This window comes from Halobacillus litoralis (assembly GCF_009856445.1).
Lineage (GTDB): Bacteria > Bacillota > Bacilli > Bacillales > Halobacillaceae > Halobacillus > Halobacillus litoralis.
The window spans coordinates 1-57671 of the sequence record NZ_WMFA01000012.1 but is presented as its reverse complement, the minus strand read 5'-3'; the positions used below and the strand labels follow the sequence as shown (position 1 = coordinate 57671).

Below are 57671 nucleotides of genomic sequence, written 5' to 3'. Positions count from 1 at the left end.
GTAGAAACAAACGGTTCAAATTCCTCTACATATCCCACGCCATCCTCATTGTCCATTAGAGATGAACCATCATACGTCATACTGCTTTGATTAAATGATGCGACCTGTTCATACGCATTTTGCTCATTATATTCAGGATCATCATGATTCCTTCCATAATTAGCTTCTAAATCCGAAAGAACCTCTTCTTCTACTGGCCGATCCATGGAAACATCCTGGTTGGAGGACGCCGAAGCAATTGTTCTTGCGGTAGGAATAGCTTCCAATCGCTCTTTAGGAATTTGCTCTCCCGTTTCCTCACAAATTCCATAAGTTCCTTTATCCATTTGTTTAAGGGAATATTGAATGTCAGACAATTCTTCTTTTAAATGGCCAAGCAAGGCGATATCTTTTTCTCTTTCATATAGTTCGGTTCCTGAATCGGCTGGATGGTTATCATATTGTGACAATTCACCCGATGCCATGTCACTTGCAAAACCACGTTCCAACCCGTAATGGTCATTGTCCATTAAGCGCTGCTCGATCTCTCTTTTTCGATCTTCCAGTTGTTTTTTATAATGAGTATAATCCATATTGTTTTTCCACTCCTGATTGAATTTCCTTTTTAGTGTGGCTCAGGCGTGAATGAGCTATGCAAAAGGCACTCATATTAAAGTAAATGGCAAGATTGTGGAAGACTCAGTTTCGAGACTTTTCGGGGGTCGTTTGCTTAGCTTAGCGTTAGGGGTGGCTGGGAAGCTACTCGCTTTCCTGTGGGGGAGTGCCGAGCTTCCTCGGGCTACGCCCTGCGGGATCTCGCCGATCTCCTTTCTCCCACGGGAGTCTCGCAGCTTCCCAACCACCCCATTTGATGAAGGGGATAACGAACCCTTATACCAAGTTGGAAGGTCTCCCACTTTCCTGATTGTTGTAGGCAGAAAACGCTCTGTATCAAGCTTTCAGGGTTCAATTACCTCGACTTGGGAGTATTATCCTTATACTCTCTTCACACAGAATAGCTGATTATTAAAGAAGTGGTTTCGAGAACCTTCTATGGTAAAGGGGCGGAGGGGAATGGCGAGACTCCTGCGGGAAAAAAGTGCTTGGTGAGACCCCACAGGACGCAGTCCGAGGAGGCTCACCGCGCTCCCGCGGAAAGCGAGCTATTCCCCGCAGCCCCATCTACCCAACAGAAGTCTCGAAACTGAGTCTTCAACTAAAGGGAGCGTTTGTGGAAAAAAAGGAGCACTGATGTAGTGCTCCTTTCCGCGGTTATTTTCTTAAGGCTTGGAGAAAGTCTTCTTTAAGGTCTTCAATATCTTCAAGGCCAATGGATACGCGGACGAGTCCATCTGTAATACCCAGTTCTGCACGTCGCTCTTTAGGAATAGAAGCGTGAGTCATCATTGCAGGGACTGAAATGAGACTTTCTACAGCCCCAAGACTTTCTGCCAACGTGAAATATTTTACGTTCCGGAGAACCTGGTCCGCTTTCTCTCCACTGCCGACATCAAAGCTGATCATCCCCCCGTTACCACGCGCTTGTTTTTGATGTATATCGCTTCCTTTATGCTGGTCGAGGCCGGGGTAATAAATATCTGTCACTTCCGTGAGATCTTGCAGAAACTCTACGAACTGACGAGTGTTCTCCTCAATTTCTTCCATGCGGATCCCAAGTGTTTTAATTCCTCTCATAAGGAGCCACGAATCCTGAGGTCCTAAAACTCCCCCTGTAGAATTCAATACAAAGTGGACATCTTCCGCCAACTGCTCATTGTTTACAACGACGAGACCAGCTACGACATCGCTATGTCCTCCTAAATATTTGGTGGCACTATGCAAGACGATATCCGCACCTAGTTCAATCGGATTTTGCCAATATGGCGTGCTAAAGGTATTATCAACGATAAACGTCAAGTCTTTTTCCTTAGCCAGATCAGACACTTTTTCTAAGTCTGTCACTTTAAGTAACGGATTGGTAGGTGTTTCCACATAGATCGCTTTTGTACGATCGGTGATGGCTGATTTAATATTTTCCACGTCGCTTGTATCAATGAAGCTTGCTTCTAGTCCAAAACGGTTGATGATCTTAGATACAAGACGATACGTTCCACCATACACATCGTCGGTGAAAATCACATGATCTCCATGATTAAAAGTCATAAGGACTGCTGTTATGGCGGCCATACCTGATCCAAAAGCGAAACCTTTGTGTCCGCCTTCTAAATCCTTGATTAGTTCTTCCAATGCAAAACGCGTCGGATTTCCTGTTCGAGAGTATTCATATCCTCGGTGCTGACCGACTCCGTCTTGCTTGTAAGTACTTACCTGATAAATAGGGACGCTTACAGCTCCAGTCTTTTCATCCCCTGTGATCCCCCCGTGGATCAGCTGTGTTTTCTTCCTCATATCCTCACTCCTCATATATACCTTGACTTAAATAACGTTCGCTACTGTCTGGAAAAATGGTTACGATTTTTGCTCCCGGCTTCGCCTGTTCGGCTTCTCTCAACGCAGCTTCAAAGGCCGATCCAGATGAACTGGCTACGAGCAAACCTTCTTTTAAAGCAAGCTCCTTCACACGGCGGAAAGCTAGCTCATCAGAAATGGTATGAACCGAATCAAAATAATCAACGTCCATATAGAAAGGAATAAACTCCATCCCTATGCCTTCTGTACGATGTGGTCCAGCTTCTCCTCCGTTTAAAATGGAGCCTTCCGGTTCAACGATTACGGTTTTGACATTCTCCATTCGACCTTTTAAATACCGGGAAGTCCCCATAAATGTCCCACCAGTACCAGCACCAGCGACGAAAATATCAAAATCTCCATCCATATCCTTATAAATTTCCGGCCCGAGGGTTTCATAATAAGCTTCTGGATTCGCTTGATTATGAAACTGCTGAGGGCTGAAAGAATGAGGGATTTCTTTACACAGTTGTTCTGCCTTCTCTATGGCACCCTTCATTCCTTTTTCAGTAGGAGTATTTACGACTCTTGCCCCTAGTGCTCTCATCAGGGTCTGTTTTTCCTGACTGAATTTTTCCGGTGTAACAAAAATGACGGTGATTCCTCTTCCAATCGCAGCCAGCGCAAGACCAATTCCTGTATTACCCGCCGTGGGTTCAATAATCGTCCCCCCAGGCTTTAATAATCCACGTTCTTCCGCATCCTCAATCAGTTTTAAACCCAGGCGGTCTTTGATACTACCGCCTGGGTTCATGAATTCAAGCTTGGCAAAAATTCTAGCTTGATTCGGGATTTCGGAATGAGTGAGTTCGATCATCGGTGTCTGACCAATTAGTGATTGTATATTCTTCACGTAACCCATCGCATCCTCAACTCCCGTTAGTTATTGAAAAACTTCCGTCCATTCTTCACGTTTTTCAAGTAATTCTTTCGCCAGTTTCTGTGCGCCTTCCAGACTGTGACTTGCAGCAAATCCACACTGGACTTCGTTGCATGCAGGAACTTCGTTTGCTTCCAACACATCTTGAAGAGTCTTCTCAATGACATTCAGCACGTTCTCATAGCTATCGTCATTAAGAATGGCAATATAAAAACCTGTCTGGCAGCCCATCGGCCCAATATCCACAATTCGGTCATGGTGATTTCGGCTGTTTTCTGCCATCAAATGCTCCAGGGAATGAAGGGCCGGCATATCCATATGTTCCTGGTTCGGCTGTTTGATACGAAGATCGTATTTATAAATTTTGTCTCCCTTTTCTCCTTCGGTCACTCCTACTAAACGTACGTAAGGCGCACTGACTTTCGTGTGGTCAAGGTTAAAGCTTTCAACGTTCATTTTTGGCATAGGTTCATTCTCCTTTTTTCGCCTGAATGAGCCAGGCGTATTTGTTTAGTTGTTCAAAAGTTACCTCGAATCCGTTTAGGACAAACATCTCTCTTAGTTCTTCTAGAAATGGGTAGTATTCTTCCTGCAAATCCTGTGCTAAATTTAAAAACCCTTGTTTTTCGGCAGCTTTGATTAGCTGTTGTTTATGTTCCTCGTCTTTAAAGATGGTATCTATAAAAACTACTTCCCCCTCATCTTCAAGACGATCTCGAAAGCTCTGGATAGCTTCAACTTTCTCACTAGTCGTCAAATGATGAAAAGCGAATGAACTGATAATGGACCGGATAGGCGTTAAGAGTTCCGGATACTCCAGAAAGTTTCCATCATAGATAGCAGCTTCCGGGCATTTGACTTTAGCGATTCTCCGCATTTCAGAAGATGGCTCAATCCCAAGTACGACCTTGTTTTGATCGATCACCTTCCTCGTCAAATTTGCTGTACCCACTCCGAATTCCATGACAGGGGATACGGAAAGCTCGGCTAAACGCTCCAACATTTCATCGTACCCTTCAAACACTTCACGATATTCCGGATCTTTACCAGCTACTGTATCGTCATATGAACTTGCCCATTGGTTGAACAGGTCGACGAATTCCATCCCCATAAATTTCATCTCTCCTCATTATTTATAATTCCAATGCGTTAACTCGGAATTATGTTTATAATGTATCATATTTCAAAACTCCCCTCAATGTTATTCTTTTTTAAACAGTAATTTTTTTCTGATAAAAGACCAGCAAAAAACCAGAGTCTAGAAGCGACTCTGGTTTCGTTTATCTTCTTCGTTTTTTAGGGCGGGGCGCTTTTTCTTCCTCTTTATCTCTTTTTCCTAAAGAAAGATTCTCCATAGATCTTCTTTCTAACTTTTGTTTGATGTGCTGTTCAATTTGTTTAAGCGCTGGCTTATCTTTAGGCGCGGCAAAAGTAATCGCCAATCCCTTGCCACCAGCTCTCCCAGTCCTGCCGATTCGGTGGATATAACTTTCAGGATCCTGGGGAATGTCATAGTTGAAAACGTGAGTGATGCCCTCTACGTCGAGTCCCCTGGCTGCTACGTCTGTAGCAACAAGATATTGAATTTTAGCATCACGGAATCGCTGCATCACTTTCTCCCTTTTGGCTTGAGAAAGATCTCCATGCAGCTCATCTGATTCATATCCTTTGGCAGTCAGCGCATCATTCAGCTTTTTCGCTCTGCGCTTAGTTCTACAGAAAATGACCGCAAGAAATGGTCTGTGTTCACTCATAATTTGGATAAGAGAATCTTGTTTTGCTCGATCGGTCGTTTCATATAACAGTTGCTTAATATTGGAGACCGTCACTTTTTCCTCTTTTACTTCAATCCGTTCTGGGTCATGTGTGATTTTCTTTGCTAATGAATGGACTTGTGAGGTGATTGTCGCTGAGAATAACATCGTTTGCCTTTCTGACCCGCACTGACTGATAATATCCTGCACATCTGGGAGAAACCCTGCTTCCAGCATTTGATCGGCTTCATCGATGACCAACTGATGGATATGAGTCAGTTCTACAGTTTCCCGTCTTAAATGATCCAATAAACGACCTGGAGTTGCGATGACTACATGGGCTTTGCCATTCAATTTATTCGCTTGTTTTGCTACATCCTGACCACCATACACCGCCAGCACATGAGTTTCCTCATTTTTAAGCTTGTTCACTTCATGAGTAATCTGCAGTGCAAGCTCTCTCGTAGGAGTGATGATGACTGCTTGAACTGCCTCAGAAGATGGATCAATTTTTTCTAAGATCGGCAATACAAAGGCGAAAGTTTTCCCCGTTCCTGTCTGAGCTTGAGCAATAATATCTTTTCCATCCATTAAAGGCGGAATCGCACGTTCCTGAACAGGAGTCGGCGAGGCAATCCCCTGCCGCTTCAGTTTTTCGGTCAACTCTTTCGATATTCCTAATTTTTCAAATGGTTTCATCTATTTTTCACTACTTTCAATAAAATTAAATCCGACATTCATTCCGCATAGGCTCCCTTTAGTGGAAGACTCAGTTTCGAGACGATTGTGTGGATCTAGGCTCTGGGAAAAGGTTGGCTTTCCATGTGGCGGGCGGTGAGCCTCTCGCGGAAAGCGAGTTATTCCCCGCAGCCCCATCCACTCAACGAAAGTCTCGAAACTGAGCCTTCAACTATCCTGCCAACTCGTTGAATATGGCCATTCCTTTATTGTACCTGAAAAAGGATCGTTATGTTAGGATTCGTGAAAATTGATTGAGAGATGTTTGTTCATCAATTCAGCCATTTTCCATATAGTTATAAAAAGGACTGTTATAAAAGGGGGCTCCTATGGACGTTAAAGTAAGAAGTGGCGACACCCTGTGGTACTACTCAAACCTTTTCAACGTACCGTTGGATTTAATCATAGATTCGAATCCACAAACGGGACCATCTTCTCTTCAGATCGGACAAACCATTCGCATCCCTGGCTATGAAACGAGCCAGTACCGGGTACAAGCTGGCGATACCTTTTGGAAAATTGCCAGTGAGCGTCGAATCTCTTTGGACGCCATCGCATTGTTAAATCCTTCTGTCAATCCTAGAATGCTGCAAATCGGTGGGATTTTATCCCTACCCGTTCAAATATCGTATCGTGTCGTCGATGGAAACCGCCCTTATGACTTTAATGTATTAACAAATGATTTAAATGAACTTTACGAATTATATCCATTCATTAGGAGACAGACGATTGGAAATAGTGTGATGGGGAAAAATCTTGTAGAACTTCAAATCGGCCGTGGTCCGAAAGTAGTTCATTGGAATGGTTCATTCCATGCAAATGAATGGATTACCACTGCCGTCATCATGCAATTTTTAAATGACTACTTGCTTGCTTTAACTAATAAAGAGACCATTCGAGGGTTAGAAATTCATCCTTTTTACGATGAAGTGACACTTTCCATTGTTCCTATGGTTGATCCTGATGGCGTTGATCTCGTTCTGAACGGACCACCTGATGGGGAATTTGGAGAGTTGGCATTAAGCATCAATGATGGGAATACTGATTTCTCCGGATGGAAAGCAAATATACGGGGAGTGGATTTAAATAATCAGTATCCAGCTAAATGGGAAGTGGATGCTGCAAGGAAACCGACTTCCCCTGCACCAAGGGACTTCCCTGGTTACCAACCGTTAACAGAGCCTGAGACAGTTGCCATGGCTGAGCTTGCGGGTGCCCGTAACTTTGAAAAAATGTTGGCTTTCCACACACAAGGAGAAGTGATTTATTGGGGGTACGAAGGACTTGAACCCCCTCGTGCCATGACGATTGTCAATGAGTTTGAAAGAGTAAGCGGATACAAACCCATCCGTTATGTAGATAGCTTTTCAGGCTATAAGGATTGGTTTATTCAGGAATTTCGGCAACCGGGATTTACTGTAGAATTAGGGTTGGGGGTAAACCCTCTCCCCCTCGAACAGTTTGATGAAATCTACCAGGAAGCGATAGGGATTTTTTTGGCAAGTTTATACATGTAGACGTACTCAGCATCAACGCTTGACCACTTTGTCACTTTCCACTGCAAACCCCCTGCGGGCTTAAATGTCTTCGCAGGGGGTAGCTGTTTTTAAAAGTCTTTTTTGTCCATATGACCATTGTGCTCCTTGATCACTTCAACAGCTCGATCGTACTCTTCTTCTTTAATAGAAAAATGAAGCACGTGAGTTAAATGCTTTTTATCAGAAAGTGCACTATCCTTGTCATGTTTAGGTGAGACAACCTCTGTAAAGTTGAATGTTCCTCCCCCGGAATTCGTTGATCCTGCCACAGGAACAATTGGAGTCATATCTGTATCCTCAGGGATTGCTTCTACTGTATCCTGCTCGACCGATAAAGGTTGTAACGATGCTTTTGCACTTTCTGCATCATTTTCAGTTGAAAAATAAGCTTGAATGGTTTTTGCCATACGATCATCCCTCTCTCTATAAGGTGGTATGGTTATATTATCCTTCCCTTCGGCTTTTCAAACCTTTGACTCCTTCTTGATGCGGACATACAAAAAACACCTCTATTAAGAGAGGTGTTCTTTTGCGAGTTGAATTTGCTTTCGCACTTGATCGAAACCTGTTCCACCCTCACTGTTCCGTGCAGCCACGACTTGATTCGGGTTCAGTTTTTCGAAAATATCCACTTCAAAGAGCGAGGAAAAATCCTGGTATTCCTCCAAGGTTAAATCCAACAAGTATTTCTTTTGTTGAATTGAATACAAAACAATTTTCCCGATCACTTCATGCGCTTCTCTGAACGGCATTCCTTTGACGGCCAAATAATCAGCGATATCTGTGGCATTCGAATAGTCTTCATTGACAGCATTCTTCATTTGATCCCCTTTGACCTGCATTGATGCAAGCATCGGGGCCAGCAGCGATAATGCTCCTTCAAGGGTTTCAACTGTATCAAACATCCCCTCTTTATCTTCCTGCATATCTTTGTTGTAAGCGAGAGGCAGTCCTTTAAGCAATGTAAGCAATCCCATCAAATGGCCATAGATCCTACCTGTTTTTCCACGGAGAAGTTCAGGTACATCAGGGTTTTTCTTCTGAGGCATGATGCTTGACCCCGTACAAAAAGCATCATCCAATTCAACAAACTGAAACTCCTGGCTTCCCCACAAAATCAGCTCTTCAGACAAACGTGAAATGTGTGTAATCATAATAGAAGAAACAGATAAAAACTCAAGAATGAAATCACGATCACTGACAGCATCTAATGAATTCGGATAAGGCTGATCGAACCCTAAAGCATCCGATGTCATTTGTCTATCAATTGGATAAGGTGTCCCCGCAAGAGCCGCAGCTCCAAGCGGAGACCAGTTGACCCGCTTCAAACTATCCTGCAAACGATCCTTATCTCTTTCAAACATCCAAAAATATGCCATTAAATGGTGACCAAACGAGACGGGCTGAGCGCGCTGCAAGTGGGTGTAACCTGGTAGAATCGTCTCCACATGATTTTCCGCCTGTTCAACCAGGGAAGATTGAACGGCTTCTACAAGCTCCATCAATCCTTTTGTTTTTTCACGTAAATAAAGGTGCATGTCTGTGGCCACTTGATCATTCCGACTTCTGCCGGTATGCAACTTTCCACCAACAGGTCCAATCTCATCAATGAGCAATTTTTCTATATTCATGTGAATATCTTCATGCTCCACAGAAAAGGTGACGTCCCCATTCTTCACTTTCTCTTGAATCGCAAGTAACCCTTCCTTTATTTGAATCACTTCGTTCATTTGAATAATGTCGCAGGCACCAAGCATTTCCACATGAGCCATACTACCCTCGATATCCTGAAGCGCAAGTTTTTGATCAAAGTTGATGGAAGAGGTGTACTCTTCCACCAACTTATTTGTAGGCTTTGTAAACCGACCGCCCCACAATTTAGTCATGCTGGCTCACCACCGCTTGATCCAGTAACTTCTCTCCTTTATGAACGTCCGCATGTACTTTCGTCGGCAATCCCCATAACTTAATGAACCCGACAGCGGCATTGTGATCAAACGCATCTTCTTTTGAATAGGTGGATAGCTCTTCATTATACAGACTTACCGGTGATTTCTTACCAATCACGGTGTGGTGGCCCTTGAACAACTTCACTTTCACCGTACCGGTGACGACCTGCTGCGTAGAGTCAATGAATGCAGATAGAGCCGGTTGTAGTGGGGAATACCATAAACCATCGTATATGATCTTGGAAAGCTGCTGATCCACACTTGCTTTATATTGGGAAACTTCTCTTGTTTGTGTCAAAAATTCCAGCTCTTTATGGGCATTGATTAAAATCATTGCTGCAGGGTTTTCATAAACTTCTCTTGATTTAATTCCTACCAGACGATTTTCAGTATGATCAATTCTGCCAACCCCATGCTTGCCACCAAGTTCGTTCAAGTACTCAATTAAAGGCACAAGATCCATTTTCTCACCGTTTAATGAGACAGGCTTTCCTTCAATGAAATCAATCTCAATGGTCTCCGGCTGATCGGGAGTCTCTTCAATTGGATTGGTCCAGGCATATGCAGCTTCTGGAGCTTCTTTCCAAGGATCTTCAAGGACTCCAGCCTCACAAGCACGTCCCCAGATGTTTGCATCAATAGAGAATGGGTTTTCAAGATTGACAGGAACCGGTATCCCTTTCTCTTCTGCGTAAATGATTTGTTCATCACGTGTCATTCCCCATTCACGAACAGGGGCGATAACTTCAAGATCAGGATTCAACGCTTGGATAGAAACCTCAAAACGGACCTGATCGTTCCCCTTTCCTGTACAACCATGAGCGACAGCAACCGCCCCTTCCTGCTCTGCCACTTCAACGAGCAGTTTAGAGATGAGCGGACGAGATAGAGCAGAAGATAATGGATATTTCCCTTCATACAGCGCATTCGCTTTTAAAGCCGGCATCAAGTATTCCTCAGCCAATATCTCTTTGGCATCTACCATAATTGCTTTGATTGCTCCTACATCCAGCGCCTTTTTACGAATCGTTTCCAAGTCTTTCCCTTCACCGACATCCAATCCTAAAGCAATGACATCATACCCATACTTTTCTTGGATCCACTTTACAGAAATCGATGTGTCCAATCCACCGGAATAAGCTAATACTACTTTTGGTTTTGTCATATGAATAACCTCCTCAATTATTGTCCATAAAAAAATCCGTCTCCTACCTGGGGTAAGAGACGGATTTTGAATCATCCGCGGTGCCACTCTCATTGTCTGTATATCAGACCAACTCGAAGCTGATAACGGGGGCTCCCGGTTCTGGCTACTCTTTTCACCGAACATCTCAGAAGTGCGTTTCCGTATCAATCCGTCACCAGGCTTCCACCGCCCCCGGCTCGCTGTCGATCAGATTCATACGTACTTTCTTCGTCCATGAATGTATTTTTATAACTAATTGTTTATAATTATACAAAATCATATGCAGAAGTCAACACATAAAATACATTCAAATAAAAAGTTTTTCAGATTACCATTTTCATAACCCCTTCATACACAAACGCTCCCTTTTCTTGAAGACTCGGTTTCGAGACTTTTGTTGTGTGGTTCTAGGGGCTCCGGGAAAAGGTTCGCTTTCCATGGGGCGGGCGGAAAGCGAACCTTTTCCCGGAGCCCCCATCCACTCAAAAAACATCTCGAAATCAAGTCTTCCACAATCCTGCCATATTGTTTAATAAAGCTGATGCAGGTAATTGAATAGGTCAGGGTTTCCAGGGGCATATTCTCGTGTTAAGATGAGTAGGGTAAATTAAATAAAGTCTGCTTCAGGGCAGGAGAGGTTCTAGCGACACCCTCTATAAAAAACTAAGGATGGAACTGTACCTTGCCTTAGGTACGGTTTTTTTAATGGTTTTGGGTGTGTAGAATTCTCTTTTTCGATGATGAAAGGAGAATTTTTTTATGGAAAAAAATAATAAAGCGGTGGTTGTATTCAGCGGTGGACAGGATAGTACGACTTGCTTGTTCTGGGCATTGAAGAAATTCGAATCTGTGGAAGTCGTTACGTTCGATTACAACCAACGTCATAAAGAAGAGATTGAAGTGGCGAAAGAAATTGCTGATGATCAGCAGGTGCGTCACCATATCCTTGATATGTCTTTGCTTAACCAACTCGCTCCTAATGCGTTAACCAGGGATGATATTGAAGTGAAAGATGGCGAAGATGGGGAACTTCCTTCAACCTTTGTGCCGGGTAGGAATCTATTATTCTTGTCTTTTGCTACCATTCTTGCGCGTCAAATCGGAGCGAAACATATTGTTACAGGTGTCTGTGAGACTGACTTCAGTGGTTATCCAGACTGTCGTGATGTTTTTGTAAAATCCTTGAATGTAACACTGAATTTGTCAATGGATGATGAATTCGTCATTCACACCCCTCTCATGTGGCTCGACAAAGCGGAAACATGGGAAATGGCTGATGATTTGGGTGCTTTCGAGTACGTCCGTGAGAAAACATTGACTTGTTACAATGGTATTCGCGGTGATGGATGCGGCGAATGCCCGGCTTGTGAACTTCGAAGAAACGGCCTCCATACTTATATTGCAGAAAAAGAGGGGGCTGAATAATGTACGGATTCACGATTGTAGAAAACTTGCAGAAAATAGATCAAGACATCAAACGTCACGAGTTAAAGTACCATCAAAAACGTGTACTCGTCAGTAAAGAATTCACCTTTGATGCTGCTCACCACTTGCACTGTTATGAAGGGAAGTGTAAAAACCTTCATGGACATACGTATAAAGTGATTTTTGGTGTCAGCGGCTTAGTCGATGATATTGGGCTTGTCATTGATTTCGGTGATATCAAGAAAATCTGGAAGGAACAGATTGAGGTCCACCTCGATCACAGGTATTTGAACGATACACTCCCAAACATGAATACGACAGCTGAAAATATGGTCGTTTGGATTTATGAGAAAATGGAAGATGCTTTGAAAGACGATCCGAATCAGTGTCGTGTTGAGTTTGTAAAACTTTATGAAACACCGACGAGTTTCGCCGAAGCAAGACGGGAGTGGATGAGAGATGAATAAATTCCCGGTTCTCGAAATTTTTGGTCCTACCATCCAAGGTGAAGGAATGGTGGTGGGTAGAAAAACGATGTTTGTGCGTACGGCAGGGTGTGATTACAGTTGTGCGTGGTGCGATTCTGCCTTTACATGGGACGGAAGCGCCAAGCATGACATCGAACGGTTAACTTCAGAAGAAATTGTGACTCGACTGATCAAAACGGGTGGAGATCAGTTCGATCATGTTACGATATCCGGTGGTAACCCTGCCCTTTTAAAAAATCTCCATGAGCTTATCGTTCCTCTCCATGAAAGAGGAATCGAGGTAGCTCTTGAAACACAGGGCAGCCGTTGGCAGGAATGGTTCCCTCAAATTGATGACCTGACCATATCTCCTAAACCACCCAGCTCTAAAATGAAGACGGATTGGAACGTTCTGGATGATATCTTGTATCGTTTGGAAACCGCTGGACGCCTTCAGAACACGAGTTTAAAAGTGGTGATTTTTAATAAAGATGACTTGACCTATGCCGAAGAAGTCCATGAAAGATACCCTCATGTCCCCTTCTTTTTACAAGTCGGAAATGATGATCTGGAAGAAAACGAAGCAGGAACATTAGCCAGTCACCTCCTTGACCAATATGAATGGCTCATCGAACAGGTTGTCGCCTCATCCAAGCTGAATAAAGTGCGCGTTCTCCCTCAAGTACATGCCCTTGTCTGGGGGAATAAACGAGGAGTTTAAAAGAAAAAGCCTGACAACATTACCTCTGTTGTCAGGCTTTTTTCATCCACGTTTCTTGCTGTCATAATGCCCTTTCACCACTACGGCAGCATGTACCGCTCCTGGGACATAAAAAATCAAAGTTAAGATTAAATTCAATAGCGCCTTTAACGGTTTCCCTGTAAACAAGACAGCTAATGGTGGTAAGAATATGACTAATATATATAACATGATTGAATCACCCTTTCTCCTGCTTCCTTTCAGTTTTCCCTTTTACGAGGTTTTGAACACTCCCGGATTGTCTTCTTCTTTGATTCCATATTGTGATTTCCAGTGCCGCTATACAAACGAGCAGCCATGCAAGACCGAATAGCATGCCTCCAAAGACATCTGTGAAAAAGTGTACACCGAGATAAATCCGAGAAAGACCGACAAGGACAATTAATATCCCCAGCGCTACATTTATGGTCCATTTCACCTGTTTCTTCAATGGACTGATGACAATTAAGTAAATGAGAAACCCGTAAAAAACAACAGAACCAGTTGTATGTCCACTCGGAAAGCTGAAACCAGTTCCATCATACTCCGCCAACACTTCTGGACGTTGGCGCTCAAAAGTCACTTTCAGCAATTTAGTCAATGCACTAATGCCGAGCATTACGATGGCAAAATAAACACCTACCCATCGGCTGAAGGGAGAAAAGAACAGAAGAAAGATGAGCAGTGCGATCGATGCTATGGTTATAAATAAAACAGACCCCAATTCCGTGATCCATCCCCAAAACGCATCCATCCACGGAGTAGTGATAGATCTCACTACGTCTGTAGCTGCTTGGTCTACAATGAATTTCTCCTGTTCAAGAACTTCTGCCGCAAGTTCAGTGAAAAAATAAACGGCTCCGCCTACCAGGGCGAAGCCCGTCAAAATAATGATAATAGAGGCTTTCGAAAGGTCTGAAAGCTTCGTTCCTGAAAACAACATCACAATTCCTCCTGACTGACATGAACTCTTAATTCCACCTTTCCCCTAATCCCTAGGGGTTAACCTCGAATTACAAACCTCGATACTCTTTAATATTAAGGATATTTTTTTGAAAAACAGAGCTCTCTCCCTCTATTCTTATAATCAACTGCCGCCCATTTCATGCCCCTAACAAATGTTACACAAAAAAGAAACTCAAAGACTATCCTTAGCCTCCGAGTTTCTTTTTTTATTTATGCTGTTTTTTCTTTGTTTATTAACGCTTTTCGCTTTTTCCGTTCATCGACCTTGGTCAGAATGGAAACCACCAGGGCCACGACAAATAAACCAGAGAAGAAAATGAGGCTGTTCTCATAGCTTCCAGTCGTATCTTTCATCCAAGCTGCAAAGATGGGCCCGGCAAGTCCAGCGGCCGCCCATGCTGTTAGAATATAACCATGAATGGCGCCAAGTTCTTTTGTTCCAAATAAGTCCCCAATGAACGCGGGAATGGTTGCAAATCCGCCTCCATAACAAGTGTAAATAATAGAAAATGCAATGACAAAAATCCACGTGGCGGTTGTCCAAGGCAGAACAAGGAATAAACCGATCTGCAGAACAAAGAAGGTGATATACGTGTTTGCACGACCTATATAATCAGAAGCACTTGCCCAACCGATTCTTCCAAGCCCATTAAAAATGCCCATTACACCCACGAGAGTGGCTGCAGTGGCTGTCGTTACCCCGACACTTTCCTCCAATAATGGCTTAGCCGCAGAAATAACAGCAATTCCACACGTGACATTAATAAACAACATCGTCCAAAGGTAATAAAAACGCTTTGTCTTCAATGCTTCTTTTGCACGTAAGTTTGCCAAATCTTGATTTTTGGTATCCGTTTCCTTATCTGGATCATAACCTTCAGGTGTCCAGCCCTCAGGAGGGCGTGACATGTAAAGGGACGAACCAATCATAACGACAAAATAACTGATACCTAGAATATAAAAGGTGGCTGCGATTCCAACTGAATTAATAAGAAAGTCCATCAACGGGCTGGCAATAGCTGCTGCAAAACCAAAACCCATAATCGCCATCCCCGTTGCAAGACCTCTACGGTCAGGGAACCATTTTACTAATGTAGAAACCGGTGCGATATAACCAACACCTAAACCTATACCTCCAAGAACCCCGTAAAATATGTACAGCATCCATAGTGAACCTGCGTTAACGGCGATTCCTGACCCAGCCACACCAATCCCGAAAAAGATAGCAGCTGTAATTCCGGCGACCCTCGGTCCATATTTTTCAACGAACCAACCTAAAAAGGCTGCAGATAATCCTAAGAATAAAATGGCAATACTAAAAGTCAATTGTACTTGACTAGCTGACCAGCCAAATTCTTCGCTCAGTGGACCTGTAAAGTTACTCCAGGCGTAAACAGATCCGATAGAAATATGAATCCCCACCGCTCCTAAAGCGATCAACCATCTGTTTTTCACTTTTCTTTCTGACATTTTTTCACCCCTTTTTCATTAATTACCTGTCTTTTTCCTGTAATCTCAATTTCTAAACAATTTTCCATATATTATGACACATTCTGACTAGCCTGGAATATTTCCTGGAAAATAAAAAACACTTCCCTAAGAGGTAGTGTCTATTAAATATAATCTTAGGTAATTCCGTTTTGTGACGTTTGTGTGATTCTAAGAGATCTATGAAAAGGTTTGTGATGCTTCATCGCATACTCGCGTCATAAGCAGACCAGCGAAGCACCCTCGATCCAATATCCATTGTTGGAAAATGAATTCAAAAAACTCTTGATTTTTCCTGACTCTCTATATACAATAATAATTGTCGAAAAACATACGGGGCATTAGCTCAGCTGGGAGAGCGCTTCGCTGGCAGCGAAGAGGTCAGCGGTTCGAGCCCGCTATGCTCCACTACCAACAGCCACCATTTCCATCATCTGGAAATGGTGGCTTTATTTATCCTATCAGGCTTTTTTAACACCCTTATCACTTTTATAAGATCCGAATTTCATCTTATAAAAGTGATTTTGAAGAAAGCTTAATACAAAAAAGCCTCCCTATTTGGGAGGCTTTTTTGTATTATGAAGCTTTTACAGCCTTTTCAGCTTGAGTTCCAGATGTTGTCAATAACGTTGCTACAATCAATACAATAACCGCAACAGGTACAGCAACAACTACACTGTTCACTTCAAATGGCTGGCCTAGAATAATTTCCCATGTCAATGTAGCCAGCACACCAGCGATCATGGAAGATACACCACCTATCGCATTGACGCGCTTCCAGAAGAATACGGCAAGTACCGCAGGGGTTAAACCTGCACCATAAACGGTATAAGCATACATTTGCACACTTAATACTGTAGGGAAATAACTGATGATTACGAAGGCGAATACACCCAGCGCAACAATGAATATTCTTGTCATAGCAAGAAGCTTTTTGTCAGACGCATCCTTATTCACATAATTAGCATAAAGGTCATAAGTCAAGTTCGTTGCTGCAGACAGTAAGTAAGAGTTCCCTGTAGTAATGATGAAGGAAGCTGCTGCTGCCAGCAGAATACCACCGATAGCGATTGGCATAGCTACTGTAGTAGCCATCAACGCCATTCCTGGATCAATATCCGGGAATATGGAACGGGATGCAAAAGCGATCAATGAAATGGATGGTGAAATGACGATCATCGCAATCAGCCACCCCATTTGCGCACGCTTCGCGGATTTATCTCCTTTGGAAGATGCGAGACGCTGATACATGTTTTGGTCACCCAGTAATAAGAACAAAGAAGGCAACAGATAACCGATCATTTGAATCGTCGTCAAACCACCCGTAGCACTCATGTGAGACTCAGGAACATTAGCGACGATTTCACTCCATCCACCTGCAACCATAATGATTGTAGGGACAGTAATGATCAAACCTCCGACCATCAAAAATCCACTGATGGCGTCCGTTTGGGATACTGAACGAAGTCCCCCGATCATGGCAAGGAAGATAATCATGGCAGCACCAATCATCGTACCTGTCTGCACAGTCATCCCTGTTGTTAAGTTAAGAATGAATCCGAAACCTTTCATCTGATAAGAAACGATACCGACATACGCAAGGATGATAATAACACTCGCAATGTTACGGGATGTACGCCCATATTTCGACTCTAAAATACCGGCAACGGTGAATTTTCCGTGTTCGCGGATTTTAGGTGCGACGACATAAAGAATGATAATACCGATTAACGTTGGGAGCATCATCATCAAAGAAGGAAGAATACCATAGGAGAAAGCCATCGACGTTTCTCCGCCGGAAATACTTCCGCTGCCTGTCCATGTGGCCAGAAGCGTTCCCATCAATACAAAAGGTCCTAAGCTTTTACCGGCTAAAACGAAATCTTCACTACCGGCTACTTTTTTCGACATGAATACACCAATGCCGACCATTAATATTCCATAGATTGCTATAAACCATAACAAAGTTGGATCTTGTTGCAGTTCCATAACTACTGAATCATCTCCTGATGTTTTTTGTTGGCTGGTTCTTGTTGAGCTGTTCAATTAAAAACATCGGCCGATGTGAAATCGCTCTTTGAACACAACGATAATAAAACTAACATAGATTTTAATTTTGTGAAAATGGCAAGTAGATAGCTGAAAAGGGGCTATTCTCCGCGTTTTTAGAGGATTCCATTTTTTCACATACCCTTATGAAAGCGATAACCACACCCTTTCAAAGAATTGCTTTATTCTTACGAAATTTCTGTTAAATACGCAATTCCTCGACAGAATTTTGTAGTAAAATTAGTTCTAATTACCCACACAAATCACCAGTTACAGACTGTACGAAAAGAAGAATGCCCTTCTATCCCCAACACATGCTAAGCGATTTAAATCAGGAAGTTTGGATAAATCACCATTGAGTTTAGAGCTTTTGCTAGCCATTTAAGGATTTTTCCAAATAGGCTTAGAGAACGAAACGTATAGTTACTAATATTAAAAGGCTGGCACCTCGGGAAGGTACCAGCCTTGTATGCTGTTATATAAACATCCCATTAAGGGATAAAAGCTTTCACACGATTTTGAATCACATTTTTCAGTAATTGTTTTCCATCACCTGTCCCAATAGACTCTGGGTGGAATTGGACCCCTTCAATAGGAAATTCAAGGTGACGTATGCCCATCAATTCTCCTTCTACTGTTGAAGCGGTCACTTCAAAACACTCCGGTAAATCGGAAAGCTCTACAATCAACGAATGATAGCGCATCGCCTCCATCGGATTACTTAACCCTTCGTATATTCCCTTTCCATCATGAAAAATGCGTGATGTTTTTCCGTGCATCAGCTTCTCTGAGCGTACGACTTTTCCACCGAACACTTGAGCTATGGCCTGATGACCAAGACAAACACCGAAGATGGGAATATCTCCTTTGAATCGATTAATCACTTCCAGGGTCACCGGTGTTTCATCCGGGGAACACGGGCCTGGTGAAAGAAAGATTAAGTCAGGGCTCAGCTCTATAATCTCACCTATATCTACTTCATCATTTCTCTTCACTATGATCTCTTCTCCAAGCTCTCCAAGATACTGGACGAGATTGTAGGTGAAAGAGTCATAGTGGTCAATCATATAGATCACTCTGCTCCACTCCTCTCAGCTCTATCAAAACTTACTGAACAAGTGCTCTAATTTCATCGGTGAAATGTTTAAGAGCTTCGTCCATCTTACCTTTTTCAATATTTTCAAGCTCCGCTTCAATTAATCGAATGATTTTGCTTCCAATGATGACGCCGTCTGCATGATCTCTCACAAGGCGAACGTGATCATTCGTTGATATGCCGAATCCAACAGCAACTGGCACTTGGCTGTGCTGTCTCACTTTTTCAATGAATGCCAGAGCTCCAGCAGACATTTCTTTTCTCTCTCCAGTTACTCCCAGAGAAGAAACACAATATAGAAAACCTTTCGCATGTTCCGCAATCTGCTTGATCCTTTGATCAGAGTTAGGGGCAACAAGGGAGATAAATTCAATGCCTTTTTCTTCTGAATGGTTACGAATCTCCTCACTTTCTTCAAATGGAAGATCGGGGATAAGAAGCCCTTCTACCCCATTTTTTTCTAGGAGCTCAAAGAATTCCTCATGTCCAATTTGAAGGACAGGGTTGTAATAAGTGAATATCACAACTGGAATTTCGAGTCCATGCTCTCTTAACTTCGGCACAAGCTCGATTGCTTTACGTAAGGACATCCCTGCCTTTAATGCACGCTGCGCCGCTCGTTGAATCGTAGGACCGTCCGCAAGTGGATCCGAATAAGGAACGCCCAGCTCTAAAACGTCCGCACCTTCTTCCTGGAGACCCAAAGCAAATTGAATTGTCCATTCAGGACCAGGATCCCCTGCTACAATGAACGGGATAAACAAATTTTCCGTTTTCGTTAGTTTCCCTTGGAATGATGTTTTAGTCAGCATGTCAGACCTCCTCCTGGAAATGTTCCATTAATGTTGCCATATCTTTATCCCCACGGCCGGAAAGGTTAATCAAAATCGTTTCATTCTCACTCATTTGAGGGGCTTCTTTAAATGCCTGAGCAAGGGCATGGGCACTCTCAATCGCAGGTATGATCCCCTCTGTTTGTGTTAAAAGTTTCAATGCATCAAGCGCTTCTTCATCTGTGATGGCTTCGTAACGGACTTGTTTCGTCTGGAATAAATGAGCATGTTCTGGGCCGATCCCAGGATAGTCCAGCCCTGCCGAAATGGAATAAGGCTCGGTAATTTGTCCATTCTCATCCTGCATAAGGTAGGTCATCGATCCGTGAATGACACCAGGAGTTCCTTTTGAAAGCGTCGCTGCATGTTCAGGTGTGTCTATCCCTTTCCCGGCAGCTTCTACTCCGACCAATTCACTCTTGTCTTCAAGGAATGGGTAAAACATCCCCATAGCATTGCTTCCACCACCTACACAGGCAAAAATACGATCCGGAAGCTCTTTCTCAACCTCTAAGAACTGGCGTTTAGATTCATCACCTATGATTCTCTGAAAATCCCTAACCATGCGCGGGTATGGATGGGGGCCAACCACAGAACCAATTAAATAGAAATGGTCTTCACAGTTAGCGACCCAATAGCGGATCGCTTCATTGGTCGCATCCTTTAGAGTTCCATTTCCACTCGAAACTGAAACGACTTCGGCTCCAAGAAGCTTCATTCGGAAAACGTTCAGCTCCTGTCTGCGGATATCCTCTTCCCCCATAAACACGATACACTCAAGTCCAAATTTAGCAGCAACCGTTGCAGAGGCAACGCCATGCTGTCCTGCCCCTGTTTCAGCAATAATCTTCTCTTTTCCCATTCTTTTTGCCAGCAAAGCCTGACCAATCGCATTATTAAGCTTGTGGGCACCTGTATGGTTCAAATCCTCACGTTTCAAATAGATTTTTGCTCCTCCAAGCTGTCCTGTCAACTTGTCTGCGTAAGACAAAGAAGTAGGGCGTCCTGCGTACTCTTTTAACACATGATGGTACTCCTTCAAAAAGTCCGGATCCGCCATCGCTTGGTCAAGCGATTCTTCCAGTTCCTGTAATGGCCCCATAAGGGTTTCCGGTACATATTTCCCACCAAAATCACCATAACGTCCTTTTAAATCAGGAAATACTTGCAACATTTTGCTCCACCTCTTTCATGATTGTTTGAATTTTGCCAATGTCCTTTCCGTCTCCGATTTCAATACCACTGGAAAGGTCGATTCCGTCCGGGCGATAGTGCAACAAATCTGTGACGTTCTCTGGTTTAATCCCCCCTGCAATCAAGCACGGGACACCCTGGTCAGACGCTTCTTTCTGATAGGTCGGGACAGACTCCCAGTCGAAGCGGACCCCAGTTCCACCTGAAACACCGTCCACTTTGCTGTCTACAATGTATCCATCAGCAACACCACGGAACACTTCCATTTGTTTAATTCCATCCGATTGATGGTGAACCACTTTCCAAACCGGAAGACCAAACGCTTCTTTAATTCTCAACAACTGAGATACCGTCTCATTTCCATGCAGTTGAATAACATCTAAGGGAACAAAATGAAGAATCTCTTCGATTTCCTCAATCGTGGGCTCGATGAAAACCCCGACGATTTTTTGTCTTGGTCGGATTTTTTTCACCCAGCGTCCGACATATTCCGGTCGGACATATCGTTTTGTTCTCCGGACAAATATGAAACCAAGATGGGAGGCTTGGGAAGAAGATGTTTTGGCTACATCTGACAAAGATCTATTTCCACATAATTTGACGATCGGTTCTTTCATCGAACATTCACTCCTTCCAACAACTGACGGACCGCTTCTTTGATATCCTTCTGGCGCATGAGAGATTCTCCCACCAGTACACCCTCAGCTCCATAACCAGCTACTTTCTGCAGATCATCATGGGAAGAAATCCCACTTTCTGAAACCAGCAAACACTCCTCCGGTGCAAGTTTCGCCATGCGTTCGGTTTGAGAGAGTTTCGTTTCAAACGTATGAAGGTTTCGATTGTTAATACCTAGAATTTTTGGTGTGAACTCATTCAGCACTTTAGTTAATGTTTCTTCACTGTGGACTTCGACAAGGACTTCTAATCCAAGCTCATAGGCTTGAAGGTAAAGTTCATGCAGCTTCTCCGCTTCCAGCGCTTCCCCGATCAGCAGAATAGCGTCAGCACCGATATAGGCACTCTCCGCTACTTGCAAGGAGTCTATAATAAAGTCCTTCCGTAATACAGGTACATTCACTACTTTCTTGATGTTCGTCAAGTAGTCACGGTGCCCTTGGAAAAAATGTTGATCCGTAAGAACAGAAATGGCTTGCACCCCTGCTTCAGCATAGTCATGAGCGATTCGGACAGGGTTGAAGTCCTCACGTATAATGCCCTTGGATGGAGATGCTTTTTTCACCTCTGCAATCAGGCCTGCTGCAAATGAAGTGGTTTTCAGAGATTTATAGAGAGAATGATGAGCAAATGACTGCTCTTCCGGCAAATACAATTTTTCAATTTCTTGTTGTTTTACAGCTAAGATGGTTTCAAGCATATTGACGTTTCTCCTTTTCATTAACAATCGATTCATAATACTTGCTTGTGAGGCCTTCCCTGATTGCCTTTTGGACTTGCAGCACACCATCTTGAAGGTCTTCTGCATTTCCTGCGACATAGAGTCCCGCCGCTGCATTTAATGTGACAATGGAAGACGCACTTTCATTTGAACGCCCATACAGGACATCCTTAATCATTTGTGCACTTTCTTCTGTTTTAGAAATACGAATATCTGTGAGATTCCCTAAAGGAAGACCGAAATCTTCAGGTGAAACCGTGAAACGAGTGATCTCACCATTCTTCAATTCAACGAGATCGCTTTTTCCTGTGATTGTGATTTCATCCAGACCATCTCTTCCTGTTGCTAAGAGTACGTGTGTGGAGCCTAGATTCTTAAGAGTCTCCGCCATTTTTTCTGCATAATTGGTATCATAAATGCCGATCAGCTGTCTTTTAGCATTTGCAGGGTTGGACATTGGCCCAAGTAAGTTGAAAATGGTACGAAAGCCAAGCTCCTTCCGTGCAGGTCCTGCATGTTTCATTGCTTTATGGTAAAGCGGGGCGTACATGAACGTCATTCCTTTCTGAGAAAGCGCCTGTACCCCTTGTTCTGGTGTAGTGTCAATGGGCACGCCCAGCTTTTCCAGGACATCGGCACTCCCGCTTTTTGAAGAAACTTTCCGATTTCCATGCTTAGCGACCTTCACTCCCATGCTCGCAAGAACTATGGAAACAGCTGTGGAAATATTAAATGTAGATGCGCCATCTCCGCCAGTACCACATGTATCAACAATTGACTCATCATTTGTATCCATCCTGGTCATATTTTCACGCATCGCCCGAACGAAACCGGTCATTTCTTCAACTGTTTCTCCGCGGTAACGCATGACGCTGAGCATGCTCATCAGTTGGCCGGTCGTCGCTTCTCCGTTCATAATCCGATCCATCGTATCAAAGGCTTCCTGTTCGGTCATTTCCTCTCCTGCGACAACTTTACTTAATGTATCTTTCATCTCGTCTCCACTCCTTCTCCGCTCTTCTCAAATATCTTCTCTGCTAGTTGAATGGTCTTCTTCAATGCACTCGCTTTGCTCAATGTTTCCTGATACTCTGCTTCAGGGTCAGAGTCAGCAACGATGCCGGCCCCCGCCTGAATATATAAATCTTTTCCTGTTCTAGTCATCGTTCGGATGGTAATGCAGGAGTCGATGTTTCCATCAAAACCTAAATATAAAATGCCCCCACCGTAGAGGTTTCTGGGAGTAGGCTCAAGCTCTCGTAAGATCTGCATAGCCCGGACTTTTGGTGCACCTGATAATGTTCCAGCCGGGAATGAGGAAATCAAGGCGTCAATGGGAGAAACGCTCTCCTTCAATCGACCGGTTACTTTACTGATGATATGCATCACTTTTGAGAAGCGGCCAATCGTCATATATTCACTAACCTGTACCGTTCCATATTCAGCTACGCGACCGATGTCGTTACGGGCTAAATCCACCAGCATGCGATGTTCCGCTAACTCTTTCTCATCTTGCAAAAGCTCTTCAGCCAGAGCGTCATCCTCTTCTTCGGTTCTGCCTCTTTTCCTTGTTCCAGCTATGGGATGGATTTCAAGGTTACGATCACGGACTTCAAGAAGTCGTTCAGGTGAACTTCCGATCACTTCCACTTCATCCATTTTTAAGTAAAACATGTATGGAGAAGGGTTCACCCTCCGCAACACTCGATAAAGTTCAAATCCGCTTCGATTCGTTACTGTATGAAAACGTTGAGATAAAACAGCCTGAAAAATATCTCCGGCACGGATATACTCTTTGATTTTTCCCACATCAGATTTGAACTTTTCCGGTTCATAATTGCTTTCTAACATAAAGGATTCATCATCCGTTTCATTTTCACTCAGCATTAAATCCGGAAGTGTGCCGACCTTCTGCAGCTGGCTTATAATGGATGTGATTCGCTTTTTCGTTTCAGAATAAATATCTTCTAATGGGCGTCCTGGTTCTTTTCTAGCGAAGGATAGAATCGTCGTTTCTTTTGTTTTATGATGATAAGCAATTAAAGTCTTACAGAAAAGGAGCTGATAATTAGCAAGATTCAATTCATCCGTCTCAGCCCTTTTTACAGGCTCATAATCTGAGATGGCATCATAGCTGATATATCCGACCCCTCCTCCTTTAAAAGGAAGGTCAATCGGCGGCTGCTTCACATTAAGCTTTGCCAATACTTTCTCATAAGCCGACTTGAAGTCTTCAGAATACGTGAGATCGTCTTGGTCAAAGTCTTTGATTTGAAACCGGTGCTTCTCCTCTTTGATTTGAACCATCGGGTCAAGACCTAGAAAAGAATAATTTGACCATGGGGATTCAGGATCCTGACTCTCCAGCATGTACACGGCTTCGTGATTCAATGCATGAAACATGTGAATCGGTGTTAACGTATCCGTATAAAACGATTGTGTTATTGGAATGGTATGATGCTCTTCGGCATCGCTTTGAAATGTATTAAAAGTGGTCATAAAGGCTCACCTCTCCATTAGAATCATGGAGAATGAGACGTTGAGGGATGAAAACGAGTAGATAGAAAGGGGGTGAAAATCGGCCAGGCAATCCATCGGCTCCTTACGTCCGAAGATCCCTCGCTCACTCAGCTCAGCTCATCCTATACCTCAACTCAACTCATTCTCTGCTCAACTTGCTTATTTCGACTTTGTAATAAAGCCACTTTTTTAAAATATCTTTCCAATAGTCTATAAAATTCAGATAATAAAGTCAACCAGTCTGTCCCAAAATTTTCTTAGACCTTCACCTGCCTCTTCCATATAAGCTCCCTTTTCTTGAAGACTCAGTTTCGAGACTTTTGTTAGGTGGATGGGTGCTGCGGGGAATAGCTCGCTTTCCGCGGGAGCGCGGTGAGCCTCCTCGGACTGCGTCCTGTGGGGTCTCACCCTGCACTTTTTTTCCACAGGAGTCTCGCCATTCCCCTCCGCCCCTTTATCATAAAAGGTTCTCGAAACCACTACGATAAGGACAGCTCGTATGATTATTAGAAATGGATGAAAGAACACCTCTCCGAACACAGAAAAGCCTAATCCAAAGCGCTTCCCCCCCTAACAGCTGGATAGTAGAAGACCAACAAACTTGGTAAAGGGGTTCGTTACACTCATACATCGAATGGGGTGGTTGGGAAGCTGCGAGACTCCCGCGGGAATGGATTGGCTGGCAAGACCCCACAGTGCGAAGCACGAGGAGGCTTGCCGTCATCCCCGCAGGAAAGCGAGTTGCTTCCCAGCCACCCCTAACGCTCAACCCGGGCAACGAACTCTGGAAAGTCTCGAAACTGAGTCTTCCACAATCCTGCCATATTGTTTAATAAATTTGTTCAGGTGATTTTCAGAGACCTTTATATACAATTATGATGAAAAATAAGAATGTAGAAATTTTATATATATATTTGAACGAATGGAAGAAAGTTTACGTCTTATAGTCAGGGAACGAAATGAGGGATGTTTATGGATTCGGATCTCATCAGAAGAGCACAAGGTGGAGATGAAAAGGCACTTGCTGAACTTCTGAAAAAACACTATAGCTTCATCGTTAAATACGTATGGAAAATGAGCGGTGATGAACAGTTGGCTTATGATGTAACACAAGACACACTAATCAAGACCATCCAGAAGATCAATCAGTATAACCATCGATCCAAGTTTTCTACATGGTTGATCCAAATTGCTACACACACATACTTGGACTACAAACGAAAGCAAAAAAGAAAATATGAGCTGGATGAGAAACTGCGGGAGGAATATCCCCGCTCCCCCGTTTCTTTGGAAAGTGATTGGCATGAGGTCCAGGAGGCTTTATGGAAGCTTGAAGACGAACATCGGATCCCTCTCGTCTTGAAGCATTATTACGGTTATGAGTATACAGATATTGCAAAAATGACCAGGGTGAAAGTAGGGACAGTGAAGTCAAGGGTCCATTATGGACTGGAGAATTTACGAAAGGAGCTGAGAACAGATGACAAATGAAAAGAAGCCGCAAAATTTGGAAGGAAAGCTTCAGGAAGCAGCACGTCACACGGATGAACAGATGGAACTCACAGAACCCTCCCTCTCTTACTTCGAGAATCTAATCGAAGAACAGACCGCCCTTTGGTACCGGCAACTATGGTTTGAATTGACTTGTTTGTGGGGGATCGCTTTCATTTTTATTTCTTTCCTTATTTTCAGCTTATTCTATGTTCCTTTTTTATTTGTTTTCGCACAAATCACTTCCATTATCATCTTGATCCGCTACTTTTATAAAGAGCGCTATGAAATGGTGGAGATGCAGCAATGAAACATTATGGACCTGAAGAAATGCCTCTATGGGGATGGCTTCTCGTCGTTCTCCTTTTAGTCACACAAAGTTCCATACTATTTTTAAAAGCAAGAAAAATTGGAAAAGCACCCTGGTTGTGGGGAGTCATAGGACTGATTCAATTCCCTGTGCCAAGCATCATCTTTTTCATCTTATGGAAAACAGTGTGGACGAGGAAAGAAACGGTAACGAAATCATAAATTTTCTAGAAGTAAGAAAAACAATCGATAAGGAGGTGCTGTCATGTTACTCACACAGAACGTCATTGATTTTATGAATGAAAATTTAGCGATCATCGCTCCCCTGCTCATCATCCAGCTCGTTTTAATGATTACGGCTCTTGTAAGCTTAATCCGTGCAGAAACTACAAAAGGACCGAAATGGATATGGGCGCTTATTATCATATTTTTCAACACGATCGGTCCCATCGTTTATTTTATTTTTGGAAGGAGTCATGAGTCGTGATTCACCTGAAAAATCTAACGAAAACATTCGGTAAAGAAAATGCGGTGAAAAATATCACCTTCGATTTATCACAAGGAAAATGTGTCGCTTTGCTTGGACCTAATGGCGCAGGGAAAACGACAACTTTAAAAATGATCGCAGGACTTATGCACCCCTCCTCGGGCCAAGTGGAGCTTTCAAGCGGCGGAGGAGATGATATACGCAAATATATCGGCTACCTCCCCCAACATCCACAGTTTCACAATTGGATGACCGGCAAAGAGTTTCTTCAATACGTCGCCCGTCTTTCCCGAATCTCTAAGCTGGAATCTATAAAACTAGCGGAAGAATTGGTCGAGCGTGTCGGGATTGCGGATGCGAAAAACCGAAAAATATCCAGTTACTCAGGGGGAATGAAGCAAAGACTGGGAATTGCCCAGGCGATGATCCACAAGCCAAGCGTTCTTTTGCTTGATGAACCGGTGTCCGCTTTAGACCCCATCGGCCGTCGTGATGTATTAAATTTGATGGAAGAATTAAAGCAGGAAGCGACCCTCCTTTACTCCACACATATCCTGAGTGATGCAGAGGAAGCAAGTGACGAAATTCTTCTTATGCATAAAGGAGAGATCGTAGAATCAGGCTCTCTTCAAGACGTCAAGGAACGACACCAGGTAGATAAGGTTACTCTTCGTTTGGAAGGAAACGTACAGCCATTCAAAGAGAAACTGGAGACGCTCCCTTTTGTTACGCATACAGATGTCCAAAAACAAAAGATCCATGTGTATGTACAAAATGTAACAGAGGCTCGTGACGTTCTCTTAGAGCTTGTAACCAAGGAACAATGGCCGCTTCTTTTCTTTGAAGTAGGACAGACAACGCTTGAGGATCTATTCATGGAGGTGGTGAATGAACATGCAATGGATGACCATTTATAAAAAGGAATGCCTGGAATCCGCGAGAAATTACAAATGGGTTTGGGTTCCTCTTGTCTTCATTCTATTTTGCATTATGGATCCTTTGACAACCTATTATCTTCCTCAAATACTCGAATCCACAGGGGGGCTTCCAGAAGGAGCGGTCTTTGATATTCCAACACCACCGGCAGCGAACGTATTTATGATGAGTATCTCCCAAATAAATACACTCGGAGTGCTGGTCATTACTTTGATTACAATGGGAACGATTGCTGGAGAACGAAAATCAGGAGTGGCGGAACTGATTCTTGTAAAGCCGGTCTCCTATACTGCCTATGTGACAGCCAAATGGGCAGCTCATGTCACGCTCGTCCTTCTCTCTATTTTTGTCGGCTTAATAGCAAGTTGGTATTATGTTCAACTTCTTTTTGGTGACGTATCCTTCATGTATGCATTGATTACAGCTGCTTTTTATAGTTTGTATATCATTCTCGTCATCAGTATTAGTCTCTTCATGAACACATGGACGAAAATTCCCGGCGTTGTTTTATTCTTAACGATCAGCATCATCCTTGTATTAAATTTAATAACAAGTATTTTTTCCCACCTATTGGAATGGAGCCCAACAACTATCACTTCCCACCTCCCTGCCTTACTAAGAAGCGGAGAAGTCGGTCAAGACCTTTGGATGGCTGCCCTGATCACCATACTGTTAATCATTTCTCTTCTATTTGGAGCCATCCAGACACTGAAGCGAAGAGAGATTGTATAGCCAAAACCCACCTTAAACCTACCAGACCAGGTCATCCAAATATTGGATGACCTGGTCTGGTTACGTATGGGAAACGGGTGTGTGATTTGTTCTTCGCGGTAATAGGGTATAGACTATTAGCATCTATTGCATAAGAAGTTGTTAAAGGAGAGATTTTCATGAAGCCAACTGCATTGATCACTGGAGCCTCGGGTGGTATTGGATACGAATTCGCCCGTCTGTTTGCTAAATCAGGGTATAACTTGATTGTCGTCGCACGATCTGAAGACAAACTTCAACAGTTAAAAGAAGAACTGGATGGTCATCCAATCACCATCATTCCTCAGGATCTATCAGAACCAGGAGCAGCTGAAGTTGTGTATAGTAAGGTGAAAGAGCTCGGCCTCAACGTCACCGTCCTTGTCAATAACGCTGGTTTTGGTTTGAATGGACTATTTGAAGACCTCCCATTATTAGACCAACAAAAAATGTTGCAGGTCAATATTAATGCCCTAACTGAACTGACCCACTTGTTTTTACCTGAGATTAAATCCGCCCGCTTCCGCTCCATTCCTAAAGGAGTCTTGAACGTAGCGAGCACGGCAGCTTTTCAGCCTGGTCCTAAAATGGCCGTATACTATGCTTCCAAAGCTTACGTCCTTTCCCTCTCAGAAGCTCTTGTAGAAGAGTTGAAAGATACAAGTGTAACGGTTACCACCTTGTGTCCGGGTGCAACAGATACCAACTTCTTCAAAGCAGCAAAAGCGGAGCATACGAAACTTGTAAACAGTACTATGTCCCCAGAATCGGTAGCCAAGTCTGGATTTCTTGGGTTTGTGAAAGGAAAACGTGTGGTTATCCCCGGCATGATGAACCAGGGTTTGGCCTATGCCTCCAAGCTCATCCCACGATCATTCGCAGCTAAATTAGCTCATTATGTCGATAGCTAAGGAGAGGTCATACAAGTTTATTTACGACGATTCTCTTTTTCTACTCTCCCCCTTCCTATATAATAGAAATTACTGGTAAACACTTTTAAGGGGGCTGTACATGAAGAGATTAATTGTATGGTTTTCATTCTGCCTATGTATTGGTGCGGTGACAGGAGCCTATTTGTATGTACAAACTCAGGGGGCATCCACAGCGCAGGGTGTAACCGGAACAGTGAATGCAGAAGAACTGAGAGCCTATGAGAGAGATGGGAAAAATCCTTTTGGAGGAGAGATTTCCGGACCGGAGTTAACTGACAAGGAATATCAGGAATACATTCATGCCATGTCACATCAAAAAGTGAAAGCAGATGAAAAGTGGACCTTTTTTGAAATTCACCCCCTTCGCATATCCTGGCTGCTCGAACATTTAGAAACGAATGAGTTAACTAATAAGCATGTTTATAAACAAATTTTAATGAAATGGGCGGATGGAGATTATTCAAACGCTGTAGCTGACCATAACACCATCTGGGAAATGCAGCGTGGTACAATCGGAAAAGCCAAACGTCTCCTCAGTCCTGAGGAAGAAGCCGAGTATATAAAAGAAAACAACTGACCCGATTACATCGGGTCAGTTGTTTTTTACATTTCTTCAGCAGATTTTCTGAATCCATAAAAGGACCGGTACCCTTGATTTGCGTAGTATCCCTCCGACTTTGTTGAAGCCAGCATTTCCACACGGGTACTTGGATAGCACTCGTGAGCGGTTTGAATCAATTTCTCCGCAATCCCCTGATTTCTAAAACTTTCCTTCACCAGTAGATCGCACACATACAACGTAATGGACCCATCTGTCAGTCCTCGGAGAAAACCGACAGCTTCATGATTTACAACCGCCACCAAAGCGGGTTCTGAATTCAGCCAGGAGCATAGGGTTTCCTCCCCACGTTCCACAAGGCCGCTCCATCCTTCTTTTTCATTTAATTGCTGGAGAACGTCAAAATCTTTCTCAAGAAACGTACGAATTTGAATAGATTCCATGTCATCCTACCTTTCACTGTGATTAAGATTTTCCCCTTTGAGCCGTCACCCAGTCTTATTAATTCTATTTATCTACTCTTTATTACGTTTAATTCCCTTAAACGTTTCAATTTATATGAGAAAATTCGACTATTTTTCAAATACTTCTAAATATTCATGCAAAAATTCCATACACCTCTAACAAAATTCTGCGATAGGATGGGATACAAATCAGAATTCTCAATCATCAGATGGAGGAAAGTATGGTAAAATGTGAACGGAAGTTTTTCTTTTATTGTTCAAGGAGTGGAAAACATGTGGAAAAGAATACTACTGTTCACAACATTGATTTTTCTCGCCGCTTGTTCTTCTCAAAATTTATCGCTTGAGGATTTAAAAACAGCTTATCCTCAGACGTTCGCTCAGCCAGTGGAGGACTTATCGGATGAGAAAAAGGAGAAGCTTGGTCTTCCTGAAGATATGCCTTTCGAAGTCACCCAGGTGGAGTCAAAGGTGGAAGACAAAAGAGTCGAGGTCCTCTATGTATCAGATGGTTCAGATAAAGCCATGGTGAGCACCTTGTTTGATCCGGAAAATATTCTTCAAGAATCCGAAATGCAGGTCCCTCTAAATTCAGGAGCTGTAGCTGGTGTCCAGGAAAAGAAAGACCACATTTTCGTAGAATGGTATGATGGAGATCTGGACGTCATCTATCAGCTTAAATACTATGGTCCTGAAGAGGAACGGGCAGAAAATGCAATGAATATTGCAAACGCTATATAAAACTCTATCTCCCTATATCATGGGATTCCTAAAGAAGACCCGTCACGTGGAAACGTGACGGGTCTTCTGATTTCCTTATAGTTTTTCTAGTTTTTTAAAGTTTCGGCTGATCGGTCTCGGAGCTTTTAGTCGATCAAAAAATACCAGGTAATTATTCTTCTTCTCATCGATTTCTTTGATAGAACCTTCACCAAAAACCGGATGCTTGACTCTGGTGCCTTTTTCGAGATAGTCACCAGCAGGCTCTCTCTCCAGACGATGAGAAGCACGAATATATTCTTTCGCTTCTTCAATGAGAGATGCATCCAATTCTCCGATACGGTCATAGAAGTGGTCTTCGACTTCGAATATAAAACGGGAAGGGTATTTTTTTTGCCCTCCATTTTGAAAACCCTCAGATTCAGTTAAATAGAGTTCCTGTTCCGCTCTCGTCACGGCTACATAGGCAAGCCGGCGTTCCTCTTCCAGACCTCTCTCTTTCCGCTGCCTGATTGCACGAACATTAGGGAGAACACTTTCTGACATACCAATAACGAATACATAAGGATACTCCAACCCTTTGGCTGTATGAATGGTCATGAGTTTAACGGAGTCCACCTGATCTGCCCGGTCATTATCTGAGTAGAGGGCAACCATTTGTAAATATTCGTCCAAATCAATATCTTCTCCGAGCGTCTGCTCATACTGGACGATGGAATGAAGGAGTTCAGTCATATTATCCAACCTCTCCTGATCTCCATCCTCCCGCCGATAAGCTTCGTATCCTGTCACCTGCATGGCTTCCTGCAGCAGTTCTGATACTTTTCTTTTGCTGCGAATTCCCTTCAAATACTCAATGGCCTCGATGAAAGTGCTTGCGCCTGTACGCCTCAATCGATCATGATCCACATATTTTTTCAGTGTTTCATAGAGGGACTTCCCCTCCTCTTCCGCCTTTTCCCTGAGAAAACCCATCCGCTTCTTTCCAATTTGACGCTTGGGTACATTGATAATACGACTGAAAGACAAATCATCCTGAAAAGCGATCATTTTCAAGTGAGCGAGGGCATCCTTAATTTCCAGACGATCAAAAAATTTAAATCCTCCGAAAATCGTATATTCAATATTTTCAGCTATGAGTTCCTGTTCTACGAAACGGGATAAATAATTCGCTCGATACAAAATGGCAATCTCACTCAAATTCGCTTTCTTATTTTCCACGAGCTGTTTAATACGATTCACGATCCATTTTGCTTCTTTTATCTCATCCTTGCCATGATAATGCACCACTTTCACACCATGAGGATTTACAGGAAGCATATCCTTATCCACTCTGAAATAATTGTTACGGATTAAGGCGTTTCCTAGAGAAAGAATCTCAGGTGTGGAACGATAGTTTTCCTTCAAAAAGATGGTCTGAGCATCCGGAAAGTAATTTTCAAAGTCTACCATATATTTAGGGTCTGCGCCCCGCCATTCATAGATCGTTTGATCGGGATCACCAACGACGAAGAGATTCCCCTGTTTTTCTGACAACATCTTCACAAGTTCGAATTGTTTAAAGCTGCTGTCCTGAAATTCATCGACCTGTATGTAAAAAAGTCGACTCTGCCACTTTTCAAGCACTTCCTTATTCTGCTCAAAAAGAGTGAAAACAAAATTGAGTAAATCATCAAAATCCAACCCGTACACCCGCTTCTGCTTCTTGAGGTACTGTTGAATAATCTGACTGTCGAGGTCACCTGAATCTTCTAAAGAAGGCATGGCTCCACGGAGAATCATTTGTTGGACATAATGTGTGTTTCCTTTAAGAATACCAATTTTATCAAGAATTCTTTTGAACGTTTTGTCATTGAGCTTTAATCCCATATCTTCAAAGATCTCTCTCAATAGAATCTTCTGATCCTCCACGTCCAAAATGACAAAATTCTTCGGATAAAAGAGACGGTGGATGTCTTCACGCAGGACACGTACACAAAACCCATGGTACGTAGTTATAAACCCTGTGTCCTGCTCTCCACCAATCAATTTCTTCACCCGCCGTCTCATTTCATGGGCTGCTTTGTTTGTAAAAGTCACAGACAGCATATTAGCAGGGTCGATCCCGAGCTCATTCACGATGAAAGCATACCGATGAGTTAAGGCTCGTGTCTTGCCGGAACCTGCCCCAGCGATGACACGAACATAACCTTCTGTAGATACGACCGCTTCTTGTTGGGATGGATTGAGTCCGTCCAATAGTTCTTCCATATCGATCACCTTTCAAGAACATTTGTTTGTATTATAGCACACTAGAAAGCAGAGAGTGTGTATGGTTCTTTATAGATGAAAGAAAGGCGATAAAAAACACGTGAGAGGAAAAATCTCACTTAAAGATTTCAAAGGCGAAAAAGCCCACTAGTCCTTAAATTAATGAAGGAGGAAGAAGACACATTGTTCTTACAATCAATCAAGTTTTATAAGGAAAGCAATACTTGGGTATCGATGGTGATTTTTATGGGGTTTTAAACGTATGGTCGTATGATGATTTTAGACGGTTGAGAAAGGGAAATGAACCTGTTTTTTTAAAACTCTTTTGAATCGAGGTGGATATAGAAGCCCAGCAACAAACATGCATGTCACTGTATTTATTTGAAGTTCGGCTTCAACCCTGTTTCCAAAAAATACTTCGTTGCTTGCTGCACGTTCATAAATGTACGGACACCATCAAGTTGGATATGATTTTGCGCAAATTCCATTACTACCTGTGGACGCATGCCGGCAAGAACAACTTCTATGCCCAACAACTTAAGGCTCATCATCAGGTTTTTCAAAAGGACCGCCCATTCTTCATCAATCGAAGTAATGCCCGAAAACTGGATCGCCAGTCGACTCACATTCTGTTCCTGACATAAAACTGGTACCCTCTCTAATAAGATATGACGCTGTTCCTCTCTTAAAATGGGCTGTAATGGTAAAAGGGCATAACCTTTAGCAATGGTCACAATATTAGCAGTCATTTCTTCAATCATATGGATTAACTCCTTCTCTCTTTTCGACTGCTCCGTCATATTGAAAATACGGATGAGAATAAAGCTTTCTCCTTCATGAGTGAAACGTTTTGTAGAAATGTGCAGCACCATGTCCATCCCCTGCCACTGAAACTCCATTCCTTCAAAGTCTATATCTTTTTTTTCTTTAATAGACTTAGATAGGATTCTTTTCTCTGGTGCCAAATCCGGATACACATGATTGAGTTTCTCTCCAACAATGCGTTCTTCCTGTAATTGGAACATCCTAACATAGGCAGGGTTGACATAGGTGATTGTGTATTCTTCATCACTAATCAGCACTCCCTCATCCAAAAGGTCCATCGCATTCCTTAATAGCATGAGAATCCCCCCAGTACAAATCTCTTACTTTTATTATGAGGATATAGAAGAGAAATGCAAGGTAATTCGACACTATTATCTAAATATTATGAATAAATATCAATAGCCTTCCATATCTTCAACATAATGGCAGGATATTAGTCAAAAAAGAAGTGCGGCAACGGTTCAAGAGCTGAGCCGCTGACGCACTTCTTTTTAAGCTTTTTCCATTTTGTCACACTTAGACAAGATGGCTACATGTTTTAAATTACCTATGGAATCGAATTCTATTTCAACATAATCACCTGGTTTTACAAAGCTTAGCCTCTCTCTGAGTACAGAAAGTTCATTCTTAAATTCGGATTCTTCGACCAAAATCGCATAAGCCCCTTCGTATCGATCCAGTTTATATTGGTTCACCGATTCAATCCCCTTCTGTTTTAGTGTCAGGCACCTGGAAGAACTAATATGCGCCTTCTTTCTAACCATTTCCCATTATGGTATAAGACCTCTTATTACAAAGCATTCCCTTCATTATTCATGACTAAACATGTCGAATTTAGAGTTCTGGACAATGATCACGTACCGTGATAAAATAAAACTAACAAACGTTAGTTAGTGAAAGGAGAGAGCTGAGTGACAAAAGAAACGATTATTGATGAGAGTCTAAAGCTCTTTGCCAATTATGGGTACGAAAATACGACCCTTGCCAATATTGCGGAGGCAGTTGGAATAAAGAAACCTTCTCTTTATAACCATTTTGATAATAAAGAAGATATCTTTCTTCATGTTCTATATGACGTGGGAGAGAGAGAAAAGAGTCATTTGATGAATCAAGCAGAAGCTATGCAGCAGGACTCAGTGCCTGATCATCTTCACGAGATCTATCGTGTTTACCTGGAACATATGGCTCATTCAACAGAAGGCATGTTCTTCAAGCGTGTCACCTTTTTTCCTCCCGAAGAATTCGCAGATGAAATTAAGAAGGTATTCTTGATGGTGGAAGACTGCATGACTGAGATCATCCGACCGGTATTTGAACGTGGAAAAGAGATGGAAATTATCCGCCCTCTTTCTACAGATACGCTAACATCTGCTTTTTATACGTTAGTTGACGGTTTGTTTCTGGAAGAAAATTTTTATGACCGGGATGTTTTTGAAGAAAGGCAAGAAGCAAGCTGGCAGATTTTCTGGCTTGGCATTAAGAACCCCGAGCATTAGGGAGGTATGAAACGATGGCATGGATTTATTTATTCTTCGGTGCTTTTTTTGAAATTGGATGGGCTGTTGGTTTGAAATTGTCAAAGGGATTCACAGATCCTCTCTTTTCAACCATTACCGTCATTTGTATCGTAATCAGCTTCACTTTCTTTACAAAAGCATTAAAAGTGATTGATATCGGGACAGGTTATGCGATATTTACAGGGATTGGCGCAGCAGGTACAGCTTTAATCGGGATGATCTTTCTTGGCGACGGAGGCGGAGCTGGGAAAGTCTTTTTTATTATGCTTTTAATTACAGGGATTATTGGTTTAAAAATGTCTGAGACAAATAATACAGAACAGCTACAACAGGAGGGATAAGTATGGCATGGGTTTTCTTAATGATGGCTGGAGTAGGAGAAATGACGGCAATGTTCTTCTTAAAGTTGTCGGATGGCTTTCAAAAACGGAAACCGGCGTTCATGGCCATCCTTGCAGGTGCGGCAAGCTTCTATTTCCTTTCTTTATCTCTAAAAGATCTTCCAATAGGAACAGCTTATGGAATATGGACAGGAATCGGGTCAGCGGGTACCGTGCTGCTGGGCATATTTTTCTTTAAGGAACCAGCGAACCGGAAACGTCTGTTGTTCATTACTTGTATCGTTGCCGGAGTCATCGGCTTAAAAATGGTTTCATAGACTTATGATAGGCTTGTAATCTTATTTTCGAGCGATTACAATAGAGTAAGCAACAATCTACAAGATTCGACAAAACACTTGTTTTTCTGTCGTTTTGTAGTGATGGAGGAAATGTAATGAGAAGAATTTTATTAGCCATTCTTATGATGATCGTCATCGGTTTTAGTTATGTGGGCTATACAAGTATGGATACGGATGCGAATCCTTCCATTCCTAAAGAAACAGAGAGTTATTGAATATCAATAATTTAACCCCCTTCGCGGAAGCGAAGGGGGTTGTTTTGGTATAAGAGACAGATGTCGAGGGAGAAAGGTTATTTCTTAGGAAGGTTCACTTCTAAGTCCTCTCCCCATTTTTCTTCTAAATATTGATCACGGCCGGAGTTTCCACGATAAAAATCGTAGCGCAGTTTATTTTTTTTATAATAATCCTGGTGATATTCCTCCGCTTTATAAAATTCTCCCACTTCCTTGATCGGAGTGACTAATTCTTTCTGAAAGCGACCTGAATGTTGGAGGTCTTGTTTAGATTGCTCAGCGATTTCCTGCTGTTCAGGGGTGTGATAAAAAATAGCGGTCGTATATTGGTACCCTCGATCCACAAACTGACCATCGTCATCGGTCGGATTGACTTGCTTCCAAAAAACATCGAGAATCTGTTCATAGGAGATGACATCTGGATCATAGTAGACTTGCACAGACTCAATATGGCCCGTACCTCCGGACGATACTTCATCATAAGAAGGATTTTCTGTTTCCCCTCCCGTATAACCGGATATGACACTATGGACACCTTTCAATTTTTCAAATGGAGGCTCCATACACCAAAAGCACCCTCCAGCCAGAGTCGCCACCTCGTATCCATCAGGTATTTCCTGTGCTGTAACAGCTTCACTATCATAATTTCTTTTTGTTAAATAGGCATAAGCTTCCGGGATGGCAAGAACAGCAATGATGGAAAGTACAGCTATAATGATGACCCATTTTGTCCGCTTCTTCACAGTCTCCCCCCTCTTTTGGGTGTTTATTTCAGAATAACATGTTCATCTGTGGCAGTTGAAATGCTGACTCTTTCGCGATGTGTAATTCTATTCTTCATCTTCCAAAGTTAAGCCATCTACATGTTTCCGATCCATTACTTTTTTAATTTTTCTGTATTCCTTAGATTTAAAAATAATATCAAAATCATAATCCTCTGGATAAAGTTCATCGGCTGAAATATGGAGTTTCAAGCGTTTATGATTGTACTCTTTCTTTTCTCCTTTCACTTGGACGATATAATTCCCGAGGGCATCCGGGCCTTTATAAACAATACCCATTTCCTCTTCTGCAGGAATCCATACATTGTCCCCCATTTGAAATTCAGCTTTCTCTTTCTTCTGAGATTTACGTTTTTGTCTATACCTATTGATCGCTATCTGCTTAGCATAGGACGGATTTTTTAAAAGCTTATCCTCTTGCGTAAAGTCCCCTTCTTGCTTATATGTGATGCCATAAGCATGATTGAGGATTTCCGGATGGAGCCCTAATTTATATGCGATATCAAACGCCTGACTCTTTCCAGCTGTCCCTATTTGCAGCTGGTAGGTAGGCTTGAGGGTTTCCAAGTCAAATTCCATCGCTCCATTCATGAAGCCCTCTTTCTCCATGGCATACGTTTTCATCTCACTATAGTGAGTGGTCGCCAAAATGGTGGAGCCTTTATTGGCGAGCTGATCCAGAATAGCTGTGGCTAAACCCATCCCCTCACCAGGATCTGTTCCAGAACCGATTTCATCCAGTAGTAACAATGAATGATCATTCGCTTGTTGCAGGATGTGAATTAAATTCGTGAGCCTTGAACTGAAGGTGCTCAAATTCTCTTCAATGCTCTGCCCATCACCAATATCAACAAACACATGTTGGAAAAGTGGTAACCTGGTACCGGGTTGTGCAGAAATCGGCAGTCCACATTGCGCCATCAAACAAAACAAGCCCACGGTTTTTAACGTTACCGTCTTCCCGCCTGTATTTGGTCCAGTAATAAGCAGAGCTTGATCCTCCACACCCATATGGAGATTCAGAGGGACGGCTTTTTCCCCTAGTAGAGGATGACGCCCCTCTCTAATCTCAATCTCCCCTTGTGAAAAGGACGGTGAATGACCATCAATCAATTTGCTGTATTTCGCTTTTGCAAAAAGAACATCATACTGGTGCATCGTTTCCATAGCGATATTCAACTCATATTCCTTTTCCAGTACAGAGGCGGTCAGGGCATAAAGAATCCTTTCCACCTCCTGCTCTTCCTGCATTTTCAAAAGCCCGACTTGCTCTTGAAGGGACGTCACTTCATCAGGTTCTATGAAGAGCGTCGCTCCAGAAGAAGATTGATCAAGGATGACCCCCTTCACTTTGGATCGGTTCTCTCTTTTGACAGGAAGGGTCAACCGCCCTCCTTTATCCACCGGTCTCGTCTCTTGAAGAAAAGAACTGTACTTTTTAGCTGAACTTTCCATCTTCGTTTTCATGTCGCTGAGAGTTTTGTCAATTTTTCTACGCAGCTTTCCTAACTCTTTCGATGCAGACTCATCGATTTGCCCATGGCGGATTTTCCCATAAATCTCTTCTTCCAATTGAGATAAATCCGCGATGGAATCGACATACAAAGAAATGGTCGGGGCTAGAATCTGTTTATCTCTCATAAACCGTTTCAATTTTGTACAATGCTCAAGAAATGAAACAAGGGAACCAAATTGCTGCGGCCGTATATAGATTCCTTTGTTCCCTTGATCAATCATGACCTGAATGTCACCAAGAGTATGAATAGGCACATGACTGTGACTATCGATTATGACTCTTGCCTCTTTGACCTCCTCATGCTTCCTTTCCAACATCTTTTGGTCATCGGATGGTTCCAAATGCAGAATAGTTTCTTTCCCTCGATCTGTATGAGCAAAGTCACTGACTCTTGTTAAAATATTGTTCAAACCTAAACTTTCAAATGTTTGCTTATTCAATGTTTTTTTCCTCCTCATTTTGACAGGTGATTACAAAAAAAGTCCGCACCAAGCTAAAGATAGCTCGCTGCGGACTCCGTAGGGACTCATAAAGAATGCAGTTCCACGAATGTACGAAAAAAAGCTATGACTGAATAAGCCAGTCATAGCTTTTAGGATCGTTTTATCCAGCTATGCTTATGCTTGTTCTTAACTGTTCCTGAAAAAGGGTATAACAAACCAAGCATGCTTTCGCACACTTTTTTCAGGACGTATCCAGTTCATGGATTAGTTAAGAACAACCACACTCATAAATCATTTCTCCTTCACGGGTTTAAAGTTACATTCGTGAAACCATCACCTGTGTTCCCTTATAATATATGACAGGTACTCCCTACTGTCAACTGTTGAAAATATCATTTATAAGGGAGAGATCTAAGGAATCTGTTCTAGCACCTAAAGATCGCTTCACGATTCTTAAAGCATTTTTATTATCATCCTTATACTCAGACGCTGTCCCGTCTTCCGGCACCCAAATATTATATTCCCTCATATAAGCATCATTCGCTGTAAAAATGACACAGATATCACCGGCTACTCCAGTCAAAATAAGGTTCTTCACCTCTAGATGGTCTAGGAGAATACTTAACTGTGTTCCAAAAAAGCCCGAATGCTTCGGTTTAATAATAAAGTAATCATCTTCATCAGGCTCCATTTGTTCAACCACAGGTTTTCCTATCCCCTTTTTACATTCTTCCAACAATTCAGTTGCATTGTCCTGCCAAAGCCCAAAGTTATCATTCACATAAATCACTGGCATGCCTTGCTGTTTGACCTCTTTTTTGAATTCACTCAAACGCTTTGCGACAGGAAGACTGTTTTCTAGTAGGTTTTCTCCACCATCAAAATCCATTTTATTAATCATATCAATGATGATGAGTGCTGTATCCTGGCTCATAATTCTATAATCACTCTCCTTAGAAGCGTTCGGGGCCTGCAGGAACCTGCCGTTTATGTTCAGTCTTCTTGTGAAGTTCTTTTAAATTCTTTTCATCTTCGGGATCGATCTTTTCCCCTCTCAGATAAGCATCGATCGTATCATAAGACATCCCCAGTTCTTCTTCATCTGTCTGCCCTTCCCAAAGTTCTGCACTCGGTTTTTTATGAACGATCGAGTCCGGGACATTCAGTGCCTCGGCCATTTCCTTCACTTCTTCTTTTCTTAAATTGATCAGAGGAACAAGGTCCACTCCCCCATCTCCGTATTTCGTAAAGTAGCCGGTATAATCTTCTGCGGCATTATCCGTACCTACAACAAGGTAGTTATAGTTGTTTCCAACAGCATAAAGCGTACTCATCCGCAGACGGGCTTGAAGGTTCGCACCACCCAGCTGAGACTTCTCGTTATTCCAATCCCCTTTTTCATTCAGCTGGTTCTTAATGGTGTCGTAAGTGGTTTGATAAGCATCCGTCAATTCAATACCAACATAATTAAGCTCTGCTCCTTCTACAACAGCCAAAGCATCGGTTTGGTCTTCCACCCCTTTATTAATTGGAAGTATTACACCTAAGGAATTTTCAGGGAACGCTCGCTTAATCAAGTAGGACACCACTGCAGAATCAATACCACCGCTTATACCGACCAAAAGACCGTCAGCACCTGCTTCTTCTGTCTTCGTCCTCAGCCAATTAGTCAAATGCTCAATTCTTTCTTCCATCTTCAATAACTCCCTTCATTTTACAATCTAAGGATTGCTTTCCTTTAAAAGGGAAAATATAAACCTAAAGCTTTATTATAGGAAATAACTATACTAGAGAGTTATTAAAGTAAATGGCAGGATTGTTGAAGACTCAGTTTCGAGACTTTTATTGAGTGGGTGGGGGCTATGGGGAATAGCTCGCTTTCCGCGGGAGCGCGGTGAGCCTCCTCGGACTGCGTCCTGTGGGGTCTCACCAAGCACTTTTTTCCCGCAGGAGTCTCGCCATTCCCCTCCGCCCCTTAACCAAGTATGGTTCTCGAAACCACTTCTTAAAAATTCAGCTTGTATAGTTATGAGAGGTGAAATGATATAAACTCTACCCTATTGTACGCAAATGCTTGATACAACGCACTATATGGCCGCCTAGGGGAGAAGAATTGGAACATTACTTATGAATACAGCTGTTCGAATCATCCACTTCCCTCAATCATTCAAGCTGACCATTTTAGAAGTAGTTTCGAGACACTTATAAGGTAAAGGGGCGGAGGGAAACGGTGAGACTCCTATGGGACGTGTGGGACAGGTGAGACCCCGGAAGGCGGAGCCTGAGGAGGCTTACCGCCCGCCCCATGGAAAGCGAACCTTTTCCCGGAGCCCCTAGAATGACACGAACATCTCGAAACTGAGTCTTCCACAAACGGGAGCGTTAGGTAAATAATAACTGATGGAATGAGAAAAGCTTATAAACAAATGACTTTTCATTTTTTCTGATTTAAGCAATAATGTAGGTTAGTGATCCTCTTGAAGGAGTGAAAGAATATGATCGAACAAGAAAAACATGTACTCGTTATTTTCCCGCATCCCGATGACGAAGCGTTCGGAGTTTCCGGGACAATTTCCTCTTATATAAAACAAGGAACTCCCCTTACCTATGCGTGTCTCACGCTTGGAGAGATGGGGCGCAATCTAGGAAAACCTACGTTTGCAACGAGAGAGTCCCTTCCTGAAATCAGAAAGAGAGAATTAGTTAAAGCTGCCGAAGCGATGGGCATTGAAGACCTTCGAATGATGGGGTTGAGAGATAAGACGCTTGAATTTGAAGACGATCGTGAAATGAAAGACATGGTCCGCCATTTGGTGGATGAACTGCAACCCTCTTTGGTCATCAGTTTCTATCCTGGATTCGCTGTCCATCCTGACCATGAAGCGACGGCACGCGCAGTCGTACGCGCATTGAGGGAAATGGATGAAAAAGATCGACCTAAGTTTCACGCCGTAGCTTTTGCCAATGATACAGAAGAGAAATTGGGACAGCCGGATGTCATCAATGACATTCGCTCCGTGCAGAATGAAAAATTGGCAGCGATGCGTGCTCACATTTCTCAAACAGCAAGAATGCTTGAGATGCTTGAGGAAGGCATCAAAGTCAATGACCCTGAAGCATTAAAATGGGTGACAGACGAACGTTTTTATACGTATGATTGGAATAACGACAACGTCAAGTAGAGGGAAGCTTCCAACAGCTCCCTCTCTTTTTTTTCCTCATGTATTGTCACAAGATAGTCTAAAATTAAGCAGGAATGTCAAAGCTTTAAATGATATCCTAATTGTAGGTTTGGACAACTAAAGGCTCCAATACACAGATAAAGGAGATGCCATATGAAAAAAGTATTATTATCCATTATTTTCTTACTTGTAATCAGTGCTTGTTCTTCAAATAATAACGAACAGGATTCCACCGCCGCTGAGGAAAATAACAAGGTGGCTGAAATTCCTGAAGTACAAGTGAATTTCGAGCATGAGCCACTCCCTGCAAACGACGATACCACTATTCAAGCAATTGTCACTCAGGGCGGAGAGCCTGTCCCGGATGCAGAGTATGTGGAATTTGAGATTTGGTACAGTGAAGAGGGGCAGGATTCATCTGACACGATTAAAGCAAAGCATACAGAAGATGGAGTTTATACCATCAACTACAGCTTTGATAAAGAAGGCACATACCAGGTCATCGCCCATACTCAGGTTGGAGACCTTCACACGATGCCGCAAAAAGAAGTAGCAGTCGGACAACAGGCAGAAGCCAGTGGGCACGACCATGGAGATAGCAGTGGGAAGTTTATGGTCCACTTGATGACAGAGCAGACTTTTAAAGCTGGAGAAACATCGACGTTGACAGCACATATCAACCATATGGAAGAGCCTTTTTCAGAAGCACGTGTACGCTACGAAATTAGTTCTGATTTAATGGAAAAACATACCTACATCGATGCCGAAGAAGAGGAACCTGGAGAGTACACAGCGAATTATACATTCCCTGAAACTGGTTCATACACCATCAATATTCACTATGAGAAACCTGCAGAAGAGATCCACGGACATCAAAAAGAGATGCTCGAAGTAGTCCAATAAAAACAAAGAAAGCCCGGGGCCTACCAATAGGCCCCGGGCTTTCTTTGTTTTTAAACTTCTGTATTTTGAAGCTTTTTCTTCTTCGCCATTTTTTCACGTTCGTTCTTATTCAAGTATTTTTTACGAAGACGAACATTTTCAGGTGTTACCTCGCAATATTCATCATCATCAAGATACTCAATGGCTTCTTCAAGCGTCATTTGACGAGTTTTCTTAATTGTATTCGTCGTATCTTTGTTCGCTGAACGGATGTTGGTCAAATGTTTCTCTTTTGTGATGTTAACGGTAAGATCGTTTTCACGGTTGTGTTCACCAACGATCATTCCTTCATACACTTCTGTACCAGGTTCAACGAAAATGGTTCCGCGATCTTCAAGGTTCATGATTCCATAAGTGGAGGCTTTCCCTTTATCAAGAGAAACCAGAACACCTTCACGACGTCCACCGACTTGACCTTTTACAAGTGGGGCATAGCCATCAAAAGTATGGTTCAAGATTCCGTAGCCACGTGTCTGCGTCATGAACTCTGTGGAATAACCAATCAGACCACGAGATGGTACTAAGAATTCAAGACGGACTTGACCATTCCCATCATTGACCATGTCCTGCATTTCACCTTTACGGTAACCAATCGATTCCATAACCGCACCTTGGTATTCGGCAGGAGTATCGATTTGAACACGTTCTACCGGTTCACACGTTTGTCCGTCGATCTCTTTCAGGATAACTTTCGGCTTGGAAAGTTGAAGTTCATAACCTTCACGACGCATGTTTTCCACTAGGATGGAAAGGTGAAGTTCACCACGTCCAGAAACCGTAAAGGCATCCGGAGAATCTGTTGGATCGACACGTAGGCTGACATCCGTCTCAAGTTGTGTCATCAAACGCTCTTCGATTTGACGGGACGTTACATATTTACCTTCACGCCCGGCAAACGGACTGTTGTTAACAAGGAATGTCATTTGTAGTGTCGGTTCGTCAATACGAGGGATTTCCATCGCATTCTGGTGTTCAGGTAGACACACCGTTTCTCCGACGTTGATATCTTCCAAGCCGGCAAGGGCGATAATATCTCCCGCTTTGGCTTCTTCGATTTCAACACGTTTCAAACCGATGAAACCGAACAACTTGGAAACACGGAAATTCTTCACCGATCCATCCTTTTTCATCAAGGATACTTGCTGGCCTACTTTGATTGAGCCATTGAAGACACGTCCAACTCCGATACGGCCAAGATAATCATTGTAATCAAGCAGCGTCACCTGGAATTGTAACGGATCTTCTTTTGTATCTACAGGAGCAGGGATGTTGTTCATGATCAATTTGAAAATCGGATCCATTGTTTCCTGCTGATCCTCTGGTTCATCTCCTGAAGTTCCGTTTAATGCAGAAGCATAAACGACTGGGAATTCCAGCTGCTCATCATCAGCGCCAAGCTCGATGAACAGATCAAGAACTTCATCGACAACCTCATCCGGGCGAGCATTCGGGCGGTCGATTTTATTCAAAACGACAACCGGTGTCAGTTTTTGTTCCAATGCTTTTTTCAACACAAAACGTGTTTGAGGCATACAGCCTTCATAAGCATCAACTACAAGAAGTACACCGTCAACCATCTTGAGAATACGTTCCACTTCTCCACCAAAGTCAGCGTGACCCGGTGTATCTAGAATATTTATACGCGCATCATTATAATTGATGGCGGTATTTTTGGCTAAAATCGTAATGCCGCGTTCTTTTTCCAAATCATTAGAGTCCATAGCGCGCTCATCGACATGCTCGTTATCACGGAAAGTTCCGGAATAGTGAAGCATTTGGTCGACCAATGTTGTTTTTCCGTGGTCAACGTGCGCGATGATCGCTATATTACGAATATCGTCTCTGTGTTGCATGAAGCACACACCTCTTTCGTATCACAAATTATTCAACCCTTCTATTATAACATAGTTCTATTACCATAGATACCAGCTTTACATATCGTTAACATCAGGAGTCTAAGTGCACCCTGTTAACTAGCTAGCAGCTCCACTGTTATAGTCTTACCTTTTAAGCCTCCCCCCATTTATTCCCAGATGCACAAGGAACAACATAGAGGTCATTGCGTAAACGGTACAGGAAAGAGTACAATATAGGGCAGTTCGTACCTGGTACCAATATGTACGATTAACGCCCCGGGTATTCAGTATTTTAGGAAATTAGGTGTAGAAATGAAGACGAAACGTATGGGAGATTGGCTTGAAGTCATCATCCCTGATCAGTGGGAAGGGTTTACGGTCGAAAAAATTCTGAAGAAGGAATGGAATGTACCAAGAAAGTTGATGCATAGTTTCCGTTCCAACAAAGAAGTAACTTTAAACAATGAAAACCCTCATTGGAAAACGGCAAGAGTCAATAGTTGTGACATTCTTCGCGTCCGGCTTTTTCGCCCGCAAACACTGGAAGTTACCCCGACATATATGGATATTGACGTCATCTACGAAGATGATCATATGCTGGTAGTCAATAAACCTGCAGGTGTGTTCACACATCCGAATACACCTCATGACCATGATACTCTTGTAAATGGAGTAGCTTTTTATTTTCAAATGAATGGCATTGAGGCAACGCCGAAATATGTCCATCGTCTGGACCGGGATACTTCGGGAGCCATCCTTTTTGCTAAGCATGATCTTGCTATTGCCATGCTCGGAAAAGAGTTACAGGAGCGTAAAATTAAAAGAACGTATTTAGCTTGGGCACACGGGAAGCTGAAACCACGTCACGGCAAAATCGAGCAACCGATTGGTAAAGACCGCCACCATCCTGTAAGAAGAAGAGTCTCGCAAGGGGGCCAGCATGCGGAAACGCATTACGAAGTTCTCTCATACGAAGGCTCTTATGATGCTTCTTTAGTGAAATTACAGTTACAAACCGGCAGGACCCACCAAATCCGAGTCCACCTGAGTCATATCGGCCACCCGCTCCTAGGCGATGAAATGTACGGAGGAAAAGGAAGCATCGATTACAAACAAGCTCTTCATGCTGCGAGGCTTACGTTGATTCACCCGTTCACAGAAAAGGAAATCCAGTGTCTTGCCATGCCAGCAAAAGACTCCCCCTTATTTACAGATGAACAAGTGAAGTCGTTAGACCAAGCCTCATCATAAAAGAAGCCGCTCCCGAAAGGAGCGGCTTCTTTTCATTTGATTGAATCATAGAGTTCATCATATTTCACCGCACAGGAGAGGTCAAGTTCTGTGAGCCCCTTGGCATTCCAGGAAGTAAGCTTCAAGGTCACCATTTTATAGTCAATGCTGATGAATGGATGGTGTTGAATATCCTCAGAATATTCAGCGATATGATTGACGAACTGGACGCCCGTCAGGAATTCACCAAACCGGTACCGCTTAACAATGAATTTTTCATCCGTAAGCTTCCAACCGTCTAACTGTGAAACCCGTCGTTCCTTTTCTTCTTGCGGGATCAACTTTTCTTCCATCGTTCTCTCCTCCTCTTAAACTAAATCCATGAATGACTCAAGGTCAGAAAGGCACAATTCCAATGCATGCACCCAGAAATCTTTCTCTTCTAAATCTACATCCAAATGTTTCTTCGCAAGATCCTCCACAGCCATCCTTCCTGTATCCTGCAGCAAGGCGATATAGCGATCTTCAAACGCTGGACCAACTTCAAGGGCCTTCGCGTAGATTCCCATGCTGAAAAGATACCCAAAGGTGTATGGGAAGTTATAGAAAGGGACATCTGTGATGTGGAAATGCAACTTGGAAGCCCAGAAGGTCGGATCATATTCATCTAACGTGTGTACGTAAGCTTCTTGCTGGGCCTCTGTCATCAACTCGTTCAGCCGCTCTGTTGAAACGACCCCCTGCTTGCGCTCTTCATAAAAACGCGTTTCAAATAAGAACCGTGCATGGATGTTCATGAAGAAAGCGACACTACGCTGGACTTTATCTTCTAGTAAAACCATTTTTTCAGCTTCCGTAGACGCCTCTTTAACGGCCGCATCCGCTACAATCATTTCTGCGAACGTCGAAGCTGTTTCCGCAACGTTCATCGCATATCCTTGATTCAGCTCGGGTAATTCATTCATGACATGCTGATGATAAGCATGACCAAGTTCATGCGCTAGTGTAGCTACACTGGACGGACTACCTGAATACGTCATGAAAATTCTTGTTTCCCCACTGTCGGGGAAACTTGTACAAAAACCACCCGGTTGTTTTCCAGAGCGATCCTCTGCTTCAATCCACCTTTTTTCAAAAGCCATTTCTGCAAAATCCGCCATTTTAGGACTGAACTTCCTGAACTGTTGGATAATGAACTCAGCTCCTTCTTGGAAGCTCATTTTCTGATCGGCCTCTCCGAAGGGGGCTTCTACGTCATAAAAGCTCAAACGTTCAAGCCCTAACTTCTCTGCTTTCTTTTTCATATAGGGAACGTAATGATTTTTATATTCCGTAATCGTCTCCCACATGGCATTTAGTGTTTTTTCGCTCATTCGATTGTAGTCGAGAGGCTCTTTTAAAACATTCTCCCATTTGCGGCGTTTGTAAGTCTGAAGTCTGAAACCGGACAAATGATTTAAGGTCTCCGTGAACAAGTCCGAAGCCTCTCCCCAAGTTTCCTGCAGTTTATCAAACGCTTCTTTCCTCACCGAACGGTCCGGGTTGTCCAGGCGATTAGATGCTTGTCCCACAGATAACTTTTCCCCGTTCATCTCAATGGATAACTTCGCGACAAGGGCATCATACATTTGTCCCCACGCATGATAACCATCCACGCCCAAGTCGTTGATAAGAGATTCTTTTCCTACTTCTAATTTGTCCTTTGCAAGAGAACGCCTCTCATTCAAAACAAAAGAAATGGCTTTAAAAGGGGCCTGATTCAATAAGGATTTCCATACATCATCATCTACTTGAACAAACACCTGGTCCATTTCAGTTAGAGCGTTACCTAAACGCGCACCCAACTCACTTCTTTTCGATTGCCACATGCTTGCTTTTTTATCCTGGACATTTTGTGCACTTAAACAGCTCACAAAGGCCCCGAATTCACTCAATTGCTTAGATACTACCTGCAAAACCTCTACAATTTTGTTGAGTTCTTCTGTTTGATCTGTATTTTTTGGAGGTGTAAACGTACGAATGGCTGCCTCCAAATCATCCATATATCGTTCGGTTTTCCTTACATAATCCTTCAACTCTTCTGAATCACTTCCTCCTTGGAAAATGGAGTCTAAATCCCAAGTCAATGCATAAGTTCCCATGATGACTTCCCCTTTCTTCTATGTAGATTCTTCCATTAAAAGGTCCTATACCATTATATCAGAATTTTCTAACCTTCTCTTATATCGCTCAGTTTCCCATATCCCTCATATTTTGTCATATTTGGTTGAAATGTTTTTGATATGTTATTGTAATACAAATGAAACTTTTCTAAGTATTCAATCGTATTACTAAGTAGAATGTATTTATTAGTCCGATCTGTTCTTAATACCAGTCATTCGAAAGGGGATTATTATTATGAAAAAAAGAATTGAATACGATGCCACGGAGATTGCAAGTGTTGCAGGAGGATCGACGATTCTAACCGTTCTTCTCTATCTAACCATCTATATATTATAATCATCCTACAAGCTCCCATCCTACGGGAGCTTTTTTTATTAGCCCGTCCTTTATATAAGCTCGCTTTCCAGCCACCCCTGACGCTCAACCCGGGAAACGGACCCTGGAAAGTCTCGAAACTGAGTCTTCAACAATTCTGCCAATTAGTTGAGTAACTCTGCTTCATGTGTAACCTTTTTGGTTAGTTTTCCAGGGAATTTCTCATTATAATAGGAAATAGTCGATTAAAGTGAAGGAGGATTCCGTTTGTTTCAAGACCATCACGGGTATCAACGCATGCTGCAACCAAACAAAATCACATTCGGCTTGACCATTCCCATAGAAAATTATCACCAGTCCCCTCCAGAGATGAACAATCAAATACAAATGGCGCAACTAGCTGAAGAACTAAACTTTCATTCTCTTTGGTTCCAGGACGTTCTATTAGAAGATCCAACGTTTGAAGACCCGGCGACAGGGCAGATTTTCGATAGTTTGATCTACTTAACGTACCTTGCTGCCCACACGAAAAAAATCAACTTAGGGACAGCGGCCCTGGTCATGCCACTCCGCCATCCTTTAAGGACAGCAAAAGAAGTAGCGAGTATTGAAAAACTTTTTCCTGAGCGACTGATGTTCGGGATTTCTTCAGGAGATCGAAGAAAAGACTTTGAAGGGCTGGATATCCCTATTATGGAGCGGAGTGAATGGTTCAGAGAAGCATTCCATGTTTTCAATGAGTCCATATACAATGAATTTCCGGAAATTCGCTCTTCTTTCGGCAAGATGAATCGTTCAAACATTGTACCAAAGCCCGAAAAGCGCATTCCTACTTTTATGACAGGCTATTGCCAACAGACACTAGACTGGGTTGCTGAACATGGAGATGGATGGATGTTTTACCCCCAACGGCCCACCCAGCAAAAAGAAACGATCTCTCAGTACAGAGAAAAAGTGAAGCATTACCACGGCGAATCAGCCTTCCGTCCGTTCTTTATGCCACTTCCTTTGCAGCTCGAAGAAAATCCGGATGCTCCTATTGAAAAAATACCTGCCGGATATAAAGTAGGGAGAAACGGATTGATGGATTTGATTGAGCAGTATCGTTCCATCGGCGTTAATCATTTAATGTTCGGTTTATCCCAAAATAAAAGACCTGTGAAGGAAGTGGTGCAAGAGCTGGGAGAAGAAGTCCTCCCTGCATTTAAAATCAGATAATCACAGAATGAAAGGGAGATTTATTTGACCAAACCGGAAATATTACTCGTTGGAACTTTTCATATGTCCATGAATCCTCAAATGGTCAATGAACAACAGGAGGAAATACACGAAATTGTTCGTTCACTGAAAGAATTCAAGCCTACGAAAATTACCGTCGAAAAACCTTTCTTAATAGAAGAAGAGCTGGATCGTAAATATAAAGCTTTTAGGAATAACACCCTCACGCCCACCTTCGATGAAGTCGAACAATTTGCTTTTCGCCTTGCCGATGACTTGGATCTACCTTCCATTCACCCTATTGATGAAGTGGTAGACATGTCCAAGCCGACATTAAACCAAGTCTTTAAATGGGCGAAAGAACATCAACCTTCCTTGTTCAATGAAATCATGGAAGTTCAAAAACGACTCAAGTCGATGGAAAACAATGAAACTATAAAAAGCATTCTTCAATATGTGAATGATCCAGAATATAGGAAAGAGCTTCAAAGGGTCTATATGAAGTTAGCACGAGTCGGTGACCGACAGCATCAAGTGGGGGTCCATTGGCTAAAGCAGTGGCATCATCGTGATTTGGCGATTGCCGCCAATATATCAAGAATATCCGGGAAGAACGACCGCATTCTCGTTCTCATCGGCGGAGATCACCTGCACCTTCTGCAGCAGTTCTTAATAGACAGCGGTGATTTTAAAGTGTGTTCTGCAAGTTCCTATCTTCCCATCTGATGCTTACTCCAAAGCATAATAAAAGAGGTTCCCCAAAATACACAGGGGAACCTCTTTTCACATTAGTCTTGATCAGGTTTATCTTCGAGGGCTTCCAGAGCCGAGCGTTTTTTCTTCTTCTTGCGGTTTTTCCAACGCTTAATATGAATCGTGCTTGGTTCATAATCATCCGATTCTCTAATATCTGTGTTGGAGGCTTTCATGAACGACCATGCGAGTAAGAACATAATTACAATTAGAGGGAACCCACCTACAATACTCGCCGTCTGTAACGTCCCTAATCCACCAAGAAACATGAGAGAAAGCGGCATTAAGCACAAAGCAAAAGCCCAGAACAGACGGTTCCAACGCAAAGGTTCCCCTTCTACATTCTTCTGCACGACTGAAGCCAGAATGTAAGAAGATGAATCAAATGTTGTGGCAAGGAAAATAATCGCAAGCACTGTAAAGACCAGTACCATGAACTTCGCTAACGGAAGCTGGTTGATGATTTCAATAATGGTCGCAGGGGCACCATTCGCATCCATAAACGCAATTGCATCGAACTGCCCTGTTAACTGCATGTAAAGACCGAAGTTCCCCATAATTCCGAAGAAAAGGATACAACCTAGTGTTCCGTAGACCATTGTTCCAAGTACCATCTGACGAATGGTCCGTCCTCTGGAGATACGTGCAACAAACAACCCAACAAAAGGAGCATAAACAAGCCACCAGGCCCAATAGAAAATCGTCCAGGACTCTGGGAATCCCGTTTCTTCAAACTGGCCTAGGTTTCCAAAAGGTTCCATCCATGTGGCCATCTTAAAGAAGTTGTCCGCGAGAATCCCCAACGAGTTAAATGTTGTTTCACTAATGAACCGTGTCGGTCCAAATATAAAGATGAATGCAAGCAAGAAAATTGACAGCCACAAGTTTACATCACTGAGAACTTTGATTCCCCGCTTCAGCCCGGAGTAAGAGCTGATGGCAAAAATCAACGTACACAATAACATAATGGCTGTTTTCATACCTAAGTTTGCAGGGATACCTGTTAGACTATTGATACCCTCAGCAATCATAGGTGTCCCGAGAGCAAGGGTCGTGCCTGCGCCTCCCAATAAACCGAACATGAATAAAACATCAATAACGTTTCCAAGAGGACCGTCAACCGAATCACCTAAAACCGGTCGGACAGCTTCACTTACTTTAAGGACAGGTTTTTTTCGCACATAATAAAAATAAGCGATTGGCAGAGCTGGCAATGTATAAATCGCCCAAGCAATCGGACCCCAGTGAAAAATTCCATACGCTGATGCCCACTGAATCGCCTCTTTAGATTCTGGCTCAATTCCAAATGGAGGTCCTTGATAGTAATAAGCCCATTCAATAACCGCCCAGTACAAAATACTGGAACCGATCCCGGCGGCAAATAGCATGGCTGCCCATGAGAATGTATTAAACTCAGGCTTTTCACCTTCATCCCCTAGTTTAATCGATCCATTTTTACTAAAAGCCACATAAACAAGGAAAGCGAAAATAACAAAGCCCATAATCATATAAAGGACACCAAAGTTTTTCGTCATGAACGTATTAGCTTGTGATACAACTTCTTTACCAGCATCTGGGAAGATAATTAGTGGTAACGTGACACCCAGCAACAACACCAGAGCACCGATAAAAGTTGGCCAATCGATTAATTTTGTTTTCAAATGACATACATCCTTTCCACTTCTTCTTGATTTAGTTTGTTCTGCGTGAGGTAATTCATTCAGCTTTGCGAGGTTATGTACCGGAGAAAAACACGAGCTTTATTCTAACAAGTGTAAAGACAGAAGGCAAACGGGGATGTATGTTCAATACCCTATCTAGTAAAAAATTAACACGATTCCTGTCGTTATTTGACAAAAATAAAGAAAAAGTGGAAAGTTAAATGAAAGATACCACAGAGATGAGGTGGGAAATCGTGTCCGAACAGAAGAAAAAGTGGGATGATTTTATAAATCCTTTATACTTCCCACTCTTCACAGCCTTACCCGTGGAAGGTTGGCTTACATTCAAATCTTCTCCCTTTTCCGGAGTTGAAATAACATTATATATCATCGGTGTGCTTTTTTTAGTTTTTGCAGGGACCGTCGAAACGAACAGTGAGGAAGGAAAACACAGAGCCATCGGTTACATTTACTTAGTGTCCGCCTTAGTGTTTGGGGGTATGGGGCTGTTCAAATGGCTTGCCTGAAGCTAAATGAAAAACAACCACGGAAGAATCATAGGAACCAAGATGATGATGGTGACTATTAACCACGCACTTGGATTTTCACTAGTCAGTTGTTTTCGATAGGACATGCCCCACGCTAAAAATAATAGAGCTGTCATCATAATGCTTCGCAAATGGAATTCCCCATCTTTATTGTTCATGAAAATATAGACGGCACCTTCGGCTAAAATCAGAATGCCGACGATAATATTAAAAATATGTGTAAACCATTTATTCATGGATCACAACCTCCTTTACATCCTCTATTATCATTATCCTTTCCAAGTATATTACAACCTCATCCCTAAGGAAAAGAACCAAAACATCTATATACAGTGCCCCCTTTCCAATCTTCCTCCCACTTTATAAAACCATATGGCAGGATGGTTGAGGATGGAAAAATAAAAAAAGCCTGCTGGAACAGCTGTTCCAACTGGCTAGAGTGTTTCGATTAATCCCTTAAGATCCTTAGTCATTTCATACATTGTGCCACTGTCACGGAGGATTTCCCAATAACCTTCATAGAAAAACACCTCTAACAAGGTATCTCCTTCGGACGAAAGCTTAAGTGCCCCTTCTACTTCTGAGGTTAAGGAAGACTCTTTCAATGGCGGACTGTTTTTCATTTCTTCCAGGAACTTTCGGACCTCCTGTTCCTGCTCCAGTTTGTATGTTGTTCTTTCTGTTTCTAAATCATAGTAGGTAATCGTGACAGGTCTTTCATATTCAGTCCAATGATAGGGAGTGATGTGATCCTGGTTGAAAGCTATAGGATTAAAAAAATACCTTTGATCGATGTATATGTAGGCACAAAACACGACAAGGATAAGACTACCAATAATGAACCATTTCTTTCTCATTCCCCCACCTCTTCACAAATTCCATGCGTCTGCATCTATCCTGTATACGCATAAAATGAGGGCGAGGTTTCATCTTTTCAAAATAATTCCTTTTTCACAAAGAAAAAAAGGCGGAATCAGATTTCCGCCTTTCTCTTTCTTATAATTTTGGATAACCCAAGACTGTTTTCACTTCTAAATATTCTTCAATACCATAATCGCCCCATTCTCTTCCAATACCAGACTGTTTATATCCACCAAATGGTGCGGCAAAGTCTGCTTCCGCATCATTGATTTTCACTCGGCCCGCTCGGATGCTGGATGCAACCTTTGCCAGGGTCTGTTCATCTTCACCAAAGACATAGCCTGCGAGTCCATATTTCACATCATTGGAAAGTTCAATGGCTTCTTCAATCGTGTCATAAGTGATCAAGCAGGTGACAGGTCCGAAGATTTCTTCTTGCGCAATGACCATATCGTTATTCACATCTGTGAATACGGTAGGTTTGGCATAATAACCTTTATCTAATCCATCAGGCTTCCCTGTTCCTCCTACCAGAAGAGTGGCGCCTTCTTCCTGTCCTTTTTCAATATACGATTGAACAGTATCCCATTGTTTTTTAGAAACCAATGGACCAATATGATTATTTCCTTGAGGATCCCCGACAGGGAATTCAGGAAGTACTTTTTTAACAGCTTCTTCAAATGAATCTTTCATAGATGAAGGTACAAGTACCCTTGTGGCAGCAGAACAAACCTGTCCACTGTTTGTAGCAATATGGCTGACAGCGGCCCTTGCTGCTTTTTCAACATCAGCATCTTCAAGCACGACTAACGGGGATTTACCTCCCAGTTCCAGTGCAACGTTAGCAATGCGTTCAGATGCATTCTCCATGATTTTCTGACCTACAGCACCAGAACCTGTAAAGGATACAAAGTCAATATCTGGATGCGAACTGATACCATTACCGATGACAGAACCTGATCCATTCACTAAGTTGAATGCTCCTTTTGGTACGCCGACCTTATCAAAGATTTCAGTTAAAATAATAGCCGCAAAAGGGGTCAACTCTGCCGGCTTGGCGACTACGGGGCTTCCCGCAGCAAAAGCACTGGCAATTTTTGTTGAAATTTGGTTTGTTGGGAAATTCCATGGTGTAATTAAACCACTGACACCTACGGAATCCTTCATCACCGTGTGGCCTCCACGATCTTCAATAAATGAGAAATCTCTTAATGATTCTGCGGCTTGTGAAAAATGATTGTATCCCATCATGTAATGTACGTTTTCTGAGATGGATTTTGGAGAACCCAACTCTTGTGTAATTGTCTCGATAATCTCTTCTTTTCTGTTCTCATATTCTGCAGCTATGTCTTCAAGCATTTTTATTCTTTCTTCTTTAGAGGTTTGAGAGAAAGATGGAAAAGCATCACGTGCCGCCTGAACCGCCTTATTTAAATCCTCTTTCGTACCAAGACTAATGGTACCAATGACTTCTTCCGTAGCAGGATTGATTACATCTTCTGTTTCATTGCCGGTGGACTCTACCCATTCACCGTTTATATAATGCTTCAAATAGTTACGCATTTTCATTTCTCCTTTATATCAAGAAATTTTATATCACGCCTTACATGGTGAATGTATCCGAATTCTCCCAATTCGAAACATACGGCTGCTTTCCAAACGGCTTTCACTCGACTATAATGGGGAAAATAATAAGGAAGGATGAGTGTTGATGACTTCGACCAACCAGCAAATTCAACATTACTTGACCAGGAATGAGGATAAAGCACGCTTACTCGTCAGTTGCCCAGATAAGCCAGGAATCGTTTCCAGTATCTCGACATTCCTCTACGAACATGGGGCAAACATCGTGGAATCAAATCAATTTACAACAGATCATGAAGAAGGAACCTTTTTCTTACGCATCGTATTCGCAGCAGAAAATATGAAGTCCAGAGAGCAAACGATGAAAGCAGGTTTTCACACCCTTGCAGAACAATTCGAAATGACCTGGCGAATGACTTTTCTCCATGAATTGAAGCGCACGGCTATTTTTGTATCCAAGGAACTTCATTGCTTGCGTGAGCTTTTATATGAATGGGAGAGTGGGGACCTCGTAACGGACATTGCGCTTGTTATCAGTAACCATGAATCTGCAAGAGAAATTGTCGAGTCTTTCGGAATCCCTTTTTATCACATTCCGGCAAACAAAGACATCCGGGAAGAGGTAGAAGAAAAACAGCTGGATTTGTTGGAAGAATACAATATCGATTTGATTATCCTAGCCAGATACATGCAAATCCTCACTCCTAAGTTTGTAGACAGTCATCCATCCAAAATCATCAACATTCACCATTCCTTCTTGCCCGCATTCATTGGTGCTAACCCGCACAAACGAGCTTACAAACGTGGGGTCAAGTTAATTGGTGCCACCTCCCATTATGTGACCGACGACCTTGATGAAGGACCAATCATTGAACAGGATGTGATTAGAGTCGATCATAGAAACAGTGTGAATGACCTCAAGAAGAAAGGGCGGCTGATTGAGCGGAGCGTGCTGAACAGAGCCGTCAAATGGGCCCTTGAGGATCGTGTCATCGTTCATAAAAATAAAACCATCGTCTTATAAGATCGAAATGAACAATAAGGACCTGACCGGCTGTGTCAGGTCCTTTCTTTTGACAGAATAATTGATGGGAAAGTCCCCTGAATTCCTACATAAAATAGGTTAACCATCTTTAAAGGGGGGACAGGGATGATCCATACCGTAAAACCAGGGGAAACATTGGCACAAATATCAAGAGATTATCGTACACCGTTGAGGGATATTCTTGCAGCAAACCAAATCGCAAACCCGAATATGATTTTTCCAGGGCAACAAATTAACATTCCAGGCTTTCCGAACCCAGATACCATACCTTATCGAATTGATATATCCACAATCAAACGGCAATTGCGATTGTATAAAAATGGCGCCTTGCAAAAAGAGTTTCCTATTGCCGTTGGAAAAATACTTTCAGCGACCCCTGTAGGAAACTTCTTCATAATCAACAAAGCTCCAAATCCTGGTGGTCCTTACGGGACGATGTGGATGAGTCTATCCAAGCAGCATTATGGCATTCACGGGACAAACAATCCTTCCTCAATCGGAAAAGCTGTTTCCAAAGGATGTATCCGCATGTTTAATAAAGATGTGGAAGAGTTAGCAAGGACGATTCCAATAGGAACGCCGGTTACTATTCATCCTTAAATAGAAAAAAACCGGTGGATGTAGAGTGACCTAATAAAATGAGACTTAATAAAACACCTTCAAAGTTGTAATACTACTTACACTTGGAGGTGTTTTTCTTATGGGTAAAAAAGTTCATTATCCTGAAGAAGTTAAGAAGAAAGTTGTT

At 42.6% G+C, this 57671-nt stretch carries 59 protein-coding genes, 1 tRNA gene, 1 riboswitch and 1 other annotated feature (1 of these 62 running past the window's edge); of the genes, 25 read left to right on the top strand and 35 right to left on the bottom strand.

The features are described from left to right. The 6 genes from GLW00_RS18125 to GLW00_RS18100 all read right to left on the bottom strand — a co-directional run. Positions 1–572 carry the 5' portion of a TraR/DksA C4-type zinc finger protein gene (locus GLW00_RS18125; protein ID WP_160916442.1) on the bottom strand. The gene continues 103 nt to the left of window position 1, outside the view, so only the first 572 of its 675 coding nucleotides appear in the window; it begins with the start codon at positions 570–572; its stop codon lies beyond the left edge, outside the window. A 679-nt stretch (positions 573–1251) separates the two neighbouring features. Further along, positions 1252–2388 (bottom strand): bifunctional cystathionine gamma-lyase/homocysteine desulfhydrase, encoded by a 1137-nt coding sequence (locus GLW00_RS18120; RefSeq protein ID WP_160916440.1) that lies wholly within the window; start codon positions 2386–2388, stop codon positions 1252–1254. 4 nt (positions 2389–2392) lie between these two features. Further along, positions 2393–3310: a PLP-dependent cysteine synthase family protein gene (locus GLW00_RS18115; RefSeq protein WP_160916438.1), complete on the bottom strand. Its 918-nt coding sequence runs from the start codon at positions 3308–3310 to the stop codon at positions 2393–2395. 21 nt (positions 3311–3331) lie between these two features. Continuing rightward, positions 3332–3793 (bottom strand): S-ribosylhomocysteine lyase, encoded by a 462-nt coding sequence (locus GLW00_RS18110; RefSeq protein ID WP_160916436.1) that lies wholly within the window; start codon positions 3791–3793, stop codon positions 3332–3334. A 4-nt stretch (positions 3794–3797) separates the two neighbouring features. Next, positions 3798–4439, bottom strand: coding sequence for a class I SAM-dependent DNA methyltransferase (locus GLW00_RS18105; RefSeq protein ID WP_160916434.1), 642 nt, complete (start codon positions 4437–4439; stop codon positions 3798–3800). 169 nt (positions 4440–4608) lie between these two features. Beyond that, entirely contained in the window at positions 4609–5781 is a 1173-nt protein-coding gene (locus GLW00_RS18100; protein WP_160916433.1) for a DEAD/DEAH box helicase, read from the bottom strand. Between the two features lie 368 nt (positions 5782–6149). On the opposite strand from GLW00_RS18100, the gene GLW00_RS18095 reads away from it, so the two are divergent. Next, positions 6150–7337, top strand: a complete 1188-nt coding sequence (locus GLW00_RS18095; RefSeq protein WP_160916431.1) for a M14 family metallopeptidase — start codon at positions 6150–6152, stop codon at positions 7335–7337. Positions 7338–7426: 89 nt separating this feature from the next. Here the strand turns inward: GLW00_RS18095 and GLW00_RS18090 are convergent, their stop codons facing one another. From GLW00_RS18090 to GLW00_RS18080, 3 genes are all read right to left on the bottom strand, one after another. Next, positions 7427–7765, bottom strand: coding sequence for a hypothetical protein (locus GLW00_RS18090; protein WP_160916429.1), 339 nt, complete (start codon positions 7763–7765; stop codon positions 7427–7429). Between the two features lie 105 nt (positions 7766–7870). Beyond that, positions 7871–9244, bottom strand: coding sequence for an argininosuccinate lyase (gene argH, locus GLW00_RS18085; RefSeq protein WP_160916427.1), 1374 nt, complete (start codon positions 9242–9244; stop codon positions 7871–7873). Beyond that, on the bottom strand, positions 9237–10472 hold the full coding sequence (locus tag GLW00_RS18080) for an argininosuccinate synthase (RefSeq protein ID WP_160916425.1): 1236 nt from the start codon (positions 10470–10472) through the stop codon (positions 9237–9239). Before GLW00_RS18080 ends, argH begins: the two co-directional genes overlap by 8 nt. A gap of 52 nt (positions 10473–10524) precedes the next feature. Next, positions 10525–10737, bottom strand: a binding site (T-box leader). 384 nt (positions 10738–11121) lie between these two features. Then, positions 11122–11166: riboswitch (PreQ1 riboswitch) on the top strand. A gap of 86 nt (positions 11167–11252) precedes the next feature. Here GLW00_RS18080 and queC point away from each other — a divergent pair. Genes queC through queE form a run of 3 tightly spaced genes read left to right on the top strand, consistent with a single transcriptional unit; the run spans position 11253 to position 13106 of the window. After that, entirely contained in the window at positions 11253–11918 is a 666-nt protein-coding gene (queC, locus tag GLW00_RS18075) for a 7-cyano-7-deazaguanine synthase QueC (protein ID WP_160916424.1), read from the top strand. Then, complete coding sequence (gene queD, locus GLW00_RS18070) at positions 11918–12385, top strand: 6-carboxytetrahydropterin synthase QueD (RefSeq protein WP_160916423.1); 468 nt, start codon at positions 11918–11920, stop codon at positions 12383–12385. The genes queC and queD overlap by 1 nt, the downstream gene beginning before the upstream one ends. Further along, positions 12378–13106 (top strand): 7-carboxy-7-deazaguanine synthase QueE, encoded by a 729-nt coding sequence (gene queE / locus GLW00_RS18065; RefSeq protein ID WP_160916422.1) that lies wholly within the window; start codon positions 12378–12380, stop codon positions 13104–13106. Before queD ends, queE begins: the two co-directional genes overlap by 8 nt. A 42-nt stretch (positions 13107–13148) precedes the next feature. Here the strand turns inward: queE and GLW00_RS18060 are convergent, their stop codons facing one another. The 3 genes from GLW00_RS18060 to GLW00_RS18050 form a co-directional block, all read right to left on the bottom strand. Beyond that, the gene (locus GLW00_RS18060; RefSeq protein ID WP_146818851.1) at positions 13149–13316 is read right to left on the bottom strand and encodes a YqaE/Pmp3 family membrane protein; all 168 of its coding nucleotides are present in this window, start codon (positions 13314–13316) and stop codon (positions 13149–13151) included. Positions 13317–13323: 7 nt separating this feature from the next. Next, positions 13324–14067 (bottom strand): phosphatase PAP2 family protein, encoded by a 744-nt coding sequence (locus GLW00_RS18055; RefSeq protein ID WP_160916421.1) that lies wholly within the window; start codon positions 14065–14067, stop codon positions 13324–13326. A 233-nt stretch (positions 14068–14300) separates the two neighbouring features. Continuing rightward, entirely contained in the window at positions 14301–15545 is a 1245-nt protein-coding gene (locus GLW00_RS18050; RefSeq protein ID WP_326316875.1) for an L-lactate MFS transporter, read from the bottom strand. A gap of 368 nt (positions 15546–15913) precedes the next feature. Here GLW00_RS18050 and GLW00_RS18045 point away from each other — a divergent pair. Next, positions 15914–15986 (top strand) — tRNA-Ala (locus tag GLW00_RS18045). Between the two features lie 168 nt (positions 15987–16154). Here GLW00_RS18045 and GLW00_RS18040 read toward each other — a convergent pair. The 8 genes from GLW00_RS18040 to trpE all read right to left on the bottom strand — a co-directional run bounded on the left by GLW00_RS18040 (position 16155) and on the right by trpE (position 24648). Continuing rightward, entirely contained in the window at positions 16155–17567 is a 1413-nt protein-coding gene (locus tag GLW00_RS18040; RefSeq protein ID WP_160916419.1) for a sodium:solute symporter family protein, read from the bottom strand. 551 nt (positions 17568–18118) lie between these two features. Next, the gene (locus tag GLW00_RS18035) at positions 18119–18703 is read right to left on the bottom strand and encodes an anthranilate synthase component II (RefSeq protein ID WP_160916418.1); all 585 of its coding nucleotides are present in this window, start codon (positions 18701–18703) and stop codon (positions 18119–18121) included. 31 nt (positions 18704–18734) lie between these two features. Further along, positions 18735–19535 carry a tryptophan synthase subunit alpha gene (gene trpA, locus GLW00_RS18030; protein ID WP_160916417.1) on the bottom strand — a complete coding sequence of 267 codons (801 nt, stop codon included), beginning with the start codon at positions 19533–19535 and terminating at the stop codon, positions 18735–18737. Position 19536: 1 nt separating this feature from the next. Next, positions 19537–20730, bottom strand: coding sequence for a tryptophan synthase subunit beta (gene trpB, locus GLW00_RS18025; RefSeq protein ID WP_439108903.1), 1194 nt, complete (start codon positions 20728–20730; stop codon positions 19537–19539). Continuing rightward, on the bottom strand, positions 20711–21367 hold the full coding sequence (locus GLW00_RS18020; RefSeq protein ID WP_160916416.1) for a phosphoribosylanthranilate isomerase: 657 nt from the start codon (positions 21365–21367) through the stop codon (positions 20711–20713). Before GLW00_RS18020 ends, trpB begins: the two co-directional genes overlap by 20 nt. Further along, the gene (trpC, locus tag GLW00_RS18015; RefSeq protein WP_160916415.1) at positions 21364–22128 is read right to left on the bottom strand and encodes an indole-3-glycerol phosphate synthase TrpC; all 765 of its coding nucleotides are present in this window, start codon (positions 22126–22128) and stop codon (positions 21364–21366) included. The genes GLW00_RS18020 and trpC overlap by 4 nt, the downstream gene beginning before the upstream one ends. Then, positions 22121–23143, bottom strand: a complete 1023-nt coding sequence (trpD, locus tag GLW00_RS18010) for an anthranilate phosphoribosyltransferase (protein WP_160916414.1) — start codon at positions 23141–23143, stop codon at positions 22121–22123. The genes trpC and trpD overlap by 8 nt, the downstream gene beginning before the upstream one ends. After that, positions 23140–24648 carry an anthranilate synthase component I gene (trpE, locus tag GLW00_RS18005; protein WP_160916413.1) on the bottom strand — a complete coding sequence of 503 codons (1509 nt, stop codon included), beginning with the start codon at positions 24646–24648 and terminating at the stop codon, positions 23140–23142. Before trpE ends, trpD begins: the two co-directional genes overlap by 4 nt. A 993-nt stretch (positions 24649–25641) precedes the next feature. On the opposite strand from trpE, the gene sigY reads away from it, so the two are divergent. The 8 genes from sigY to GLW00_RS17965 all read left to right on the top strand — a co-directional run bounded on the left by sigY (position 25642) and on the right by GLW00_RS17965 (position 30151). After that, the gene (gene sigY / locus GLW00_RS18000; RefSeq protein ID WP_160916412.1) at positions 25642–26160 is read left to right on the top strand and encodes an RNA polymerase sigma factor SigY; all 519 of its coding nucleotides are present in this window, start codon (positions 25642–25644) and stop codon (positions 26158–26160) included. Beyond that, positions 26150–26470, top strand: a complete 321-nt coding sequence (locus GLW00_RS17995; RefSeq protein ID WP_160916411.1) for a YxlC family protein — start codon at positions 26150–26152, stop codon at positions 26468–26470. Before sigY ends, GLW00_RS17995 begins: the two co-directional genes overlap by 11 nt. Beyond that, the gene (locus GLW00_RS17990; protein ID WP_160916410.1) at positions 26467–26691 is read left to right on the top strand and encodes a sigma-Y antisigma factor component; all 225 of its coding nucleotides are present in this window, start codon (positions 26467–26469) and stop codon (positions 26689–26691) included. Before GLW00_RS17995 ends, GLW00_RS17990 begins: the two co-directional genes overlap by 4 nt. Positions 26692–26734: 43 nt before the next feature. Beyond that, positions 26735–26956, top strand: a complete 222-nt coding sequence (locus GLW00_RS17985; RefSeq protein WP_237417561.1) for a PLD nuclease N-terminal domain-containing protein — start codon at positions 26735–26737, stop codon at positions 26954–26956. Next, entirely contained in the window at positions 26953–27873 is a 921-nt protein-coding gene (locus tag GLW00_RS17980) for an ABC transporter ATP-binding protein (protein ID WP_160916409.1), read from the top strand. The genes GLW00_RS17985 and GLW00_RS17980 overlap by 4 nt, the downstream gene beginning before the upstream one ends. Further along, positions 27845–28624, top strand: a complete 780-nt coding sequence (locus GLW00_RS17975) for an ABC transporter permease (protein ID WP_237417560.1) — start codon at positions 27845–27847, stop codon at positions 28622–28624. The genes GLW00_RS17980 and GLW00_RS17975 overlap by 29 nt, the downstream gene beginning before the upstream one ends. 158 nt (positions 28625–28782) lie before the next feature. Beyond that, entirely contained in the window at positions 28783–29553 is a 771-nt protein-coding gene (locus tag GLW00_RS17970) for an SDR family NAD(P)-dependent oxidoreductase (RefSeq protein WP_160916408.1), read from the top strand. 100 nt (positions 29554–29653) lie between these two features. Beyond that, positions 29654–30151 carry a DUF6241 domain-containing protein gene (locus GLW00_RS17965; RefSeq protein ID WP_160916406.1) on the top strand — a complete coding sequence of 166 codons (498 nt, stop codon included), beginning with the start codon at positions 29654–29656 and terminating at the stop codon, positions 30149–30151. A gap of 26 nt (positions 30152–30177) precedes the next feature. Here GLW00_RS17965 and GLW00_RS17960 read toward each other — a convergent pair whose 3' ends face one another. Beyond that, complete coding sequence (locus GLW00_RS17960; protein ID WP_160916404.1) at positions 30178–30576, bottom strand: GNAT family N-acetyltransferase; 399 nt, start codon at positions 30574–30576, stop codon at positions 30178–30180. A gap of 294 nt (positions 30577–30870) precedes the next feature. On the opposite strand from GLW00_RS17960, the gene GLW00_RS17955 reads away from it, so the two are divergent. Next, positions 30871–31338 carry a hypothetical protein gene (locus tag GLW00_RS17955; RefSeq protein ID WP_160916402.1) on the top strand — a complete coding sequence of 156 codons (468 nt, stop codon included), beginning with the start codon at positions 30871–30873 and terminating at the stop codon, positions 31336–31338. A 75-nt stretch (positions 31339–31413) separates the two neighbouring features. Here the strand turns inward: GLW00_RS17955 and GLW00_RS17950 are convergent, their stop codons facing one another. From GLW00_RS17950 to GLW00_RS17940, 3 genes are all read right to left on the bottom strand, one after another. Continuing rightward, a complete protein-coding gene (locus GLW00_RS17950; protein WP_160916400.1) occupies positions 31414–33567 on the bottom strand; it encodes an ATP-dependent helicase in 2154 nt (717 codons plus the stop codon). A 377-nt stretch (positions 33568–33944) separates the two neighbouring features. Next, positions 33945–34688 (bottom strand): PAS domain-containing protein, encoded by a 744-nt coding sequence (locus GLW00_RS17945; RefSeq protein ID WP_160916398.1) that lies wholly within the window; start codon positions 34686–34688, stop codon positions 33945–33947. A gap of 195 nt (positions 34689–34883) precedes the next feature. Then, on the bottom strand, positions 34884–35087 hold the full coding sequence (locus GLW00_RS17940) for a hypothetical protein (RefSeq protein ID WP_089653914.1): 204 nt from the start codon (positions 35085–35087) through the stop codon (positions 34884–34886). 216 nt (positions 35088–35303) lie between these two features. On the opposite strand from GLW00_RS17940, the gene GLW00_RS17935 reads away from it, so the two are divergent. Genes GLW00_RS17935 through GLW00_RS17925 form a run of 3 tightly spaced genes read left to right on the top strand, consistent with a single transcriptional unit; the run spans position 35304 to position 36567 of the window. Beyond that, complete coding sequence (locus GLW00_RS17935) at positions 35304–35888, top strand: TetR/AcrR family transcriptional regulator (protein ID WP_160916396.1); 585 nt, start codon at positions 35304–35306, stop codon at positions 35886–35888. Between the two features lie 14 nt (positions 35889–35902). Beyond that, a complete protein-coding gene (locus GLW00_RS17930) occupies positions 35903–36250 on the top strand; it encodes a DMT family transporter (RefSeq protein ID WP_160916394.1) in 348 nt (115 codons plus the stop codon). Positions 36251–36252: 2 nt separating this feature from the next. Further along, positions 36253–36567 carry a DMT family transporter gene (locus GLW00_RS17925; RefSeq protein ID WP_160916392.1) on the top strand — a complete coding sequence of 105 codons (315 nt, stop codon included), beginning with the start codon at positions 36253–36255 and terminating at the stop codon, positions 36565–36567. A gap of 313 nt (positions 36568–36880) precedes the next feature. Here the strand turns inward: GLW00_RS17925 and msrA are convergent, their stop codons facing one another. The 4 genes from msrA to nadE all read right to left on the bottom strand — a co-directional run bounded on the left by msrA (position 36881) and on the right by nadE (position 41259). Beyond that, positions 36881–37567, bottom strand: coding sequence for a peptide-methionine (S)-S-oxide reductase MsrA (gene msrA / locus GLW00_RS17920; RefSeq protein WP_160916390.1), 687 nt, complete (start codon positions 37565–37567; stop codon positions 36881–36883). 87 nt (positions 37568–37654) lie between these two features. Beyond that, positions 37655–39562 (bottom strand): endonuclease MutS2, encoded by a 1908-nt coding sequence (locus GLW00_RS17915; protein ID WP_160916388.1) that lies wholly within the window; start codon positions 39560–39562, stop codon positions 37655–37657. A gap of 379 nt (positions 39563–39941) precedes the next feature. Next, the gene (locus tag GLW00_RS17910; RefSeq protein ID WP_160916386.1) at positions 39942–40499 is read right to left on the bottom strand and encodes a cysteine hydrolase family protein; all 558 of its coding nucleotides are present in this window, start codon (positions 40497–40499) and stop codon (positions 39942–39944) included. 19 nt (positions 40500–40518) lie between these two features. Then, positions 40519–41259, bottom strand: a complete 741-nt coding sequence (gene nadE / locus GLW00_RS17905) for an NAD(+) synthase (RefSeq protein WP_160916384.1) — start codon at positions 41257–41259, stop codon at positions 40519–40521. Positions 41260–42060: 801 nt separating this feature from the next. On the opposite strand from nadE, the gene bshB2 reads away from it, so the two are divergent. Together bshB2 and GLW00_RS17895 are read left to right on the top strand one after the other, a co-directional pair. Continuing rightward, positions 42061–42747, top strand: a complete 687-nt coding sequence (gene bshB2 / locus GLW00_RS17900; protein WP_160916382.1) for a bacillithiol biosynthesis deacetylase BshB2 — start codon at positions 42061–42063, stop codon at positions 42745–42747. A gap of 153 nt (positions 42748–42900) precedes the next feature. Further along, a complete protein-coding gene (locus GLW00_RS17895; protein WP_160916380.1) occupies positions 42901–43650 on the top strand; it encodes a FixH family protein in 750 nt (249 codons plus the stop codon). 50 nt (positions 43651–43700) lie between these two features. Here the strand turns inward: GLW00_RS17895 and typA are convergent, their stop codons facing one another. Then, positions 43701–45542: a translational GTPase TypA gene (gene typA, locus GLW00_RS17890; protein WP_160916378.1), complete on the bottom strand. Its 1842-nt coding sequence runs from the start codon at positions 45540–45542 to the stop codon at positions 43701–43703. A gap of 315 nt (positions 45543–45857) precedes the next feature. Here typA and GLW00_RS17885 point away from each other — a divergent pair, with 315 nt between their 5' ends. Next, positions 45858–46796: an RluA family pseudouridine synthase gene (locus tag GLW00_RS17885; protein ID WP_160916376.1), complete on the top strand. Its 939-nt coding sequence runs from the start codon at positions 45858–45860 to the stop codon at positions 46794–46796. 32 nt (positions 46797–46828) lie between these two features. Here the strand turns inward: GLW00_RS17885 and GLW00_RS17880 are convergent, their stop codons facing one another. After that, entirely contained in the window at positions 46829–47128 is a 300-nt protein-coding gene (locus GLW00_RS17880; RefSeq protein WP_160916374.1) for a 4a-hydroxytetrahydrobiopterin dehydratase, read from the bottom strand. Between the two features lie 15 nt (positions 47129–47143). Continuing rightward, complete coding sequence (locus GLW00_RS17875) at positions 47144–48916, bottom strand: M3 family oligoendopeptidase (RefSeq protein ID WP_160916373.1); 1773 nt, start codon at positions 48914–48916, stop codon at positions 47144–47146. A 634-nt stretch (positions 48917–49550) separates the two neighbouring features. Here GLW00_RS17875 and GLW00_RS17870 point away from each other — a divergent pair. Then, entirely contained in the window at positions 49551–50471 is a 921-nt protein-coding gene (locus tag GLW00_RS17870) for a TIGR03571 family LLM class oxidoreductase (protein WP_160916500.1), read from the top strand. A gap of 24 nt (positions 50472–50495) precedes the next feature. Beyond that, entirely contained in the window at positions 50496–51197 is a 702-nt protein-coding gene (locus GLW00_RS17865) for a DUF5694 domain-containing protein (protein WP_160916371.1), read from the top strand. A 62-nt stretch (positions 51198–51259) separates the two neighbouring features. Here the strand turns inward: GLW00_RS17865 and GLW00_RS17860 are convergent, their stop codons facing one another. Beyond that, entirely contained in the window at positions 51260–52885 is a 1626-nt protein-coding gene (locus GLW00_RS17860) for a BCCT family transporter (protein WP_160916369.1), read from the bottom strand. 221 nt (positions 52886–53106) lie between these two features. Here GLW00_RS17860 and GLW00_RS17855 point away from each other — a divergent pair, with 221 nt between their 5' ends. Continuing rightward, a complete protein-coding gene (locus GLW00_RS17855; RefSeq protein WP_160916367.1) occupies positions 53107–53412 on the top strand; it encodes a hypothetical protein in 306 nt (101 codons plus the stop codon). A 2-nt stretch (positions 53413–53414) separates the two neighbouring features. Here the strand turns inward: GLW00_RS17855 and GLW00_RS17850 are convergent, their stop codons facing one another. The 3 genes from GLW00_RS17850 to GLW00_RS17840 form a co-directional block, all read right to left on the bottom strand. After that, on the bottom strand, positions 53415–53669 hold the full coding sequence (locus GLW00_RS17850) for a hypothetical protein (RefSeq protein ID WP_160916365.1): 255 nt from the start codon (positions 53667–53669) through the stop codon (positions 53415–53417). A gap of 198 nt (positions 53670–53867) precedes the next feature. Beyond that, entirely contained in the window at positions 53868–54290 is a 423-nt protein-coding gene (locus GLW00_RS17845; protein ID WP_160916364.1) for a hypothetical protein, read from the bottom strand. Positions 54291–54429: 139 nt separating this feature from the next. Then, positions 54430–55857 carry an aldehyde dehydrogenase family protein gene (locus GLW00_RS17840; RefSeq protein ID WP_160916362.1) on the bottom strand — a complete coding sequence of 476 codons (1428 nt, stop codon included), beginning with the start codon at positions 55855–55857 and terminating at the stop codon, positions 54430–54432. Between the two features lie 148 nt (positions 55858–56005). Between GLW00_RS17840 and purU the strand changes: the two genes are divergently transcribed. Together purU and GLW00_RS17830 are read left to right on the top strand one after the other, a co-directional pair. Continuing rightward, on the top strand, positions 56006–56902 hold the full coding sequence (purU, locus tag GLW00_RS17835; RefSeq protein ID WP_160916360.1) for a formyltetrahydrofolate deformylase: 897 nt from the start codon (positions 56006–56008) through the stop codon (positions 56900–56902). A gap of 126 nt (positions 56903–57028) precedes the next feature. Then, positions 57029–57523 (top strand): L,D-transpeptidase family protein, encoded by a 495-nt coding sequence (locus GLW00_RS17830; RefSeq protein WP_160916358.1) that lies wholly within the window; start codon positions 57029–57031, stop codon positions 57521–57523. Positions 57524–57671 lie beyond the last annotated feature (148 nt).

Excerpts from the sequence above, each read along its gene's own strand:
- trpA (WP_160916417.1), bottom strand. The coding sequence starts at position 19,535 with ATGCTGACTAAAACATCATTCCAAGGGAAACTAACGAAAACGGAAAAT.
- GLW00_RS18110 (WP_160916436.1), bottom strand. The coding sequence starts at position 3,793 with ATGCCAAAAATGAACGTTGAAAGCTTTAACCTTGACCACACGAAAGTC.
- GLW00_RS18115 (WP_160916438.1), bottom strand. The coding sequence starts at position 3,310 with ATGGGTTACGTGAAGAATATACAATCACTAATTGGTCAGACACCGATG.
- GLW00_RS18105 (WP_160916434.1), bottom strand. The coding sequence starts at position 4,439 with ATGGGGATGGAATTCGTCGACCTGTTCAACCAATGGGCAAGTTCATAT.
- GLW00_RS17945 (WP_160916398.1), bottom strand. The coding sequence starts at position 34,688 with ATGCTATTAAGGAATGCGATGGACCTTTTGGATGAGGGAGTGCTGATT.
- GLW00_RS17895 (WP_160916380.1), top strand. The coding sequence starts at position 42,901 with ATGAAAAAAGTATTATTATCCATTATTTTCTTACTTGTAATCAGTGCT.
- GLW00_RS17985 (WP_237417561.1), top strand. The coding sequence starts at position 26,735 with ATGTTACTCACACAGAACGTCATTGATTTTATGAATGAAAATTTAGCG.
- trpB (WP_439108903.1), bottom strand. The coding sequence starts at position 20,730 with ATGTTGCAAGTATTTCCTGATTTAAAAGGACGTTATGGTGATTTTGGT.
- GLW00_RS17850 (WP_160916365.1), bottom strand. The coding sequence starts at position 53,669 with ATGAATAAATGGTTTACACATATTTTTAATATTATCGTCGGCATTCTG.
- GLW00_RS17960 (WP_160916404.1), bottom strand. The coding sequence starts at position 30,576 with ATGGAATCTATTCAAATTCGTACGTTTCTTGAGAAAGATTTTGACGTT.
- GLW00_RS17875 (WP_160916373.1), bottom strand. The coding sequence starts at position 48,916 with ATGGGAACTTATGCATTGACTTGGGATTTAGACTCCATTTTCCAAGGA.
- GLW00_RS17840 (WP_160916362.1), bottom strand. The coding sequence starts at position 55,857 with ATGCGTAACTATTTGAAGCATTATATAAACGGTGAATGGGTAGAGTCC.
- GLW00_RS17965 (WP_160916406.1), top strand. The coding sequence starts at position 29,654 with ATGAAGAGATTAATTGTATGGTTTTCATTCTGCCTATGTATTGGTGCG.
- trpE (WP_160916413.1), bottom strand. The coding sequence starts at position 24,648 with ATGACCACTTTTAATACATTTCAAAGCGATGCCGAAGAGCATCATACC.
- GLW00_RS17950 (WP_160916400.1), bottom strand. The coding sequence starts at position 33,567 with ATGGAAGAACTATTGGACGGACTCAATCCATCCCAACAAGAAGCGGTC.
- GLW00_RS17855 (WP_160916367.1), top strand. The coding sequence starts at position 53,107 with ATGAAAGATACCACAGAGATGAGGTGGGAAATCGTGTCCGAACAGAAG.
- purU (WP_160916360.1), top strand. The coding sequence starts at position 56,006 with ATGACTTCGACCAACCAGCAAATTCAACATTACTTGACCAGGAATGAG.
- GLW00_RS17970 (WP_160916408.1), top strand. The coding sequence starts at position 28,783 with ATGAAGCCAACTGCATTGATCACTGGAGCCTCGGGTGGTATTGGATAC.
- GLW00_RS17880 (WP_160916374.1), bottom strand. The coding sequence starts at position 47,128 with ATGGAAGAAAAGTTGATCCCGCAAGAAGAAAAGGAACGACGGGTTTCA.
- typA (WP_160916378.1), bottom strand. The coding sequence starts at position 45,542 with ATGCAACACAGAGACGATATTCGTAATATAGCGATCATCGCGCACGTT.
- GLW00_RS18100 (WP_160916433.1), bottom strand. The coding sequence starts at position 5,781 with ATGAAACCATTTGAAAAATTAGGAATATCGAAAGAGTTGACCGAAAAA.
- GLW00_RS18020 (WP_160916416.1), bottom strand. The coding sequence starts at position 21,367 with ATGAAAGAACCGATCGTCAAATTATGTGGAAATAGATCTTTGTCAGAT.
- GLW00_RS17995 (WP_160916411.1), top strand. The coding sequence starts at position 26,150 with ATGACAAATGAAAAGAAGCCGCAAAATTTGGAAGGAAAGCTTCAGGAA.
- nadE (WP_160916384.1), bottom strand. The coding sequence starts at position 41,259 with ATGGAAGAAAGAATTGAGCATTTGACTAATTGGCTGAGGACGAAGACA.
- GLW00_RS18095 (WP_160916431.1), top strand. The coding sequence starts at position 6,150 with ATGGACGTTAAAGTAAGAAGTGGCGACACCCTGTGGTACTACTCAAAC.
- trpD (WP_160916414.1), bottom strand. The coding sequence starts at position 23,143 with ATGAAAGATACATTAAGTAAAGTTGTCGCAGGAGAGGAAATGACCGAA.
- argH (WP_160916427.1), bottom strand. The coding sequence starts at position 9,244 with ATGACTAAATTGTGGGGCGGTCGGTTTACAAAGCCTACAAATAAGTTG.
- GLW00_RS17930 (WP_160916394.1), top strand. The coding sequence starts at position 35,903 with ATGGCATGGATTTATTTATTCTTCGGTGCTTTTTTTGAAATTGGATGG.
- GLW00_RS17925 (WP_160916392.1), top strand. The coding sequence starts at position 36,253 with ATGGCATGGGTTTTCTTAATGATGGCTGGAGTAGGAGAAATGACGGCA.
- GLW00_RS17910 (WP_160916386.1), bottom strand. The coding sequence starts at position 40,499 with ATGAGCCAGGATACAGCACTCATCATCATTGATATGATTAATAAAATG.
- queD (WP_160916423.1), top strand. The coding sequence starts at position 11,918 with ATGTACGGATTCACGATTGTAGAAAACTTGCAGAAAATAGATCAAGAC.
- GLW00_RS18060 (WP_146818851.1), bottom strand. The coding sequence starts at position 13,316 with ATGTTATATATATTAGTCATATTCTTACCACCATTAGCTGTCTTGTTT.
- GLW00_RS17845 (WP_160916364.1), bottom strand. The coding sequence starts at position 54,290 with ATGAGAAAGAAATGGTTCATTATTGGTAGTCTTATCCTTGTCGTGTTT.
- GLW00_RS17830 (WP_160916358.1), top strand. The coding sequence starts at position 57,029 with ATGATCCATACCGTAAAACCAGGGGAAACATTGGCACAAATATCAAGA.
- GLW00_RS17955 (WP_160916402.1), top strand. The coding sequence starts at position 30,871 with ATGTGGAAAAGAATACTACTGTTCACAACATTGATTTTTCTCGCCGCT.
- GLW00_RS18055 (WP_160916421.1), bottom strand. The coding sequence starts at position 14,067 with ATGTTGTTTTCAGGAACGAAGCTTTCAGACCTTTCGAAAGCCTCTATT.
- queE (WP_160916422.1), top strand. The coding sequence starts at position 12,378 with ATGAATAAATTCCCGGTTCTCGAAATTTTTGGTCCTACCATCCAAGGT.
- sigY (WP_160916412.1), top strand. The coding sequence starts at position 25,642 with ATGGATTCGGATCTCATCAGAAGAGCACAAGGTGGAGATGAAAAGGCA.
- trpC (WP_160916415.1), bottom strand. The coding sequence starts at position 22,128 with ATGCTTGAAACCATCTTAGCTGTAAAACAACAAGAAATTGAAAAATTG.
- GLW00_RS18080 (WP_160916425.1), bottom strand. The coding sequence starts at position 10,472 with ATGACAAAACCAAAAGTAGTATTAGCTTATTCCGGTGGATTGGACACA.
- GLW00_RS17975 (WP_237417560.1), top strand. The coding sequence starts at position 27,845 with ATGAACATGCAATGGATGACCATTTATAAAAAGGAATGCCTGGAATCC.
- GLW00_RS17870 (WP_160916500.1), top strand. The coding sequence starts at position 49,551 with ATGCTGCAACCAAACAAAATCACATTCGGCTTGACCATTCCCATAGAA.
- GLW00_RS18040 (WP_160916419.1), bottom strand. The coding sequence starts at position 17,567 with ATGGAACTGCAACAAGATCCAACTTTGTTATGGTTTATAGCAATCTAT.
- bshB2 (WP_160916382.1), top strand. The coding sequence starts at position 42,061 with ATGATCGAACAAGAAAAACATGTACTCGTTATTTTCCCGCATCCCGAT.
- GLW00_RS18120 (WP_160916440.1), bottom strand. The coding sequence starts at position 2,388 with ATGAGGAAGAAAACACAGCTGATCCACGGGGGGATCACAGGGGATGAA.
- queC (WP_160916424.1), top strand. The coding sequence starts at position 11,253 with ATGGAAAAAAATAATAAAGCGGTGGTTGTATTCAGCGGTGGACAGGAT.
- GLW00_RS18090 (WP_160916429.1), bottom strand. The coding sequence starts at position 7,765 with ATGGCAAAAACCATTCAAGCTTATTTTTCAACTGAAAATGATGCAGAA.
- GLW00_RS17990 (WP_160916410.1), top strand. The coding sequence starts at position 26,467 with ATGAAACATTATGGACCTGAAGAAATGCCTCTATGGGGATGGCTTCTC.
- GLW00_RS17885 (WP_160916376.1), top strand. The coding sequence starts at position 45,858 with ATGAAGACGAAACGTATGGGAGATTGGCTTGAAGTCATCATCCCTGAT.